We start from the raw sequence: 53,811 nt of genomic DNA on the forward strand, positions 1-53,811 counted from the left end.
GTAGAAGAGGAGTTAGATAGACTCGGGATGTACGCGCCAAGGCAACGAGGCGTTGAGTCCGCGAGCACTAACAGCCCGAAGCCATCATTCATCCGGTAATCAGAAATCTCTGCACTGCACCCGTTTTACGGGTCCAGGTGCGAACTGGACTACGCTTATACACGGTCTTGACGGACCGATTCGACCGAGCCTGGTATGATCGCGGTTCGATTCCGCGACTCGGCGTGAGACGGCCAGAGTGGTGAGGTAACACCCGTACCCATCCCGAACACGGAAGTTAAGCTCACCTACGTGTGGACGAGTACTGGCGTGGGCGACCCGCTGGGAAAGTTGACTCGCCGTCTCTCCATTCATTGCGGTCATTTTGAGTCGACGAGCGAGAAGCGACTCGCTCGTCGACTCGGCATTCATCGACGTTTGAGCGACCGCGCTCGCTGTCGTTCGTCAGTTCCGACGGGCGAAAGCGCCCGATACGGTACGCTTAAACGACTGAGTCTACAAGTGTCGACTGCGCCAAGGTGGCAGAGTTCGGCCTAACGCAGCGGCCTGCAGAGCCGCCCATCGCCGGTTCAAATCCGGCCCTTGGCTCTCTTTCCACGAACGACACGAGGTCCATCAGCGGTGGGACCGCGAACGCCCCCGATTCGGGCCGGCCTGCACGTTCAGTGCGGGATGTCCGCTCGAAGTCGGCGGATCCCTCCCCCCCGGAGGCGGGAACCCGTAAGCGACACGTCCGTCGGTGTGTCGGGCAGAGGTCCGTCCGTAGAACGTCGGCCCCGGCGACGGCTGGTAGAGAACGGGGGGAACGAGGTCGCCCAGTCGTGGCGTCGAGCTACGATTCGACTTCCGTCTTCACGACGAGCGCGGGTCGGCTCGTCAGGCGGAGCACGCGGTCGGTGACGCTCCCGAGGAGCGTCCGGTACTCGTCGGGGCGACGTTTCGTCCCGAGCACGAGCAGGTCGGCGCCCGCCTCGTCGGCGTAGTCGACGATCACGTCCGAGGGGCGGCCGTGCCGCATCGCGTCGACGCAGTCGACGCCGGCGTCGCTCGCCCGCGCCCGCAGGTCCGCGATGGTCTCCTCCCCGTGTTCCTCGAGCCCGTGTTCCGGCCCCTCGGCCTCGTCGACGTACTCGTCGCCGCTGTACGCGTTGTAGACGGACTCGTCGAGCACGTACAGCACGTGGAGTTCGGCGTCGTGGGCCGCCGCGAGCTCGATCGCGTGGGATTCGGCCTCGGTGGAGGCGGCGGTGCCGTCGGTCGACAGCAGGATCCGGTCGTACATTCGTCCGGATATCGGTGGGGCAACTACAAAATTACCACGGCGATGGTCCCCCGGGGCTGTTTCCGAAAGAGGAACCGTTTTTACGTCGGGTCTACCACCATCAGGACATGCAACGACGCGCTGTGGCAGTCGCCGCCGCTCTCTTCCTGGTAGTGGGGGCACTGTCGCTGGGACTGGTCCTCACTGGCGAGGCGCCGGCGTTCGACGCGGGGGCTGACAACGTGTATCAGTCGGGTGACGAGTTCACTGTCGACGGCCAGACGTACACCGTCGCATCAATCGAGGCGACCGAGTCCAGCGGTGGCGGCCACGGTGGCGGCGGCGGGACGACCTACGAGGCGACCATCGAGTGGGACGGCGAGAACGGCACCCAGAGCGCCACGGTCAGCCAGCACGGCAACGTCACGCTCTCGGGAGAGACCCACTTCGCCCACTTCAACTCGGGCGAGGAGGTCGTCATCTCCTCGAACTTCGACACGCTCCGGCAGTACAACACCGAGACAGCGCAGTACGAGGAGCACACCAACGGGCTCTGGGGGGTCTCCATCCTCACGGGCCTCGTGGGCATGCTCCTGATCGGGACGGCCTACCTGCCGTCGCGGTACTGAACCCGATCGCGACCCTTCTCAGTTCGCCGTTTCGAACAGTTCGCTCGCGAAGTAGCGGTCGTAGTGGCGACGGCAGCCCGGGTTGAACGCCGCACGACAGTTCGGACACCGGTCGTCGCAGTCGACGTACTCCGCGACGGTCAACACCGTGCCACAGACGCCACACAGCACTGCGTTCGCCTCCTCGGCGGCTGTTCGCTCCGCCGAGCCTGGGTCCTCGACGGCTGTTCGCTCCGCCGCGCTTCCGTTCTCGGCCGGCCCCGCGTCCTCCCCCCACCGTTCGGGCTCGTGATCGACCGCCGCGAGGTGACACTCGTAGCAGGGGTAGAACGTCCCACAGCACGGGAACCGGATCGCGATCACGTCGAGTTCGCTGTCGTAGTGGCGACACCGCGTCTCCGGGCCGACGTCGACCCCTCGGACCGTGTGGCCGTGGACCTCCATGCCGCAGCCTCGTGTGCCTCGGGACAAGGGCGTGTCGGCGATGACGGACGCGTCGCTGGCGGGTCGCGGTCGGCTCGAAAAACATTCGCCGTCCCGTTAGGGTGCTTCGCCCGTCTCGAGCGTGAAGTCGTCACGCGGGTAGGCGACGCAGGTCAGCGTGTACCCCTCGCCGATCTCCGACTCGGAGAGCATCTCCTGGTTGTCGTGGACGACGAAGTCCTCGCTCGGGCCGTCCTGAATCTGGCCCGCACAGGAGACACACTGGCCCTGCCGGCAGGCGTAGGGCAGGTCGAACCCTTCCTCCTCGCCGGCGTCGAGGATGGGCTGGTTGTTCGGAAGTTCGACGGTTTCCCCCTGCTTGGTGAACTCCACCTCGAAGTACTCCACCTCGTCCTCGGGGATGTCGCCCGGGCCCGAGGTCCCTTCGTCGGTTTCGCCCTCGAGTTCACCCTCCTCGGCGGCCTCCCCCCCGACCGCGGCCGCGGGCGCGCCGCCGCCGCCGATCGATCGGTTGTACGGCTCCGGGAAGTCCGTCTCGGGCACGCTCGCGGCCCGGCGTTCGAGCATCTCCTCGGAGATGTCCGGGGCGGACTCCCACTCCGTTCCGCGAACGTAGTGGAAAACCGCGACTGCCCCGCTGAGGACGACGGCGAGGCCCAGCGCGGTCGTGTTCACAGCCATGTTCGGAGTATTGAGTGCCCGGGTTAAGGTGGTTGTGATTCCGCGCGTCGGCTGCTGCCGTTCACTCGGGTGGATACCCGACCCCGTGCTCGGCGAGCAGGTCCGCGAACTCCGCCTCGTCGACGACCGGGACTCCCTCGGTCTCGGCGGCCTCGCGCTTGGTCCGCCCCGGCTCGTCGCCGACGACGAGGTAGTCGGTGTTGCCCGACACCGACCCCGTGGCGTTCGCGCCGTGGCGCTCCACCAGCGACTGCGCCGCGTCGCGCGTGACCGAGAGCGAGCCCGTGAACACGAACGTCAGCCCCTCGAGCTCGTCCCCCGCGGTCGTCGACGCCGGCGGCTCGGGCTCGACGCCCGCCTCGCGCAGGCGCTCGATCACCCGCCGGTTGCGCTCGTTGCCGAAGAACTCCGCGACGTGGGCGGCGACGGTGGGCCCGAACCCCTCGACCTCACGGATATCGGCCTCGTCAGCCGCGAGCAGCGCGTCGACGCTGCCGAAGGCCGCCGCGAGGTCCGCGGCCATCGTCGGTCCGACCTCGGGGATCCCCAGCGCGGCGAGGAACTCGCCGAGCGACGGCGACTTCGAGGCCTCGATCTCCGCGCGGAGCTTCTCGGCGCTCCGCTCGCCCCACCCCTCCAGTTCGGCGAGTTCCGCGGCGTCGATCTCGTAGAGGTCGGCGACGGAGTCCTCGATCAGCCCCTCCTCGACCAGCTGGCCGGCGGCTTCCTCGCCCAGCCCCTCGATGTCCAGCCCGCTGTCGGTCGCGTAGTGTTCGACCGACCGCTTGAGCTGGGCCGGGCAGGAGAGCCCGCCCGTACAGAACCGCAGCGGGCCGTCGGCCTCCACGTCGCTGCCACAGACCGGACAGCTGTCGGGCAGCTCGAAGTACCCCTCGGCGTTGTCCTCGACGACCTCCGAGACGTACGGGATCACGTCGCCGGCGCGTTCGACTTTGACCACGTCGCCCACGTCGACGCCGAGCTCCGCGATCTCGGACTGGTTGTGCAGGCTCGCCCGGGAGACCGTCACCCCGCCCACGTCGACGGGATCGAGCAACGCGACGGGGGTGAGCCGGCCGGTCCGGCCCACCTGCACCACGATGTCGGCGATGCGGGTCTCCTCCGTCCGCGCGGGGAACTTGTAGGCGTACGCCCAGCGGTAGTGCCGCGAGGTGGTGCCCAACCGCCGACACTGCTCGCGGTCGTTCACTTTCAGCACCGTGCCGTCGATCTCGTAGTCGAGGTCGTCACGGACCGCCTGCAGTTCGTCCCGGAACGCGATCGCGCCGTCGACGTCGTCGACGAGTTCGTGGCGGTCGTTGACCTGCAGCCCCCACTCGGGCAGTCGCTGATACTCGTCCCAGTTGGTGTCGAGACCCCCGACCCCGCCGGCGCCGACGGAGGCGGCGTCGTCGGCGTCGTCGGGCCCCATCTCCCCGATCGGCACCACCTCCTCGCTGGCCCAGAGCACGTCGTAGAAGAAACAGTCCAGCGGGCGCTCGGCGGTCACCGAGGGGTCCAACTGCCGCAGGCTCCCCGCGGCGGCGTTGCGCGGGTTGGCGAAGGGGTCGTCCCCCCGCTCGACGCGCTCGCGGTTGTGCTCCTGGAACGCCGAGAGCGGCATGTGGATCTCCCCGCGGACGACGACCACGGCCGGGGGGTCGCCCCGAAGCCGCTGCGGGACCGAGGCGATCGTGCGCACGTTCTCGGTCACGTCGTCGCCGGTCTCGCCGTCGCCCCGCGTGGCCGCGCGCTCGTAGCGTCCCTCGACGTAGACGATCTCGATCGAGAGGCCGTCGAACTTGGGCTCGCAGACGTAGTCGACCGCGGCGCCGTCGCCGAGTTCGCGCCGGACGCGCTCGTCGAACGCGCGCACGTCCGCGACCTCGCCCGAGGCGTCGATCGAGAGCAGTGGCACCACGAGGTCGACGCTCTCGAGTTCGTCCACCGGCTCGCCGCCGACGCGCTGGGTCGGCGAGCCCTCGGCGTCGAGGTCGAACGCCGCCTCCAACGCCTCCAGCCGCCGGAACAGTTCGTCGTACGCCCGGTCCGAGATCACGGGGTCGTTCTCGACGTAGTAGCGGTAGTCGTGGTAGCGGATCGCTTCCCGGAGCTGGTCGGCCTGCTCGCGAGCGTCGTCCGCGGACAGCTCCCCCGTCGGGGCGAACTCGGTGTCCGGGTCGCGGACGTACGGGTTGTCCGCCGGCGCCTCCTCGGTCATGGCTCCGGCTGGGGCGGGCGGCGGTAAAAAACGGTGGCCGTCGCGTCGCGCTACTCGCCGTTCGCGATCTCGCGGATGCGCTCGCTGCCGGCGTCGACGTAGCCGCCGTGGAAGCAGACGGTGTGTTCCACGTCGAGTTCACCCAGCAGCGCGACCGACTCCATCGCCTGCGCCATCTCCGGGGTGTGCTGTGCGGCCGGGCCCTGCAGTTCGCCGTCGGCGGCGGTCAGCGCGTCGCCGGCGATCAGCAACTGCTCCTCCGGCAGGTGGAACGAGGAGTGCCCGCGGGTGTGGCCGAACGTCTCGACCAGTTCGATCGGCCCGGCGAGCGTGCTGAACCCGACGCCGTCGATGACCTCCACGTCGACGCGGGCCGGCGGGTAGCGGTCGTCATCGGCTTTCACCGGGAACTCACGGCCGTCGACGTAGGGCGCCTCGGCCCAGTGGGCGAACGTCGGCGCCCCCGTGCGCTCCTGCATGGTCGCGAGCGCGCCCGCGTGATCGCCGTCGTGGTGGGTGAGGACGACGAAGCGCACGTCGTCGAAGCCGAAGCCGTGCTCGCCCAGCGCGTCCTCGAGCGCGTCGGCGTGGCCCGGGAGGGTGGTGTCGAACAGGATCAGGCCCGCCTCGGTCTCGACGGCGGTCGGCGTGAACGTTCGCTCGGCCCCGCCGAGTTCGAGCGTGACTGGGAGACTGTAGACGTGGTCGGTGAGCTCCATGCGCCGGCGTTGGGTCCGGAGGGTGGTAGAACTGACGGCGGCGACCGCGGTCCGCTCGGGAGCCAACGCTTTCCGGGTCCCGACTTCGCAGTCGTCGGCTGCCGCGTCCTCACTCGCCGAACTCGTCGGGTTCGCGCCCCTGCCGGAGGGCTTCGGTCTCCCCCGTCTCGATCGTCACCAACATCGCCTGTCCCCCGTAGCCGTGGGTCTGATCGTGGCCGCGGACCACGACCGTCTCGACGCCCTCCGGTATCTCGACCGTCGCCGAGCGAGTGAACTCCTGGGTGCCGTGTGCGTGGGCGAGCTCACGTCGGCCCAGCCGGTCGCCGTCCCGTGACTCGACCTGCCACCAGTTCGCGTAGCCGTCCTCGCCGTCGTCGTCGTGGTACAGCGTCACGTCGAACCGATAGCCGCCGTCGACGGACTCGACGCCCACGCCGACGACGTTCGCCTCCCGGAGGTCGAGTTCCGCCGCCGTGCCCGACTCCGTCTCGGAGGGTTCGTCGCCCGTCTCGGGCGGGTCAGTCCCGGAATCGCCCGAACACCCGGCGAGACCGACGGTCAGCAGGCCGGCAGTCGCCGACAGGTAGGCTCGGCGCGTCGGTGTCGTGGCCATGGCTGTTCGAGGGGCCGCGTCACGAAGTGCTTAGCGCCGGACCCGGCGTCACTCCGCGAACTTCGAAACGCTGCCGAACTCCCCGTCCGCGACCGCGTCCGCGAGCCCTCGGTAGTTCACGTCGTCGGGCATCTCCTGTGGATGTTTCTGCTGGAAGAAGCTCACGACGTTCTCCACGTCGCGTTCGAGGAACTCGTCGGCGTTCTCGTGGTCGGTCGCGACCGCCTGGGGCCAGTCGAAGACGGTGACGCCGCTCTCGGCGACGGCGACGTTGTGCTGGCTCATGTCGGCGTGGACGTAGCCGGCGTCGTAGGCGTCGCGCACCTCCCGCAGCACGAGGTCACAGACGCCGACCACCTGCTCGCTCGGGAGCGACGCGCGTTCGAGCTCGACGCCCGCGAACTTCTCCATCAGGATCGCGTGCCGGTTCTGGTCGACGGGCCGGGGGACCGACACGTCGGGGTAGAGGTCGGCGAGCACCTCGTGCTCCCGCTCGGCGGCCTTCCGGGCGGTGTAGAACCACGAGACGTGGTTCCTGTCGGCGGTGTACTCCCGCTCCTTGTCGACCTTCCGGAACTCCGTGTAGCCTTCGCGGTGGAACTTCAGCGCCATCGGCTCGTAGGACTGCACCTCGTACACGTCGCTCTCCTTGCCGACGCCGAGGGGGGCGCCCATCCCCTCGATGGTGCCGCGCTCGGAGAAGGCCCGCAGCGCGAGGCAGTCGTACCCCTCGAAGGTGAGCCGGTAGCCCTCGTACTGGATCGTCTTGCGCTCGATGAGTTCGCGGTCGGCACACCGGTCGATCCGGTAGTCGACCTCCTCGGCGGTCATGTCGGCGTACTCGGGGAGCTTCTCGCGCTGGACCCACTCCGAGAAGCGCATCCCCTGTTCGAGGCCGGAGAGGAGGTAGAAGTCCTCGGGTTCGAGCTCGGCCATCACGCTCGCGACGTTGCCGACCATACGTCTACTCCGTACTGCCCGGGAAAAAGGGTGCCGCGTCGACGCCACGAGCGCAGCCCACCGCAACCGCTTTTCCCGCCGCCCACCCAGGCTCGACCATGACCGACCACGCCGACCGGGAGTGGCGGCTGATCCGCGAGGAGGCCCGCCCCGGCCCGCTGCAGATGGCGCTGGACGAGGTGGCCGCCGAGACGGCGGCGTCCGGGGGGCCACGAACCGTCCGCGTGTACCGCTGGGCACCCTCCTGTCTCTCGATGGGCTACGGGCAGTCCGTCGACACCGTCGACTGGGACCACTGCGAGTCGGCGAACGTCGACGTGACCCGACGCCAGACCGGCGGCGGCGGCATCTACCACGACAACGAGGGCGACATCGCGTACTCCATCGCCGCGCCGGCCGACGAGCTCCCGGGCGAACTCATCGAGAGCTACCACGAACTCTGCCCGCCGATCCTGGACGCCTTCGCCCGGCTGGGCGTCGACGCCGACTTCGTCGACGAGGAGCGCCCGCCGATCTACCAGCCGGCCTGCTACCTCCGCGGCCTGCACCCGGCCCACGACATCGTGAGCGACGGCGGCGCGGGACGGAAGCTGGCCGGTAACGCCCAGTACCGCCGGAAAGACGCCGTGATCCAGCACGGTTCGATCACCTACGACGCCCGGCCGGACGCACACCTCGCGGTGTTCTCGGATCCGGACGTGAGCGTCACGGAGTTCGAAGCGCGCGTGGCGGGCATCACCGACATCGTCGATGTGAGTCGCACCGAGGCTGTCGACGCCGTCGAGACGGGGCTGGCCGAGTGGGCCGACGCCGACGAAGGGTCGTGGACCGACGCTGAACTCGATCGCGCCGCGGAGATCGCCGACGAGAAGTACCGCAGCGACGCGTGGATCAGGGAGCGCGGGGCCGAGCGGTAGCCTCGACGATCCAACTACTTTTGTCGGCCGCGGCCGCTCGTGCGTCGCGATGGCCGACCCGAGCCCGCCGATCGCCGAACTTCGCGACGCCGTCGTTCCGTTGGGTGGAACCGACCCCGAGACGCCGATCAACGCCGCTGCAGCCGACGGCCTCCGGGACGTGTTCGCCGACGCCTCCCTCGTCGGACTCGGCGAAACGTCCCACGGCGCACGGTCACAGTTCCGGCTCAAACGTCGGCTGATCCGGTTCTCCGTCGAGGAGCTGGGGGTTCGCGCGTTCGCGCTGGAGGTCGACCCGAACTGGGCCCGCCAGGTCGACGCGTACGTCGCTGATGGGGCGGGCGATATCGGGGAGCAGCTCGTCGAGGCCCGCATCAGTTGGCCGTGGAAGACCGCAGAACTGGTCGACCTGTTCGAGTGGATGCGGGCGTTCAACGAGGACCGGTCGGCGGACGACCGGATCCGGGTGTACGGTTTCGATACCACTTCCTTCGGCCGTGCGGCGGATGCCCTCTCGACGTTCTTCGACGCCGTCGACGCCGACGCGCCCGGCGTGCGCGACCGTCTGGCGACGCTCGCCGGCGATGACGACGGCGCCGCGGTCGCTGCGTCGGAGTGGCTGGTCGACACGCTCCCGCCGCTGTTCGAGGACCACGGGGACGAGTGGGCAGCGCGGTGCTCGGGCCGGGAGTTCGCGTTCGCGCGACGGCAGCCGGCGCTGCTCGCGCAGGCCGGCGACCTCGCCACCGCCGACGCGGAAGACCGGTTCGCGCTCCGGGACGAAGCGATGGCCGCCAACGCGTCGTGGATCGTCGGCGACGCCGGCGCGGACCGGGCGGTGCTCTGGGGCCACAACGTCCACGTCGCCCGGGGCGAACTGTCCGACGGGATGCTGGGTTTCTCCGGTCGAACGATGGGCGACCGCCTCGCGGCGAGTCGGGGGGACGACTACGTCCCGATCGGCATCGGTCTCGGGAGCGGCGAATACCTCGCGATGGACGCCGAGACGATGGGGCCGGCGACACCGACGGTTCCGGAGCCACCCGCAGGATCGATTCCGGACGCGTTCTCGCGACTCGACGTCGCGGCGCCGTTCGTCTCGACGGCGGCTCTCCACGAGCGGGCGCCGATCGCGGACTGGCTCGCCGCCGACACCCGGCGCCACCGCATCAGCGGGATGGTCGAGGACGGCGAGTCGCTGACCTACGTCGCGTCGGACCTCTCCGAGTTCGACGGCTTCGCGTTCGTCGGGACGACCGGGCCGACCCGTCACCTCGGGCTCGACGGCTGAGTGCGGACCGCCGGCGGGGCCTCCGATCACCGCTCGGTGGCCGTATCACCCGCCTTCGAACACTTTTTGCCGGTCGCTCGCGGACTCGAACCATGCTCAAAATCGGGGCGCACGTCTCCATCGCGGGCGGGGTCGACAACGCGGTGGAGCGGCAGGTCGAGATCGACGGCAACTGCGGGCAGGTGTTCACCCACTCGCCGCAGGTCTGGGACCACGGCGAAATCACCGACGACGAGGCCGAAACGTTCCGCGAGGGGACCGACGAGGAGCTCGCGGGCCCGTGGGTGATCCACTCCTCCTACCTCGTGAACCTCTGTACGCCCAAGGAGGACCTCCGCGAGAAGAGCCGCGACTCGATGCAGCAGGAGGTCGCCGCCGCCGAGAAGCTCGACATCGACTACGTCAACGTCCACCTGGGCGCCCACACGGGCGCGGGCGTCGACGGCGGCCTCGAGAACGCCGCGAACGTGATCGACTCGCTGGACGTGCCCGACGGCGTGACCGTGCTCGTCGAGAGCGACGCCGGCAGCGGCACCAAGCTCGGCGGCCAGTTCGAGCACCTCGCGAGCGTCATCGACCGGACCGACGAGGAGATCGGCGTCTGTCTCGACACCGCCCACATGTTCGCGGCGGGCTACGATCTCTCCACCCCCGAGGCCGTCGACGAGACGGTCGCGGAGTTCGACGACGTGATCGGCACGGAGTACCTCCACTGCATCCACCTCAACGACTCCAAACACGCCTGCGGGACGCACAAGGACGAACACGCCCACATCGGCGACGGCCACATCGGCGACGACGGGATGCGCCGGATCGTCAACCACCCGCAGTGGCGCGATCAGCCGTTCGTCCTGGAGACGCCGACCGAGGACGGCCGGAGCTACGCCTGGAACGTCGACCACGTTCGGGAACTGCGTGAGGAGTAGGTCGGCGACCGCAGTAACGCATATACGTCTCAACCAACTCCGTTCGGTCATGATTGCGAGGGGCCGATGACCGAGGACGCCGTCTCGTTCTCGCTCTCGGACGGCGAGTTGACCGTCCGGGACGAGGCCGGCAGCGGCGAGGTCGTGGTGGACGTCGACGGGGCCACCTCGGTCACGCCCGCGACCGACGCGTGGTTCGACGTGCCCGTCGACGCCGCGGTGAGCGTCGAGACCTCGTCGATGGAGGTTCAGGGGGCACCCGCCACCCAACTCCGGCGCGTCGACGGCGAGAACTACGGCTCGCTCACGGGAGGCACGTTTTCGATCGACGGGGAGACGTACGTCGATATCACCACGGCGATGAAGCTCCTCGTGTACGTCGACGGGGAGATGACCGGCCGGTTCGTCGGTGACGCGGAGAACCCCGATTCGTTGCTCTTGACGTTCGACGATCCGACCCGCATCGTCGTCGGCGCCCGCTCGTTCCACGATTCGCCGATCGCGACGATGACCGTGACCGACGATCCCGAGGACCTGATGACGGCGGCGTCGCACCTCGGGTCCGCGATCAAGGAGTGGTCGGCCGAGCGGTCGTGGCCGACGCTCCGGGGGCACCCACCCGCCATCGAAGCGGGCGACGAACTCGACGTCCCCGACTGCCTCTCGGTTCCCGATACCGACGTGACTGTCGCCGTTCCGCCGAATACGGCGGACGTTCTCCGCGTGACTCCCCTGGCGTACTACTTCGGCGCCGACGTCGTGTCCGGGGACCGGGCGGAGCTCCGACTCGGTACCCAGCACGTCGAACCGCTCGGGGCGGGCGCCGAACTGGAACAGTCGGTGGACGATCTCCTCGCCCACGCCATCGTGCTCGACAGTCTGGTCCGGATCGACGGCTACTACTCGTTGCCACGCTACGAGTACGAGGAAATCGCGCCGGAGCTCCCGTTTTACCCGCCCGAGCTCTACGACGAGCCGATCCACCGACAGCTACTGGAGTATCTCGAAGTCTCGTTCGAGACGATACGGCCGTACATGCCGACTTGGCACGCGGTCGGCACGCTCCGGCCGACCGCCGCCGCCGCCGAGGCAGTCCCCTACCTCCTGAGTACGCTCGCTCGAGTTCACGTGACCCCGGACGGGGTTCCGCGGCAGTCGCCGCCCGACACCGGAAAGCCGCTCGATCTCTCGCCGAGCCCCGCCGTCCCGCACCGCACCGCCGCACTCCCGACGCCCGCCCGCGAGAGGGCAGCCGAGCACGAGGAGCGCCGATCGGGCGACGCGTCCGTGCTGTTCGTCGGTTGGGAGGCGCCGTACGGGGCGGGGTTCACTACCGTCGACTGGAGCCGGTTCAAGATCGATGCCACCCCGACTGCGACGTACCGGCCGTCCGTCACCCGGGCGGAACTCCGTTCACTACTCGCGGAGGAGTACGCCCACGTCCACTACGGGAACCGCGTCACTGAGGAGGGGTTCGTCTGTTCCGACGGCGTGCTCGCGTTCGAGGATTGCCCCGACGGATCGGTGGGGGCGATCTCGTTCGTGTGGGGGCAACGGACGACGGCTGCACTCACGGACCTTCTCGACACGGTGTCGGTCGCCTGCCTGACCGACGAGCAGCTCTCGATCGAGGAGGCACAGGAACTGGCAGTCTACCTCGTGCTCGGCCGATCGGTCGCGTCGAGCGCCCGCCTCACGGGAATCGACGCGGTTCGCTATCTGGGGGACGCATTACTCCCGGTCGCACACAGACCAGTCGGGTACTGCCCGACCGTCTTCCAGGTCGAGCGAGCCGACGATAAGTTCCACGTCTCGACCGTACTCGACACCAACGAGCGTGACCTGATCGGACGGGTCTCGACCTCCCGCTTCCAGGAACTATCCGACCGGTTTCAGCTGTCGGGAACAAGTGTTTGCATCCCCGAACCGGTCTCGGGGGACGAGCTCGCCGATATGCTGACGGTCGACGGCATCTTCCGGTTCGACTGGCGGACGGAGTCGGAGCGGGACCCGGCCCTGTCTGCGCCCGACGACCTCCTCACGAAGTAGCCCGCTTCCGAGGGAGACTTACCACTCCGCGCCCAACGCCCGCTATGCGACCCCTCCTCCTCGTCGCCGTGCTCTCGCTGGTCGTCGCGCCCGCGGCCGTCGCCGCCGCGCCCGCCGACGCGGCCGCGGCGCCCGCGGTCCAGACCGACACCAGCCTCTCGGGTACCGTCAGCTACCTCAACGGGAGCGCCATCTCCGACGCGACGGTGATCGTCGGCAGCGAGGCCCGGCTCGGTAACGCCTCCGAGAGCGAACTCCGCGAGATCGCCGCGAACCCGCCCGACGACGTGGCGACGACGACGACCAACGCCTCCGGCGGCTACGAGATGACCGTCGCGGACGAGGTCGACGCCGAACTCGTCGTCGCGGTCGCCGACGCGGGGACGACCCGCCCCCGTCGCTACGTCGCCGGGGAGATGGACCTCACCGTCCGCACGACCGCGACGCTGACTCTCGAGTCGCCCTCGGTCACTGCCGAGCCCGGCGAGCGGATCCGGGTCCCGTTCTCGCTCACCAACACCGGCGACCAGCCGGTCGAGGGGCTCTCGCTGTCGCTGACGCTGCCCGACGGCTGGAACCACGTCTCGGCCACCTCCGAGACCGGGACGTACCACCAGAGCAACCGGACGTTCACCTGGGGGCCCGTCGAACCGGGCGAGACGGTGGAGGCGTCGTTCCGCATCTTCGTGGGCCTCGACGCCATCAACGACTCCGCGGAGACGTACGAACTCGCGACGTTCGCCGACAGCCGGACCCACCCCCTCGACGTGTCGGACGCCTCGGTCACCGTGCGCTACCCGACCGAGCGGACGAACGCCGAGGTGCCCGGCTTCGGCGCGCCCGCGGCGCTCGGTGCCGTCGCCGTCCTCGCCGGCGCGGCCGCGCTCGCCCGACGGGACTGACCGACTCACTTTTCCTCGTTCCGGCACCACTGGCGCCCGTGCGGGAGTTCACGCCGGAGTACCTCGAACACACGCGCCGCGGGATGTGGGAGTCGACCGCGGCGCTCGACCCGCTGGCCCTCGAGAGCCGGGACCGCGTGCTCGACGTGGGCTGTGGGACGGGCGAACTCACCCGCGTCCTCGCCGCGGAGGCTCCCGGCGAGGTGATCGGCGTCGACGCCGACAGGGCGCTGCTGGCGGTCGCTCGCGAGGGGACCGGGATCCCGACTGTCACCGGGGACGCGACCCGGCTGCCGTTCCGCGCCGACGCGGCCGACCTCGTGGTCTGTCAGGCGCTGCTCATCAACCTCCCCGACCCCGCCGCGGCGGTTCGGGAGTTCGCCCAGGTTTCCTCGGACCTCGTCGCGGCGATCGAGCCCGACAACGCCGCCGTCGAGGTGTCCTCGACCGTCGACGCCGAGGAGCGACTGGAACGCGAGGTCCGGCAAGCGTACCTCGATGGGGTCGGGACGGACGTGGCGATGGGCGAGCGCGTCGGCGACCTGTTCGAGGCGGCCGGCCTCGACGTGATCGGCCGGCGCACCTACCGCCACGAGAAGCTGGTCGAACCGCCGTACTCCGAGCCGGCGATGGAGAGTGCGGCGAGGAAAGCCAGCGGCGCGGGGATCGCGGACCACGAACGGGAAATCCGTGCGGCGGGCGCCGACTACGACGAACTCCGGGCCGCGTGGCGCGAGATGGGGCGGGACGTGGTCCGCGAGATGGGCGAGGAGGCGTATCGGCGCCGCGAGGTGGTGCCGTTCGAGGTGACCGTGGCGCGGGTCTGAGAGCCAGACCGCGGATCCCCTACACCGCCTCCATCGACGCCAACAGCCGACACTTCCGGCACACGTCACCGGAGGTCGTCGAGCCACACTCCTCGCACTCGCCCAGGTCACCGTCCTCGTCGCCGCCGTACGCGTCGGCGGCCAACTCGGCCAACTCCTCGTAGCCCGACATGATCGAGTGGCGCGTCCCGGGGTGGTTCTCCTCCAGCTTCAGCAGCAACTCCTGGATCTCCCCGCGGTACGCCTCGCTGGCGTGGGGGCACTCGGTGATGTGGGCCGGCAGGTCCTCCAGGTGGGCGTAGAGCGCGACCTCCTTCTCCGGGATGTCCCGGAGCGGCTTCGCCCGCGGGACGAACGAGTCGCTCTCCTCGCGGTCGTCGAAGCCGCCGATGGAGGCGTCGAAGTGCTTGGCGACCTGCTTCACGTCGCCCTCGAGGAAGTTCATCAGCGCCGTCTGGGCCTCGTCGTCGAGGTTGTGGCCGGTCAGCAGCTTGTCGGCGCCCAGCTGCTCGGCGTAGTTCTCCAGCAGGTCACGGCGGAACACCCCGCAGTACGCACAGGGCGCCATGTTCTCCGGATCGTCCTCGACCACGTCGTCCATCCGGACGCCGAACTCCTCCTCGTAGCCGACCACCTCGTGGGCGATCCCCAGCTCGTCGGTCAGTTCCTCGCTCGCGGCCAGTGACTCGTCGCGGTACCCCTCGATCCCCTCGTGGATCGACAGCGCGACCAGTTCGATCCGGGGGTCCTCGCCGAACGTCTCCGCCAGGATCTCGGTGAGGACGACCGAGTCCTTCCCGCCGGAGAGCCCGATCACCCACGTCTCGGGCTCCTCCGGCGTCGCCTCGCGGGAGACGAGGCTGTCCTCGCGCACTCGGCGACGCACCCGCTTCTCCACCGAGCGCGTGAAGTGCTCCTCGCAGAGGTGGGCCCCGGAGTAGGCGGCGTGCATCACCGCCTCGGACCCACACCGGTCACAGTCCATTTGCCGGCGCTAACCGACCTGCGGGGATACCGGTTTCGCTCGCGGGGTCGCCGTGTCGGCCGGGCGCCGTAGCACGGTCCGCGCAGTTCGATCACGGACGCGCTTTGGTTTCGAAAGTTCGAAGCCAACGAAACATTCGCTCCGAAGGCGCAAACGCACTAAGGGAGGAGCCCCTATACGTAGATACCCATGGAAACGCGAACAGTACAACTGAACATCACGGGCATGTCCTGCGCCAACTGTTCGGCGACGGTTGGCGACGCCCTGGAACTGCTCGACGGCGTCGAGGAGGCGAGCGTCAACTACGCCACCGACGAGGGCTCCGTCGAGTACGACCCCGAGGAGGTATCGCTCGGCGAGATCTACGACGCCATCGAGGACGCCGGCTACGGCGTCGTCTCGGAGACGGCGTCGATCGCCATCTCCGACATGTCGTGTGCGAACTGCGCGGAGGCCAACGAGGAGGCGCTCGAGGACCTCCCCGGCGTCGTCGACGCCGAGGTGAACTACGCGACCGACGAGGCACAGGTCACCTACAACCCCGAGGCGGCCTCGCTTTCGGCGATGTACGACGCCATCGAGGACGCGGGGTACACCCCCGTCCGCGAGGACGGCGACGACGACGAGGGCGAGTCCGCCCGCGACGCCGCCCGCAACGAGGAAATCCGCAAACAGCTCCGGCTGACGCTGTTCGGCGCCGCGCTGTCGGTGCCGCTTTTGTTCTTCCTGCTCGAGCACTTCTTCTTCGACGGCCTGCTCGGCGACTCGCTGCTGGGCGTGCCGCTGGGCTGGGTGATGTTCGCGCTGGCGACGCCCGTCCAGATCGTGCTCGGCCGGCCGTTCTACAGGAACTCCTACAACGCGCTCGTCACGAACGGGCGCGCCAACATGGACGTGCTGATCGCGCTCGGGTCGACGACCGCGTACACTTACTCCGTCGCGGTGCTTGCGGACCTGATCGCGGGGAGTCTCTACTTCGACACCGCGGCGCTGATCCTCGTGTTCATCACGCTCGGGAACTACCTCGAGGCCCGCTCGAAGGGGCAGGCCGGCGAGGCGCTCCGGACGCTGCTGGAGATGGAGGCCGACACCGCGACCGTCGTCGACGAGGACGGGAACGAGGAGGAGATCCCCGTCGAGGACGTGGAAGTCGGCGACCGGATGAAGGTCCGGCCCGGCGAGCAGATCCCCACCGACGGCGTGGTCGTCGACGGCCAGTCCGCGGTCGACGAGTCGATGGTCACCGGGGAGTCCGTCCCCGTCGAGAAGACCGAGGGCGACGAGGTCGTCGGCTCGACCATCAACGAGAACGGCGTCTTGGTCGTCGAGGCGACGAAAGTCGGCGCGGACACGGCGCTGCAGCAGATCGTCCGGACGGTGAAGGAGGCCCAGTCCCGCCAGCCCGACATCCAGAACCTCGCGGACCGCATCTCCGCGTACTTCGTGCCGGCGGTGATCGTCAACGCGGTGTTCTGGGGCGCGGTCTGGTACCTGTTCCCCGGGACGCTCGCGGGGCTCGTCAACGCCCTCCCGCTGTGGGGGCTGGTCGCCGGCGGCCCGGCGGTCGCGGGCGGGGCGGTCTCGGTGTTCGAGTTCGCGATCGTCGTGTTCGCCTCGGCGGTGCTGATCGCCTGTCCCTGCGCGCTGGGGCTCGCGACGCCCGCGGCGACGATGGTCGGGACGACGATCGGCGCCCAGAACGGCGTGCTGTTCAAGGGCGGCGACATCCTCGAACGCGCGAAGGACGTGGACACGGTCGTCTTCGACAAGACCGGGACGCTCACCGAGGGTGAGATGGAGCTCACCGACGTGGTCGTGTTCGACGGCCGGACCCCACGCGCCGACGGCGGCGACGCGGCGCCGGACGGCGGCCAGTTAACCGAACGCGAGCGACTTGACGAGGACGACGTGCTGCGGTTCGCGGCGATCGCCGAGAGCGGCAGCGAACACCCGCTGGCGCGGGCGATCGTCGACGGCGCCGAAGCTCGGGGGATCGAGGTCGGCTCGCCCGAGAGCTTCGAGAACGTCCCCGGCCACGGCATCCGAGCGACGGTCGACGGCGGCGAGGTGCTGGTCGGCAACCGGAAGCTGCTCCGCGAGAACGGCGTCGACCCCGAGCCGGCCGCGGAGACGATGGAGCGACTCGAGAGCGAGGGGAAGACGGCGATGCTGGTCGCCTACGAGGGCGACCTCGCGGGCGTCGTCGCCGACGCCGACACGGTCAAGGAGAGCGCGAAGTCGGCCGTGAGCCAGCTCCGCGAGCGCGGCGTCGACGTGATGATGCTCACCGGCGACAACGAGCGGACCGCCCGCGCGGTCGCCGAAGAGGTCGGTATCGACCCCGAGAACGTTCGCGCGGAGGTGCTGCCGGCGGACAAGTCCGACGCCGTCGAAGCCATCCAGGACGAGGGCCGGAAGGCGATGATGGTCGGCGACGGCGTCAACGACGCGCCCGCGCTCGCGGTCGCCTACGTCGGGACCGCGATCGGTTCGGGGACGGACGTGGCCATCGAGGCCGCCGACGTGACGCTGATGCGCGACGACCCCGTCGACGTGGTGAAGGCGATCCGGATCTCCGACGCGACGCTGCAGAAGATCAAGCAGAACCTCGTCTGGGCGCTGGGCTACAACACGGCGATGATCCCGCTGGCCTCGCTGGGGCTGCTCCAGCCGGTGCTCGCCGCGGGCGCGATGGCGTTCTCGTCGGTGTCGGTGCTGACGAACAGCCTGCTGTTCCGGCGGTACACGCCGGACCACGACTACGAACTGTTCGGCCGCCTCCGCTAGGCGGCGCTCTCGCTGTTCGATTTTCGATTTCTGCCGGAAAAGTCGCGGCAGCGTCGATCATCGCCGCCGACCGTCGAGTTCGACGGCCGCTCAGGCGGCGCTCGGGGTCGGGCCGGACTCCGCGGCCTGGAGCAGCTCCTGGTAGCGGTTACGGATGGTGACCTCGCTCATGTCGGTCACCTCGCTGACCTCGCTCTGGGTCAGCGCGTTGTTGGTCAGCACGCCCGCGGCGTAGATCGCGGCCGCGGCCAGCCCCACGGGCGACTTGCCCGAGTGGACGTTCTGGCGCTTGGCGGTCTCCAGCAGTTCGCGGGCGCGGCGCTCGGTCTCGTCGTCGAGGTCGAGGTCGCTGGCGAACCGCGGGAGGTACTCCAGCGGGTCCGCGGGCTGGACCTCCAGCTTCAGCTCGCGCACGATGTAGCGGTAGGCGCGCTTGAACGTCGCCTGGTCGACGCGGGAGACGGCGCTCATCTCGTCGAGGCTGCGGGGGACGTTCCCCATCCGGGCCGCGGCGTGGAGGCTCGCGGTCGCGATCCCCTCAATCGAGCGGCCGGGGAGCAGGTCCTTGTCGAGCGCCTGTCGGTAGATCACCGACGCCGTCTCGCGGACGTTCTCCGGGAGGCCGAGCGCGGAGGCCATCCGGTCGATCTCGCCGAGCGCCTGCTTGAGGTTGCGCTCCTTGTGGTCGCGGGTCCGGAACCGCTCGTTCCACGTGCGCAGGCGCTGCATCTTCTCGCGCTGACTGGCCGAGAGCTGGTTGCCGTAGGCGTCCTTGTTCTGCCAGCCGATGTTGGTCGAGAGGCCGTCGTCGTGCATCATCTTCGTCGTCGGCGCGCCGACGCGGGACTTCTCGTCCTTCTCGCCGGCGTCGAACGCGCGCCACTCGGGGCCGCGGTCGATGCCGCCTTCGTCGACGACGAGGCCACAGTCCGCACAGACCGTCTCGGCCTGCGACTCGTTCGTCTCGAGGTTGCCACCGCACTCGGGGCAGTGGTGCTCCTGCTCGGTCTCTGCCCGCTCGGTCTCGGTTTCGCGGTGGGTCGTGTTGGTGCTCATTGATTGGAACCGAAGGATCCCGACGCGGGGGCGCCGGGCTGTCTTCACTCCGGGGTAGGGTAGTAAAGTATATAAGGCTTTTGGCTAGGTATATCACGGTCTATAGCCCTGATTCGACGGTATTCGAACGGTAGAACCGATACGGGTGGACCGGTAGGTTCTTGAGTGGAATAACCTTGTGTAAGTGTCACACGATTCGGATACGGGTCGCTGCTGGCGTCGGGATCTCGCGACGAAAACGACCCGCGGTCTCAGTCGCTCGCGACCCCACAGCCGCCGTCGTAGTCGACGCCGGCGAGGTCGTCGATGCCGTCGTCGCCACAGACCGGACAGTCGGGGTTCCGCTGGTACGGAACCGTCTCGAAGGAGAGCTCCCGGGCGTCGTAGAACAGCAGCCGACCAGTGAGGGTCTCTCCCAGTCCGAGCAGCACTTTCACGGCCTCGGTCGCCTGCAGACAGCCCACGGTGCCGGGGAGCACGCCCAGCACGCCCGTCGTCGCGCAGTCCGGCACCGTCCCGGGTTCGGGCGCCTCGGGGAACAGACAGCGGTAGCAGGGCCCGTCGGGGCTGAGGGTGGTGATCTGCCCCTCGAACTTGTAGATCGCGCCGTGACAGAGCGGCACGCCCTCGATCTGGCAGGCGTCGTTGAGCATGTACCGCGTGGGGAAGTTGTCGGTACAGTCGACGACCACGTCGTAGTCGGCGACGAGGTTGCGGGCCTCCTCGGGGGCGATGCGGCGTTCCATCGCCTCCACCTCGATGTCGGGGTTGAGGTCGGCGACGAACTCCTCGGCGCTCTCGGCTTTCGGGCGCCCCACGTCGGCGTCACGGTGGATCACCTGGCGCTGGAGGTTCGAGCGCTCGACGACGTCGTCGTCGACGATCCCCAGTCGCCCCACGCCCGCGGCCGCGAGGTACTGGATCACCGGCGCGCCGAGGCCGCCGGCGCCGACGACGAGCGCGCTGCCCTCCAGCAGGCGCTTCTGGCCCTCCGGCCCCACGTCGTCGAGGATGATGTGCCGGGAGTAGCGGTCGAGTTGGGTGGCGTCGAGTGAGAGGTCGCTCATGGGGCGTGTTGGGGGCCGGCCGGGGTTAAGCGCACGGACGGTGGCCCGTCGTCGCCGTGTCGCCGCCGCAGGTGGCTTCCCTCCCCCGCCCCAGTTCCGGGTATGGTCACGACCAAGCGCTACCACCTCGCCCAGCGACCCGAGGGCGTCCCGGACGACGACACCTTCGACCTGCGGGAGGTCGACCTCGACGACCCCGCGGGCGGCGAAGCTCTCGTGAAGATCCGCTACCTCTCGGTCGACCCCTACATGCGCGGCCGGATGGACGCCGGCGAGTCCTACGCGGACCCGTGGGCGGTCGGCGACCCCCTGCGCGGCGCCGCCGTCGGCGAGGTCGTCGACGAGGCGAGCACCGAGTTCGACGCCGGCGACACCGTCGTCGGCAACATGGCGTGGGCCGAGTACCACCTCGCGGACGCAGCCGACCTCCAGCGCATCGAGACGGGCGCGCTCCCGGTCTCGACCGCGCTGGGCGTCGTCGGCATGCCGGGCCGCACGGCCTACTTCGGCACGCGCGAGGTGCTCGAACCCCGGGCGGGCGACACGGTAGTCGTGAGTGCCGCCGCGGGCGCAGTCGGGTCCGTGGTCGGCCAGCTCGCCAAACTGCAGGGCGCGACCGTCGTCGGCTTCGCCGGCAGCGACGAGAAGTGTGAGGTCGTCGAGGACGAGTTCGGTTTCGACGCCTGCATCAACTACGAAGCGACCGACGACTACGTCGCGGTGCTCGCCGACGCGGCGCCCGAGGGCGTCGACGGCTACTTCGACAACGTCGGCGGCCCGATCACGGACGCGGTGTTCACCCACCTCAACGTCGACGCCCGCGTGGCCGTCTGCGGCCAGATCGCGCTGTACAACGCCGAGGAGACGCCGACCGGGCCGCGGAAGCTTGGGAAGCTGATCGAGACACGGGCTCGCGTGCAGGGGTTACTCGTCGGCGACTTCGCGCCGCGGTTCGAGCAGGCCACCGCGGACCTGGCGGAGTGGGTCGCCGCCGGCGACATCCAGTTCCGCGAGACCGTCACGGAGGGGCTGGAGAACGCGCCCGACGCGTTCCTCGGGCTGTTCGAGGGCGAGAACGTCGGGAAGCAGGTGGTGAAGGTCGGGGAGTAGCCGACGCCGACGCTGTTTTCGGCTGCGCCGTCGCGACGCGACGTGAAAGAACGGAGAACCGATTTGCGGTTACACGATCGCGGCATGGGCTCCCTGCAGCCGACACGAGGTCGGCTGCTGGTCGCGCGCCGTGATCGGCTTACTTCCCGCCGCGGTCGCCCGACGCCACGCTGGGTCGGACCTTCTCGGCACCCTTGCCGCGGGTGCGAAGCCCGCGGTTGGACTTGCCGGCGTTGGTGAGGCCGCGGAACGCGCGACCGGTCTGGGAGTCGTCGCAGATCCAGTTGAGGTCGTCGTCGTTCTGGATCGCGGCGTGTTCGGGGTCCACGAGGATCGCCTCGAACCACTTCTGGGAGCCGTCCTCGCCGACCCAGTAGGAGTTCATGACCCGGAGGTTCGGGTACTTGCGCGTCGCGCGCTCCTCGGCGATCCGCTGGATGGAGGTCCGGCGGCCGAGGCGGTTGACGCCCTGGCGCTTCGAGCGGCGGCCGGCCTTGTGTCGGCGCTTGCGCGCGCCGCCCTTGCGGACGGCAATGCGGACGACGACGATGCCCTGCTTCGCCTTGTAGCCCAGTTCGCGGGCCTTGTCCAGTCGGGTCGGGCGGTCGATTCGCTCGATGGCGCCCTGCTCGCGCCAGTCCTGTTTTCGCTGCCACTGCAGCTCGGCGAGCTTGCCGTCGCCGGGCTGCTTCCACGCGTCCTTGATGTGGGAGTAGAAGCTTCGTGCCATTGTTCTGTGCGGGCGCTTGCGATTCAGTCGAACGAGGCAACAGCCCCGGCCGACCACATTTCGTCCCGAGCTATCGGGTGCCCACTGGCGTCCCGTCGACCAGCGAGTTGGACGTGGATAGTCCGGATTCGGTGGTAAGGGTTTCGAAGCGGGTCGGCTCACACCTTGTGTACGTTCGCGTCCGCGAACTCCCGAACTCTCGCGAGCGTCGGAACGCCGTTCCGGGCGCCTCGCTCCCGCGTGGCGAGCGACGCGGCGACCGTCGCGACGCCGACCGCCTCGGGCAGCGGGTCGCCGGCGGCGAGTCGGGCCCCGAGGAACCCGTTCAGCACGTCGCCCGCGCCGGTGGTGTCGGTCACCGGCACCGTCGGCGGGGAGACGGTGAACTCCCGCTCGGCGTCGACGATCACGTCGTCGCCGCCGCGTTTGCGAACGACGACCCCGTCGAACGCGTCGAGTTCGGACTCGAGGGCGGCGTACTCGCTCTCGTTCGGCGTCACGTAGTCCACGGCGTCGTCGTCGAGCAGCGCCGCCGCCCCCTCCGCGGGCGCCGGGTCGAGCACGACCGTCGGCCGGTCGGGCTCGGTCGAGAGCTCGGAGAGCAGCCTCGAGACCGGCGCCGTCGGGATCTCGTTCTGGATGAGGAGACAGTCCGCGTCGACGATCGTCCCGTAGTGGTCCCGAACGTACGTCCAGTCGATCGCGTCGTTCGCCCCGGGCCGCACGACGATCCGGTTCTCGCCGTCGTCGTCGACGAACACGTACGCCGTGCCGGTCGGCACCGACCCGTCGGTTTCGACGGCAGTCGTGTCGACGCCCGGCTCCGCGAGCCGCCCCCGCACGTCGAACTCCCGGTGATCGGTCCCCACCTTCCCGAGCATCCGCGTGTCGCCGCCCGCGCTCGCCGCGGCCGCGGCCTGGTTCGCCCCCTTGCCGCCGTGGAAGACGGTGTCAGCTTCCTCGGGGAACGCCGCCGGCACCCCCGAGACCTCGACGGTTTCGCCCCGCTCCGGGAACCAGTCGTACCGGGCCTCGAACTCGTCCAGTTCCGCGGCGGTCACGTTTTCCACTCTGTCGACGTTGATGCTCCCGAGGCTGACGATCCGGCTCATGGGGCGGGTTGGTGCTCCCTCACTACTCGAACGGCATAAAGAGGCGGTTCGCGGCGGGGTTCCGTGGCTCGTCCCGCTACACGTACGTGAACCACTCCTCGTGGTCGTCGGTGCGACGCTCCACGAGGTCGAAGAACGCGGTCTGGAGCTCCTCGGTGATCGGGCCGCGCCCGCCGTTCCCGATCTCGACGTTGTCGACCTGCCGGATCGGCGTCACCTCGGCCGCGCTGCCGGTGAAGAACAGCTCGTCGGCGGTGTGGAGTTCGCCGCGAGAGATGCTCACGTTGTCGTGGACCTCGTAGCCGCGTTCCTCGGCCAGCGTGATCACCGTGTCGCGGGTGATGCCGTCGAGGATCGACTCGCTCAGGCCGGGCGTGTAGAGTTCGTCGTCGCGCACGAGGAAGATGTTCTCCCCCGGCCCCTCGGCGACGTTACCCTCCTTGTTCAGGACGATCGCCTCCTCGAAGCCGTTGCGGCGGGCCTCCTCGCCGGCCAGCATGCTGTTGACGTACAGCCCGGTGGTCTTCGCGTTGGTCGGGATCTGGCTGGATGCGTGCTTGCGCCAGGAGGAGACCTTCACCTCGATTCCGTTCCGTAGCGCCTCCTCGCCGAGGTAGGCGCCCCATGGCCACGCCGCGACCGTCACGTCCGTCGGGCAGTCGCCGGGCGAGACGCCCAGCGAGTCGTAGCCGTAGTACGCCAGCGGCCGGACGTACGCCGAGTCGAGGTCGTTGCGTCGGATGACCTCGAGCGTCGCCTCGGTCAGCTCCTCGCGGGAGAAGTCGATCTCCATGTCGTAGGGCTTCGCGGACTCGAAGAACCGGTCGAGGTGCTCCTCCCAGCGGAAGATGGCGGTCCCCTCCTCGGTGTCGTAGGCGCGGACGCCCTCGAAGATGCCCGTACCGTAGTGCATCGCGTGACTGAGCACGTGGATCGTGGCGTCCTCCCAGTCGACGTACTCGCCGTTCATCCAGATCGTCCCGTCCTGCTCCATCTCCTCGAAGGCGCTCATACCCGCATATGTGTTCGGCGGGGTCTTAAAATCGGCAGAAACGGCGACTTAGCCGAGCCTGGTCAGCAGGTCCCGACCCTCGACGTACACCAATCCCTCGCGTTCGGCGTAGGCGCGCGCGTCGGCGGGCGTCCGCGCCTCGCCGGTCTCGCCGTCGACCATCTCGCAGACGACCGCCGCCGGCTCGCGGTCGGCGGCGGCCGCCAGCGCGAGGCCGAGTTCGGTGTGGCCCCGTCGGTCCGCCAGCAGGTTCGGCGCCCCACGCAACAGCGTCACGTGGCCGGGGGAGCGGAACGCCTCCGCGAACGCGTCGGCGTCGAACTCGCCGTCGTCGGCGGCGTCGGCGGCGGCGCCGAGTTCACGGATCGTCAGCGCGCGATCGTCGTCGGTGATCCCGGTGAACGTCTCGCGGTGGTTCACCGGCAGCGAGAACGACGAGCGGTCGTCGTAGTCCAGATGTGCCGCCTCCGCGGCGGGGTGCTCGAGCGCGTCCGCGAGGAAGGGGAGCTCCCACGTCTCGGCCACGCCGTCGCTGAGCGCCACGCAGATCAGCCCCCCGGCGTCGTTGCGGAGTCGGCTGACCGCGTCGGGATCGACCGCCGCCGCGGGGTAGACGATGTCCACCTCGCCCTCGCGGTCGGCGGCGTCGTGGATCAGCACCGGCTCGCCGCGGGCGAACGCCGCCCGCGCGGCCTCGACCGCGTCGACGGGGTCGGTTCGGGTCGAGCTCATGCTTCCTCGATCTCCACGAGGACCTCGTCGTCGTCGGCCAGTCCTAGTTCGTCCCGCAGCATCTCCGGGGCGATGATCTCGATCTGGTCCTCGTCGTGGTGGGTCCGGTCGGGGACGATCACGTGGACCGGTTCGACGCCCCCGGCGTCGGCCTCCAGCCGCGCCGGGTAGCAGGTCGCGGAGCCGTACGTTCGCTCCTCGTCCTCCCACTCGTCGATGGGGACGCCCTCGACGGCCGCGAGTTCGCTCCGGTTCCGGGTGCTCTCCTCGTCGAGCGCGACGTTGAGCGTACCCGGGTACGGGTCGTAGCCCAGCCGCTCCTCGAACTGGCGGTTGTACCCCGGCAGCGAGATGTAGTGGCGCCCCTCGCCGGCGCCGGCGGTGACCGCGCCCGACAGGGTGAGCGCGGCGTCGTCCTCGAACAGCCGGCGGTAGTCCGCGTACTCCTCCCGGAGCCGGGACTTCCCCGCGGCGGTCAGCGCGATCCACTGGCCGTCGGCGACGACCTCGCGCTCGATCAGGTCGGCCGACTCCAGCCGCTGGAGGCGCCGTGAGGCGGTCTGACTCGACGCGTCGAGCCGGTCGCCCAGCGCCGCACACGACACTTTCCGCTCGCCGTCGACGCCCCCCTCGAGCGCGATCCGTTTCAGCGCCGCCACCTCGGCGGCGTCGACGCCCGCCGTCGTCTCTTGCATAGGCCCCACTTCCGTATCGAGACGCTTAACGATACTGGATATGGGATGCGTCCCGTAATCGTTACGAATGTGGAGTCCCCGCCTACGTCCCTCGGTTGTGGGCCGGCAGCCGGCGTCACGGGATCGAGATACCGTCTGTCGCGTGTGGCTCCGGGCCCTCACGCTTCGGAAGCCCCTTTATTCATCGGGCGGAACGGTCGCCCATGTTCATCGAGTTCCGGTCGGCGGTCGAGGACGCCGTCGCGGCCGCGCTGGCGGCGCGTGACCTCCCGACCGACGATCTCGGCATCGAGGAGCCACCGGAGGGCGTCGACGCGGTGCTCGCTTCCAGCGTCGCGTTCCGGCTCGCGGGCGAGGTCGGCGCGCCGCCGCCGGAGGTCGCCGCCGACGTGGCCGCGGCGATCGACCCCGCAGGCTACGAGTACCTCGGCGAAGTCACCACGCAGGGTCCCTACCTCAACTTCGCGCCCAACGAGGCGTACTACGCCGACACGCTCGACGCCGCGGGTGCCGACGACTACGGCCAGCGCCCGCCCACGGGGGAGTCGGTCGTCGTCGAACACACCTCCGCGAACCCGACCGGGCCGGTTCACGTCGGCCGCGCGCGCAACCCCATCATCGGCGACGCGATCGCGAACGCGCTCGACTACGCCGGCTACGACGTGGAGCGCCACTACTACGTCAACGACGCCGGGCGTCAGATGGCGCTGTTCACGTGGGCCTACGAGAGGTTCGACGAGGCCGACCTGCCCGAACCCGAGCGCGACAAGCCCGACTACGACCTCGTTCGCTACTACCGCAAGGGGAACAGCTACCTCGAGGACGCCGACGAGGCCGCCGTCGAGGAAGCGGAGGCCGAGATCGAGTCGATCATGCAGGGGCTCGAGGACGGCGACGAGGAGACTTACGAGCGCGTGACCGAGGTCGTCGACGCCGTGCTCGACGGGATGACCCAGACGCTCTCCCGGCTCCCCGCCGAGTTCGACGAGTTCGTCAAGGAGACGCGGTTCATGCGCTCGGGCGCCACCGACGACGTGATCGAGCGCCTGCAGGCCCTCGACGAGGCCGTCTACGAGGACGACGCGTGGCAGTTGGACCTCTCCGAGCACGGCATCGAGAAGAACTTCGTCTTCCTGCGCTCCGACGGGACGACGCTCTACACGACTCGGGACATCGCCCACCACGAGTGGAAGTTCGACAACTTCGACCGCGCGGTCACGGTCATCGGCGAGGACCACAAGCTCACGTTCGAACAGCTCAACCAGACGCTCGGGCTGCTGGGCCACGACACCGGGAAGCTCGAGCAGCAGTTCTACTCCTGGGTGAACCTCCCCGGCGGCGAGGGAATGAGTACCCGCGAGGGCACCGGCGTCGACCTCGACGACCTGCTCGACGAGGCGGTCGACCGCGCCCGTGCCGAGGTCGAGTCCCGTATGGACGACCGCATCCGCGAGGACGACCTCACCGAGGACGACGTGGAGCGGATCGCTCGACAGGTCGGTATCGGCGCGGTTCGCTACGACATCGTCGCCAAGCAGCCGAGCAAGACGATCACCTTCGAGTGGGAGCGCGCGCTGGACTTCGAGGCGCAGTCGGCGCCGTACGTCCAGTACGTCCACGCGCGCTGTCGCGGGATTCTCGACGGCGAGTCGGTGCCCGAGGGGATCGACCCCGACCTGCTCGCGACGCCCGAGGAGCGCGATCTCCTGCGGACGATCGCACGCTTCCCCGCGGTCGTCGAGGGCGCCGCCGAGGACCTCGAACCCCACCGCGTCGCGACCTACACCCGGACGTTCGCCGAGCGGTTCAACGCGTTCTACCGCGAGTGCCCCGTGCTGACCGCCGAGAACGAGGAGCTCCGGGACGCGCGACTGGCGCTCGTCGCCGCCGCCGCCCACACGATCGGGAACGCGCTCGACGTGCTCGGCGTCGCCGCGCCCGAATCGATGTGAGCGTCGGCGACGGTACAACGCTCGACTGTCGACTGGCCGCGTCTCGACGGGGTTCCTGCCGCCGGCGGGATCGGGCGACGGCGCGCGCCCGCGGGCGTGAGACGGCGGCACGTACAGTCAACAGGTACTTACACGCGATAGCACCTATCTTGACGTAATGAGTACCGACGCCGAAGAGGCCAGCGAGGACCGCCGGAAGTACGAGTTCCGGAAGGTCCTCGAGGAACTGGAGGAGTACGAGGGATCAGGAACACAGCTCGTCACCATCTACATCCCCGAGGACCGCCAGATCTCCGACGTCGTCGCCCACGTCACCCAGGAGCACTCCGAAGCGGCCAACATCAAGTCCAAGCAGACCCGGACCAACGTCCAGGACGCGCTCACGTCGATCAAGGACCGCTTGCGCTACTACGACACCTACCCGCCGGAGAACGGGATGGTGATCTTCTCCGGCGCCATCGACGCCGGCGGCGGCCAGACCGACATGATCACCCGGACGCTCGAGTCGCCGCCGGACCCCGTCGAGTCGTTCCGCTACCACTGCGACTCGGACTTCTTGATCGAGCCCCTGGAGCACATGATGGCCGACTCCGGCCTGTTCGGCCTCATCGTGCTCGACCGCCGCGAGGCCAACGTCGGCTGGCTCAAGGGCAAACGCGTCGAGCCGGTCAAGTCGGCGTCCTCGCTCGTCCCCGGGAAGCAGCGCAAAGGTGGCCAGTCCGCCCAGCGGTTCGCCCGACTCCGACTGGAGGCGATCGACAACTTCTACCAGGAGGTCGCGGAGATGGCCGACGACCTGATGGTGCCCAAGCGCCACGAGCTCGACGGCATCCTCGTCGGCGGCCCGTCGCCGACGAAAGACGAGTTCCTCGACGGCGACTACCTCCACCACGAACTGCAGGACAAGGTGCTCGGGAAGTTCGACGTGGCCTACACCGACGAGTCGGGGCTGTACGACCTCGTCGACGCCGGGCAGGAGGCGCTGGCCGACCAGGAACTGGTCGAGGACAAAGAGCAGATGGAGGTGTTCTTCGAGAACCTCCACACCGGCAACGAGGCCACCTACGGGCTCGTCCCCACCCGGGAGAACCTCGTGATGGGCTCGGTCGACCGCCTGCTGCTCTCGGAGGACCTGACCGAGGACGTGGTGGTCTACGAGTGCCCCAACGGGCACACCGAGTACGAGACCGTCGAGCGCCGGCACAACACGTCCGACCACGAGTGCTCGGAGTGCGGCGAGCCCGCCGAGGTGCAGGAACGGGAGGACGTGGTCGACCACCTGATGCAGATCGCCGACCAGCGCGGGACCGAGACGAAGTTCATCAGCACCGACTTCGAGAAGGGCGAGCAGCTGCTCAACGCCTTCGGCGGGATCGCGGGCATCCTGCGCTACGAGACGGGCGTCTAAGGCCACCTCTTTGGCGTCGCCGGCCCAACGGGCCGGCCATGAGCACCCTCACGACCCTCCTGTTCTGGGCACCGATCGCGTTCGTCTTCGTCGCGACCGCCAGCTACGCCGGCGCGATGGCGGCGCTCAAACGCTACCACGACGACGAGTCGTTCTCGGCGACCGACGTGATCCGGATCGAGGAGAACGACGACGGGTCGGACGGCCGCTGACCGGCGGACGCGCTCCACCGACGCCCCTCGCGACGAACTGTCGGGGTTACCGGAACGACGCCAGCTGCTGGCGCCGACGATCGACATCGTACGGCGGGTCGAGCGTCGACGCGCCGGCGAGTCGCTCCAGTGCCAGCGGCACGTCGGCGCCCGCCCGCTCGGCCGCGTCACACAGCTCCTGGATCGCCGGACGGTTCAGCGCCAGCGAGTCGAGCTTCCCCAGCACGAGCGCGAACGCGGCGCCGCCACGTCCCGTCGGGAACGACTCGTGGATCCGCGAGAAGTCGGCGTCGTCGGGGGCGACTGCGGCGGCGTCGGCGTCGCTCGCGGCGACGGTCCGTAGACAGGACGTACAGATCGCGCTCTCCGCGGCGGGCGCGTGCTCACGGAGCGCCGGCGGGACGACGAACGCGACGACCGGTTCGCCACACGCCGGGCAGGACACGGTTCAGTCGGCTTTCGGGGAGGCGGTCGTGGCGCCTTCCCGCTCGTCGGCCTCGATCTCCTGCTCTTCGTCCTCCTCCTCCTCCTTCTTCGCCTTGATCTTCTTGAGCCGGAAGATCTCCTCGCGCTCCTGCTCCTCGAGCTTCTGCTCGATGTACTCCTGGTTCTGCTTGAGCTCGGGGAGCAGTTTGAACTCCAGGGCGTTCACGCGGCGCTTGGTGGTTTCGATCTCCTCGAGCATCTTCTTCATCGCCGTCTCGACCTCGGCCGCGAGGATGATCGAGTCGATCAGGTCCTCGTAGGCGTCGGCGGTCTCGTCGATGCGGGCCGAGGAGCCGACCAGGCCGTACCCCCGCTCGTCGAGCGGTTTCCGCACCTTCGACGCCTCGATCTGGGGCACCACGACGCCCATGATGTTTTTGGACTGGGTGGTGATCTCGGGGTGCTCCTTCAGCGCGGCGGCGGCGCCCCGCACCGCGACGTCGCCCTCCATCGCGCGGGCCATGTCGAGTTTCTGCTGGGCGGTCTGGTAGTCGGCCTCGACCTCGCTCCGGATGTCCTGGGCCTGGTCCAGGATGTCCATGAACTCCATGATGAGGCCGTCCCGCTTCTGCTCGAGGGTGTCGTGCCCCCGCTCGGAGAGTTCGATGCGGTCCTCGATCGCCATGAGGTTCTTCCGGGTCGGTTTGACGTCCTTGGCCATTCTTGGGGGAGTATTCCGGCCGGAGTCGGTTAATAGTTGTTAGTCCGGCCGGCGTCGCCGCTCGCGGGTCGGTTTCGTCGGGGGAACTGATCGCGAGATCGGCGACGACGGCTGGTCACGCGCGGCGATTGGTTACACACGCATCGGTTCCGTGAGGGTGACACGGCGGTCACCCTCGCTCACGCACCGTGACTGGCTACGTCTGCTCGCGGACGTTCCAACCCTGCTGCATCTCGTTGTGCTTGCGCTCGAGGAACGAGTAGACGGCGCCGTGGGGCGCGCCGTCGAGGATCATCCCGGCCGCGCGCCGCACGGCGTCGACCTCCTCGGGCTCGCCGATGATCCCCAGCGTCGAGCCGTAGATTACCACGTTCGCGCCGGTGAGCTGTTCCATCAGCTCACGGGTCCGGCCGTCCTCACCGATGAGGCGGCCCTTCTGGCGACGCAGGTCGTTGTCGTTGCGCGTCTGTTCGGTGAGGTCGATGAGGTCGAGCCGTCGGAGGTCGCTCTCCAGCATCTCGAGCGCCGTCTCGGGCTTGAACCCGCGACCGATGGCCTTCACGATATCGGGTGCGGCCATCGCGTCGATGGGGTCGCCCACGGTCTCGATGCCCACCGACCCGTCTTCGGAGTCGATATCGAGGCGGACGCCCGCACGCTCCTCGATCTCCCGCATCGTCTCACCGCCGGAGCCGATGAGGACGCCGATGCGGTCCTGTGGGACCGTTACGTGTTGCATGACGGGATATAGATGCTGCAGAGTTGTAAGGGTTCCTCGTCGGCGGCTCTCACTCGGGCTCGCCGCTCGGCTCGGGTTCGGCCTCGGTGACGTACGCCTCCAGCTCCTCGCCGGTCACGTCGATCCCCTGCCGTGAGAAGAAGGCGGCGACGTTCTTGCAGTCGCGTTCGAGGAACTCCTCCGAGTTGGGATGGTGGACGGTGACCGCCTGCCCCATGTCGATGATCACGAGTTCGCCCTCGTGGACGATCATGTTGTACTCCGAGAGGTCCCCGTGGACCAGCCCCGCCGCGTAGAGCCGGCGCATGTACTCCCGCACCACCTCGTAGGCCTGCTGGGGGTTCTCGACGTCGACCTCCGCCAGCCGCGGCGCGCGGCGCTCGTCGGCCTGGCCGACCAGCTCCATCACCAGCACGTTCCGCTGGACGGCGATGGGTTCGGGCACGCGGACGCCAGCCTTCTCGGCGCGCTTGAGGTTCGCGAACTCCTTGCGAGTCCAGGCCAGGACGGTCGATTTCTTGTTGTCCTCCAGCCCCTCGAACCGCGGGTCGCCCGCGAGGTACTCCCGCATCTGGCGGAAGTCGGAGGCGTTGATCCGGTAGATCTTGACCGCGACGTCGCCCGCCTCCCCGCGGGCCTCGTAGACGTTCGCCTCCTTGCCCGTCGATAGCGGGCCGCCGAAGGCGCCGACGTGCCCGTCCTGGACGAGCTTGTACAGCGCACCCAGCGTCGCGTCGTCGAACGCGCCCTGTTCGACTTTGAGTCGTTCGACGTTCTTCAGCCGCTTCCGGAACTCGTCGAACTCCCGGTCCTGCTTGCGGGCGGTGCTGTCGGCCTCGGTGTCGGCGACCTCGATCTCCTCGAACTCGTCGCCGGGCTCCGCCATCTCCTCGTCGACGAAGCCGTAGTCCTCGCTCATTCACTCGGACTTGGGCGTCGCGGCGTAAAAGGGTGGTCCGCGCCGATCCACGGCGCGTGACCTGCCGCCGGCTCCGACCGGCGGTCACGAAACCTATGCCGTGATCGTGTGAGCCGAAAACGCCCGCGCCGATCACGTCGACGAGAACGAAGCTCTCGTCTGCCAACGAGGGACTCCGTCCCTCGGGCAACCTGGCTTCGCCCGGTGACGGTCGGATGTCGTCCGACAACGGTCTCCCGCCGCGGTCGGTGTCAGACGTTCCCGGTCACGTACCCGCCCTCCCGTAGCTGTTCGGCCTCGCGGTTCTCGTAGCGGTGTTCGATGTCGGCTTTCTCGTCCTGCCAGTCCCACGGGCTCACGAGCACGAGATCGCCCTCGCGGATCCAGTCACGTTTGCGCATCCGTCCGGGGATGCGGGCGGTGCGTTCTTCCCCGTCGGCACACCGGACCTGGACTCGGTTCGCGCCGAGCATCTCGACTACCTCGGCGAACAGCTCGTCGTCCTCGGGGGCCCGGATCCCCTCGGGGAGGTCGTCGTTGCTCATCAGCACCGCCTTGGACGCTGGAGTGGTTAAGCGCTGTGGGATTTCGGACCGGCGAGAAACCTCGTCCCCGTGGACCCACCCGCGGTTCGTCGTGAAACCCGGGACCGCCGTCGTTTTTACCGCACCCCTCGCAGTCGGGGGCATGTACGAACGACTCGGTATCGGTGGCGTCGTCGGGCTGCTGCTCGTCCTCGGCGGGATCGCGCTGGTCGCGTGGCAGGCGCCGATCGTCGCCGCCGGCCTCGCGTTCGTCCTCGCGGGGCTGGCGCTGGTGGTGCGTGCGCTCGTCGGGAACGTGATGCGGCAGTTCGGAATGGTGTAGCCGAAAAAGGAACGCTCAGCGACGCTGCTCCATCAGCTTCTCCCGCCCCGGCTCGATCAGCTCGTCGAGGTACTTCGCCAGCGTCGGCTTCGCGTCGGCGGGGTGGAGTTCGCCCGACGCGAAGTCGGCCTCCAGCTCCGCGTAGCTGTCGTACTCCAGATCGCCGCCGTACTCCTCGGGCCGTTCGACGACGACCTCCTCGAAGCGCGGGAACACGTGGTACTCGAAGATCTCGAGCACCGGGTTGTTGCGCTCCTCGCCGTCGTCGGTCGGTTCAGGGTCGACCTCGCCGGCCGGACAGAACGCGCCGTTGACCTTCTCTGCGATCTCCTCGGGCGAGTCCTCCATCGAGATGGTGACGCCGGAACTGCTGGACATCTTCCCGATCCCCGTCGAGAGTTCGGAGATCAGCGGCGTGTGGAGACAGGTCGGCGACTCGTAGTCGATGCTGGGGAGCGTGTCGCGGGCCAGCATGTGGACCTTCCGCTGCTCCATCCCGCCGATCGCGAGGTCGATGTCGAGGTACTCGATGTCCAGCGCCTGCATCAGCGGGTAGACCGCCTGTGAGACGGTCACCGAGTCGCCCGAGCCGATCTCGCTCATCGCCCGCTCCGCACGGGAGAGCGTCGTCTCCAGTTCGAGCGCGTGGAGATCCAGCACGTACTCCTCGTCGAACTGGAACTCCGAACCGAGCACGAACTCGGTGTTCTCCTCGTCGAGCCCGTAGGCGACGAACTGCTCCTGCATCCGCGTCGCCGTCTCGCGGATCTCCTCGAAGCTCCCCTTTCCGTTGAGGTAGGCGTGGACGTCCGCCAGCAGGATCACGACCTCCATCCCCGCCTCCTGCAGGTCGATGAGCTTGTTCGCGCCCAGCATGTGGCCGATGTGGAGGACGCCCGAGGGCTCGTAGCCGACGTAGGCGCGCTTGCCCTCGGGGTTCTCGGCCAACTCCTCGACCTCCGCCTCGGTGACGACCTCCGCGGCGTTGCGGGTGATCAGGTCGTGTGCGTCCATGGTTGGGGATTTCGGAGCGGGAGGTTAGGCCTTCTGGATGCGTGTTACCGTCCCGACCGCGTCGACGCCCGGCAGTCGGGATTTTTCGTGTTGCCGGTCGAACACGGGGTATGATCGGGCAACTGCTGCCGCCGAACTGGCTGCCTGACGTGGTTTCGGCGTACGACCAGGTCCTCTCGGAGCTGTTCTGGTTCACCGTCGGGTTCGCGGTCATCTATCTCGTCGGCCGGTTCGCCGTCGTCCCGGCCGTGGGTCGCGTCGTCAGGTCACGCAACCGCAACAACCCCACCATCGAGACCGCCACGCGGACGTACCTCCGGGTTATCGTGATCTCGTTCGCGACGCTGACGGGGGTCATCGCCGCCGGCTACGGGAGCGTGTTCTCGGAGTCGGCGGTCGTCATCGCCGCGATCACGTTCGTCTTCGGCATCTCCGGCCAGCAGGTGTTCGGCTCGCTCATCAGCGGGATGTTCCTGGTCGCCGACCCCGACTTCAACGTCGGCGACTGGATCGAGTGGCCCGGCGGGGAGGGAACCGTCGAGGCGGTCGACTTCCGCGTCACTCGCGTTCGGACGCGCGACAACGAGACCGTCTCGGTTCCCAACACCGAACTCACGAGCAACGCGCTCACTCGGCCCTACGGCCGGACGCGTTACCGGGTCACTGAGAAGGTCTACGTCGCCTACTACGAGGACACCGAGCGGGCGCTGCTGGAGCTCCGACAGACGGCCGAGCACGGCGACGCCGTACTCGACGACCCGCCGCCGAACACGCGCGTCCTCGACCTCGGGGAGAACGCCATCACGATCCAGGCGGAGTTCTGGATCGGCGACCCGATGGACGCCGACATCGTGACCGTCCGCTCGGACTTCCGCCGGCGGGTGAAACGGCGCTTCGACGAGGCGGGGATCACGCTGGCGCCGCCGTCAGCGCAGTTGCTCTCGGGCGAGATCACCGTGACTGACCGGGACGGCGATCCGTCGACGCCGAAGCCGGACGGCGCCTGAGAGTCTACGTCCCGCGATCCTCCAACCGCTCGTCGGCGCGGTGTTCCGAGATCACGCGGTCCATCATGCTCTCTGTCTGCTCGCGCCGGCGCTCCTCCGCCCGGTCCTCCCAGTCCGAGATCGCCCCCTCGACCTCGCTCTCGCGGGCCACCGCCAGTTCGTCGATCTCCTGGATCGTCACGGGGTCGGCGGGCGCGACCGGGATCCCGTGGTCGAACAGCACCGCGTCGGCCTCCTCCGAGAGGTTCCCGTTCTTGAGCACCAGCCGCGGCTCGGTCTCGGCCAGCCGTTCCGCCGTCGACGTGCCGGCGCCGCTCGCGTCCCGGAGGTAGACCACGTCGCCGGACGCGAGGCCGAACTCCTCGTCGGCGCGCTCGATCGCGTCGCGGGTGAACTGCGGCAGCACCTTCACGGCGACCAGGTCGCGGTCGCCCGCCACGTCGCTGAAGTCCGAGTGGTCGATCTTCCAGAGCGTCTTGAGCCGGGCGAGCTTGTCGTGGAGCTGTTCGTTCTCCGCGATCGCCTCGTCGCGCTCGCGTTCGAGGCGTTCCGCACGGCGCTCCAGGCGGTTGACCTCCCGGCGCTCGCGGGCCTCGCGGCGCTCCCGCTTGCGGGCGTCGCTGAGTTCGCGCTCGTACTCCCGGATCTCGTTCTCCTTCTCCTCCAGTTCGGCTTCCAGCTCCTCGGTGTGGCTCTTGAGGCGCTCGACCTGCGCCTCGAGGTCGCGGATGCGCTGCTCCTCGTCGGTGAGCTCGCGCTCCTCGTGTTCCTCGTCGTCCGCCTCCCCGCCGTCGTCGTCGCGCAGGTCACGCAGCACCGCCTCGACGGACTCCTCGCCGGAGACGACGCGGGCGATCACCTCCTCGCGGTCGAACTGCGGGGGGACCTTCGCCGCGATGCGCTCGAACTGGTCCGCGTGGTCGTCGACGGCGTACAGCGCCGCCGCGAGCGCGTCGCGCTCGTGGTCGTTCTCGTAGGCGTGGTCCCGGGTGCGGTGGAGCTTCTCGTCGACCGGGAGGTCGCTCTCGGGGATCCAGCCCGCGGCGTCGAAGCTCCGCCGGAACTTCTCGACGGTCTCGGGCATCGGCGTCACGTCGGCGGCGACCAGCATCGGTCGCCCGCGCTCGATCAGCCACTCGGTGAGTTCCGCGGTGTCGCCCGTCCGCGAGGAGTAGAGGTCGTGGACCGTGCCGTCGATGCCGACGACGGCGGCCGCGGTGGTCGTCCCGGGGTCGATGCCGACGATCACGTGGTCCCGCCGCTTCACGAGCGGTTCGAACTCGATGCCGTCCCGGCGCTCGCGCTCGATCTCGATGCGCACGTCGCCGTTCCGGGTCGCGGAGATCGGGATGTCCTCCGGGCGCGCCTCGACGGTGAAGATCGCGTTCGAGAGCCCGCCGTACTTCTCGGTGGCGTCCTTCTCGTAGTCGAGGTTCGCGTCGTCGAGCTCCGACTCCACCTCCCGAGCCGCCTTCCGGACGTTGCCGTGGATCCGGCGGGTGTAGCGGTCCTGGCTCCACCCTCCCTTGCCGGTCGAGCGCCCGCGGGCGACCTTCACGGTTGTCGTGTCGCTGAAGGCGGTGACGCGCTGGCCGACGTTCCGGTGGGCCAGCCGCGCCGCCGCCTCGGCCTCCTGCATCGGTTTCTTGCCGTAGGGCACGCCGTAGCGGGAGGCGACCCGGGAGAGGGGTTCGGGCCGGTTCGCGCCGGTCACCTGGACGAGGTCGGTGCCGGCCGGGAGGCCCCGGAGGAAGCCGACGAGCGCGTTCTTGTCGGCCGCGAGTTCGTACATGTTGTCGACGGCCAGCCGGGTGGGCTCCTCCCCCTCGATCAGCCGGCGGAGCTTCCGGCGCGAGACGGCGTCGCGGTCCAGCCGCTCCTCGTCGGGGCGCAGGATCACGAGGGCGTAAGTGGGCGAGTCGCCGCGGGCGTCGCCGCTCTGGATGTCGACGCCGAAGACCGGCCCGTCGGTTGGGCTCGGGGCGTTCACAGCCGGGGTTGGCGCTTGCCGGCTAAATATCCGACGCCGGTGGCGACCGGTTATTCGTCGTCCGGGAACGGGATCTCGACGGTCTTCCCGTCCTCGGCGACGAAGCACTCGCCGTCGAACACGCCCGCCGCCTCGCGCTGGTGGCCGCGGGCGTCGCCGGGGTAGCGCGAGGAGATGTGGGTCAGCGCCAGCCGTTCGGCGCCGGCTCGCTGGGCGATCTTCCCGGCCTCCCGGGCCGTGGCGTGGCCGGTCGAGCGCGCCCGCCCGGCCATCTCGTCGTCGAACGTCGCGTCGTGGATCAGCAGGTCCGGCTCGTCGGCGACCTCGACGGTCGCGTCGACGGGGCGGGTGTCGCCGGTGTACACCAGCGAGCGGCCGGGCCGGGGATCGCCGACGACCTGCTCGGGCTCGATCACGCGCCCGTCGTCCAGTTCGACCGACTCGCCCGCGTGGAGTTTGCCGTAGGCGGGGCCGGGCGGGACCCCGAGTTCCTCCTCGGCTTTCTCGCGCTTGAAGCGCCCCTTGCGGTCGTCCTCGATCAGCGCGTACCCTTGTGAGGTGGTGCGGTGCTCGGTCTCGAACGCGCGGATCTCGAACGCCTCGCCCTCGAGCGCGACGGAGCCCGGCGTGACCTCGTGGATCCGGACCGGGAACGCCGTGTCGTGGCCGCCGGCGCCGATCAGGTCCCGGAGCTGGCGCCGGGAGCCGGGGGGACCGTGGATCGCGAGCGAGTCGGTTCGGTCCTGGAAGTCCCACGTCTGGAGCAGGCCGGGGAGGCCGAGGATGTGGTCGCCGTGGAGGTGACTGAGGAAGACGTGGCCCACGTCGAACCCCGTGTTGAACCGCATCATCTGTCGCTGGGTGCCCTCGCCGCAGTCGAAGAGGAACCGCTCGCCCTCGCGGTTCACCATCACCGCGCTCGGGGCGCGTCGCGTCGTCGGCACGGCGCCGCCGGTGCCGAGAAACGTCGTCCGGAGAGTCATACCGGAGAGTGGCTCCGGCGGAGGCTTACCGCTGTCGACTCCCGGATCCGCCGGCGTCGCGGGTTCAGCGCGACCCTCTCGACGCGCAAGGGTTTATTTTTCGACGTGTGGCCCCGGAGCTTATCGGTGTCTGGGAGAAGGGGTAGGTATGCGACGACAGACGATCGTCACGGCGCTCGTGGTCGCGATGGTCGCGATCGCCGGCTGTGCGGGATCCGTGTCGCCGGGCGACGGCGGCAGCGGTGAGGGGACGGTGAACATGTACGTCAGCGACCAGCCGAGCGCGATCGACGACTTCGAGCACCTGAACGTCACGATCACGTCGATCGCGGCCCACCGCGTCGACGGCGGGAACGCGTCCGCGAACGAGTCCGCGTGGGTCGAACAGGAGATCGACGACGTCACCGTCGACCTGACGGAGCTCCAGGGGGCGAACGCGAGCCAACTCGGCGCGATCTCGGCGCCCAACGGGAGCTACGACAAGACGTTCATCCACGTGAGCGAGGTCGACGGCACGCTCACGAACGGCGAGACGACCGACGTGAAACTGCCGAGCAGCAAGCTCCACATCAACGAGAACTTCACCGTCGGCGACGGTGAGGAGGTCGACTTCGTCTTCGACATCACGGTCGTGAAGCGGGGCAACTCCGGCAGCTACAACATCCAGCCGGTCGCCAGCGAGTCCGGCACGGACCAGGAGATCCGCGAGAAGCCCGGCGCCAAGCGCGGCGCCGAGGAGGGCGGCGACGGCGCGGACGGCGACGATGCGACCGCGACGCCGACGAGCACTGAAACCGCGACGCCGGCCGGCACCGAGACCGCGACGCCGACCGACGGCGCCAGTCTGGAGTTCTACGTCAGCGACGAGCGGAACGCCATCGACGAGTTCGACCACCTCAACGTCACGATCGACCGCGTCGGCGTCCACCGCGCCGACGCCGGCGAGAACGAGAGCGCGTGGATCGAGCACGCGGTCGACAACCGCACCGTCGACCTGACCGAACTGCAGGGCGCCAACGCCACCAGCCTCGGCGTGCTGAACGTCTCCAACGGCACGTACGACAAGACGTTCGTCTACGTCGACGAGGTGAACGGAACGCTCACGAACGGCGAGCATCCCGACGTGAAGCTGCCCAGCAGCAAGCTCCAGTTGAACAGCGAGTTCACCGTCGGCGACGGCGAGGACCTCGACTACGTGTTCGACATCACCGTCGTGAAGCGGGGCAACTCCGGCAGCTACAACGTCAAGCCCGTGGCCGGCGAGTCCGGCACGGGCGACCAGGTCGAGATCGAACCGGACGACGACGCGGCGAACGAGAGCGACGAGGCCGAGACCGCGGCGCCGGCGAACCTCTCGATCGAGCTCGACGGGAACGCGACCGCCGGCGAGAACGTCACCGTCTCGGTGACCCGGAACGGCAGCGCCGTCTCGGGCGCCGAACTCAGTCTCGACGGCGAGACCGTCGGCGAGACCGACGAGAACGGGACGCTCGTCGTGGCCGTCCCGGCCGACGCCGAGGAGATCGAACTCGAAGCGGAACACGACGGCGCCGAGGGCGAGGCGACGTTCCCGGTCGAGGACGACACGTCCACCGAGGCGGAGACGGAGACAGCCACAGAGACGGAGACCGCGACAGCGACGGAGACTGAGACCGAAACCGACACCGCGGCGCTCGCCGGCCCGACGTTCGCGGCGCGCTAGCGCGACTCCGGATCGCGTTTCTGGCCGGGAGAACGCCCGACCGAGCCCTTCTTACCGCCCGCGGCGCTATCTGCGCGTAATGGACGAACCGCTCTGGACCGAGCGCTACGCGCCCGCGATCGCGGACCTCCCGCAGGAAGCGACCCGGGAGCGACTGCGTCGGGCCGTCGACGAGCCGATGAACCTCGTCGTCCAGGGGCCGCCCGGGGCGGGCAAGACCGCCGCCGTGCGGGCGCTGGCTCGCGAGGCCCACGAGGACGACGACAACGACCTCGTGGAGATCAACGTCGCGGACTTCTTCGACCGCACCAAGAAGGAGATCCGCGAGGACCCCCGGTTCGCGCAGTTCCTCGAGGGCCGGAGCCGGATGGCCAAACGCGACATGATCAACCGCGTGCTCAAGGAGTCCGCGAGCTACGCGCCGGTCTCGGGGACGTTCAAGACGATCCTGTTGGACAACGCCGAGACGATCCGCGAGGACTTCCAGCAGGCGCTCCGCCGCGTGATGGAGCAGCACCACCGCACGACCCAGTTCGTGATCGCGACCCGCCAGCCCTCGAAGCTGATCGCGCCGATCCGGTCGCGCTGTTTCCCCGTCCCCGTGCGGGCCCCCTCTCACGACGAAATCGAGGGCGTGCTCGCGGGGATCCTCGACGCCGAGGGCGTCGACTACGACGCCGACGGGCTGGAGTTCGTCGCGGGCTACGCCGACGGCGACCTGCGGAAGGCCGTCCTCGGCGCCCAGACGGCCGCCGCCCAGCACGACGAGGTGACGATGCAGGCGGCCTACGAGGTGCTCGACGAGGTGGGCCACGACGACGAGCTCTCGGCGGCGCTGACGGCCGCCTCCGAGGGCGACTTCTCGACGGCGCGCTCGACCGTCGACGACCTGCTCGACGAGGGGTACGACGGCGAGGAGCTCCTCCAGGAGCTGCTGCGTGTGGCCCGCAGCGACTACTCGGGCGAGAAGCTCGCGCGCCTCCACCGGCTCGCGGGCGAGGCCGATCTCGACCTCACCGAGGCCAGCGACGACACGATCCACCTGACCCATCTGCTGAGTTCGTGGGCCGCGGGCCACGACCGGCTCCGGGGGGAGGCCTGAATGGTCCGGGGGCTCACGCCCGGCGCGCTGCGCTACGGGCTCCCGCCGCTGCTCGCGGGGGTCGTGCTGACGCCGGTGTCGGGCCCGATCGGGCTCGGACTGGTCGCGCTGGGGCTGGCGGCCGTCCTGTTCCACCGCGACCCCCAGCGCGAACCTCCCGAATCCGGGTTCGTCGCGCCCGCGGACGGCAGCGTCTCGGTCGTCCGCGAGGAGGAGGGCCGCATCCGCGTCGGCGTGTTCATGAACGTCACCGACGTGCACGTCAACCGCGCGCCGGCGGCGGGGACCGTCGAGTCGGTCACCCACCGGCCCGGCGCGAACAAGCCGGCGTTCTCGAAGGACTCGGACCGGAACGAGCGCGTCGACGTCGACTGCGGCGAGTACGAGGTGTCGCTGATCGCTGGCTGGTTCGCCCGGCGGATCCATCCCTACGTCGAGGGCGGCGACGACCTGGATCGCGGGGACAAGCTCGGCCACATCAGCTTCGGCAGTCGCGCGGACGTGCTCCTGCCCGAGCGCGTCGAACACGCGGATCTGCGCGTGAACGAGGGCGAGGACGTGACGGCCGGCGAGACCGTCGTCGCCGTCGATCCCGACGAGTAGCCGGCGCGAGGCGGCCGTCAGCGCGACTTCTCCAGGAGGTGGACGTGCCGCGTCAGCGAGCGGTGGACGCGGCGTTCGAAGCGGTCCGTCACACGCCACGCCGTCGCCGCCACTGCCTCGCGCCAGTCGCGGTCGGCCATCAACACGCAGGTCGCGTCATCGTCGCTGACTCGCGCCGCTTCCGACAGCGCCCCCTCGACCAGATCCTCGAGCCGGTGGGTCGCGATCTTCGACTGGCGGCCGTAGGGCGCGTCGAAGACGACGCCGTCGACGACGCCGTCCCGAAGCGGGAGCGCGGTCGCGTCGGCCCGGGCGACGGCGGAATCGCGGTCAGCGGGCACCAGCGCGTCGAGGTTCTCCTCCGTCCCGCGGACCATCTTCCACTGCGCGTCGGTGCCCACGAGGTCGGCGCCGACCAGGCCGGCCTCGATCAGCGTGCCGCCCGTCCCGCACATGGGGTCCAGGATCCGCCGGCCGGGCGCCGCGCCGGCGATGTTGGCCAGCGCGCGGGCGTCCATCGGTGCCATGCTCCCGGGCTGGAAGAACGGGCGGTCGGTCGGCTGGCGCTCGCCGAAGTCGCGCGCTGACTCGCAGTCGAGCCAGCCCAGCACGCAGACGCCCTCGCTCGCGGGGATCTGGCCCTGCTCGGCGGCCGCGGCGTCGCTGTCCGGGTCTCCCAGCCCGCCGTCAGCGGAGAACAGCACTCGGAGCTCGTGGTCCGGATCGTCGAGATCCACCTCGAACCCGCGGTCGACCAGCACGCCGCCGAGCCGGCGCTCGGCCTCGCGCGTGCTCACGCCCGTCAGCCCCCGCACGTCGCGGGCCCGGACCGCGACCGTCCCCTCGCGGTCGATACCGGCGGCCTCCAGCGCGATCGCGGCGGCGTCGACGCTCGCCTCGGTCCGGGCGAGCAGTTCGTCAGCCGCGTGGGTGTAGGCCAGCCCGCGGAGCCGATCCCGGTCGATGTGGCCCGCGCGGGCCAGCCCGGGCGCGAGCAGGTCGACGCCGGCGGCCGCGGCTTCGGCCTCCCGGGCCGCGAAGGCGTCGTCCTCGCCGGCGAGTTCGAGACAGTACACGCCCGGGTGTGCGTCCGGGGTCGGAAAGAGGCTGCCGTTCCGCTCCCGTCTCCCACTCACCGCCGGCGCTTCCGGTTCGTCGGTCCCACCAACCTATTTAAACCTCACCGCCGACCCTTAAAGCGATGACCGATCCCAAGGAGACGATCACCATCGAGAACGTCGTTGCCTCGACGGGCATCGGCCAGGAGCTCGACCTCCAGAGCGTCGCCATGGACCTGGAAGGGGCCGACTACGACCCCGAACAGTTCCCCGGGCTCGTCTACCGCACGCAGGAGCCCAAATCCGCCGCGCTGATCTTCCGGTCGGGGAAGATCGTCTGCACCGGCGCGAAGTCGACCGACGACGTTCACGAGAGTCTCCACATCGTCTTCGACAAGCTGCGGGATCTCAGCATCCCCATCGAGGAGGACCCGGAGATCACGGTCCAGAACATCGTCACCAGCGCCGACCTCGGCGAGAGCCTCAACCTCAACGCGATCGCGATCGGGCTGGGGCTCGAGAGCATCGAGTACGAACCCGAGCAGTTCCCCGGGCTCGTCTACCGGCTGGAGGAGCCCGACGTGGTCGCGCTGCTGTTCGGCTCGGGCAAGCTCGTCATCACCGGCGGGAAGGAGCCGGCCGACGCCGCCGCCGCCGTCGACGTGATCACCGAACGGCTGGACGAACTCGGCCTGCTCGGCTGAGCGGCCGTGTCCGTCCCGTTCTCCTTGGCGGCCGGCACCCGGTTCGCCGTGTTGCAGGTCCCGCTGCAGTCGACGACGGTGCCGATCCTCGCGACGTACGTGCTGTTCGCCGCCTTCCTCTCGCTGACCGCGTTCGTCGCCGCCCGGAACCTGCTGGGCGACGTGTCGCTCCGCCGGCACGCGCTCGTGGGGCCGCCGATCGCGGCCATCGCCTTCCTCGCGGCGACGTTCGAGTTCCCGCCGTACCTGGCGCTCGCGGCCGCGCTGGTCGTCGACGCCGTCGCCTTCCGGCAGCTCCACGACCTCGACCGCCGGCTGCTGCTCGGCGTCGTGGTGATCCACTTCGTGGTGAGCGTCATCCTCGGCGCGATCCTGTTCAGCCTGGTCGCGTTGCTCGGGTCGGCGCCGGTGTAGACGTCGGGAACGCGCGGCATTTCTCGGGAGAGGAACGACGGGTTAACGCCTCCTCGCTGCCGACCGTTCCGGCATGACCACGCTCCACGTCACGAACGGCCGCGTACTCCGTCCCGACCACTCCGTCACCGAGTCGGACGTGCTGATCGACCAGTCGACCGGGACCATCGAGCGCGTCGCCCCGCCGGGCCGGATCGACGCCACGGCCGAGGAGACCCTCGACGCCGCGGGCGGGCTCGTCGTCCCGGGGCTGATCAACGCCCACGGCCACGCCGCGATGACGCTGCTCCGGGGATACGCCGACGACAAGGCGCTCGACGCCTGGCTGCAGGAGGACATCTGGCCGGTCGAGGCCGAACTCACCGCCGAGGACGTCCGGGTCGGCACGGAACTCGCCGCGGTGGAGATGATCCGCACCGGGACCACCGGGTTCGCGGACATGTACTTCGAGGAGCCCCACGTCGCCGGCGTCGTCGAGGCCTCGGGGCTGCGCGCGCTGCTGGGCCACGGCTTCGTCTCGGTCGGGAAGGACGAGGACGACGCCCGCGAGGACATGAAGACGAGCGTCAACTTCGCCGACCAGTACGACGGGCTCGCCGGCGGTCGCATCGCGACCGCGGTGATGCCCCACTCGCTGACCACGGTGAACGAGGAACTGCTCCGCGAGGCTGTCGAGCGCGCTCGCGAGGCCGAGGTGCCGGTGCACATCCACGCCAACGAGACCGAAGACGAGGTCGACCCCATCGTCGACGAGCGCGGGGTGCGACCGCTCGACTACGCCGAGGACGTCGGGCTGCTCGAGGACGGCGACTTCCTCGCCCACTGCGTCCACGTCGACGACGCGGAGGTCGAGCGTCTCGCGGACTCGGACGCCACGGCGGTCCACTGCCCGGCCTCGAACGCCAAACTCGCGTCGGGGATCGCCCCGGTCGCCGACATGCTCGACGCCGGTATCACGGTCGGCCTCGGCACCGACGGCGCCGCCTCGAACAACGATCTGGACATGTTCGACGAGATCCGCGACGCCGCGATGCTCGGGAAACTCGGCGCCGACGACGCCGCGGCGGTTCCCGCCGGTGCGGCGGTCCGGATGGCGACCGAGGGCTCGGCGGCGGCGTTGGGTTTCGACTCCGGCCGGATCGAGGCGGGCGCGAACGCGGATCTGGCGGTCGTCGACCTCGACGCCGCCCACCTGACGCCGGCACACGACCTGGTGAGCCACCTCGCCTACGCGGCGAGCGGGCAGGACGTGCGGCACACGGTCTGTGACGGACAGGTGCTGATGGAGGAACGGGAAATTCGGACGCTCGACGCGGCGGCGATCCGGGAGCGCGCTCAGGAGCAGGCCGAGGACCTGGTCGCGCGAGCGGAGTAGGTCACAGTATCAGCGAGAACAGCGCGTAGGAGCAGACGACAGCGATGGTCGGCGTGAGCACCCACAGCACCGCGATGCGGCCCGCGGCGGCGGCGTCGAACAGGCTCTCCTTGCTCTGTGCTTCTGTCTCGCCGATGCCCGGCACTTCCGGCGGGCGCTCGGGTTCGACGGGTTCGACCGTTCCCTCGGCGAGTTCGCCGACTGTCGGGCTCTTGGGTTCGTCCGTCTCTTGCGGTGCGAGCGCACCGGTCGAGAGCTCCGTCCCCATCTTCGGCCCGGGGGAGGGTTTCGCCAACTCCGCGAGCGTCGCCGCGCGACTCGCCCGGCCCCAGCCGAGACCGATGATGCAGCAGGTGGTGCTGACCGCGAGGCTCGCGGGGATCCCCAGATACGACAGCACCGTGATGATGGTACCACCGACGGCGGAGACGATGAGCGCCGCGAGGATCGGCAGCTCGGTGATGTCGTCGCCGACGGTGTCGAGCGTGCGCCGCGCGATGGTGAACGACCCGAGCGCGAAAGCGGCCACCGCGATCAGTACCCCCTGGTCGACGGTCAGCGGGCCGTTGGCGCCCACCAGCGGCGCGACGGCGTTGGCGGCGTTGGAGGCGCCCGCCGAGAACGCCATGTAGCAGGCGATGAGGACGACCAGCGCCGAGCCCACCAGATCCCGCGGGGTGGCGTTCCGGTTCACGCGCGGCACCGGAACCCGGCCCGAGCGGTCGAATTGGAGCAGGTGGAGCTCCAGTCGGGTGAAAGCGAAGCGGGCGTCGAGGTACGGGTAGACGTAGCGGCCGATGACGGCGCCGCTGGCGAAGCCGATCAGCGGGGCGACGATCCACGCCGAGACGATGACGAACATCAGCGAGGCGTTCAGGCTCCCGGTCGCCAGCCCCAGGCCGACGATGGCGCTGACGGCGGTCATCGACGTGGACGCCGGGACGCCGTAGAGGTTCGAAATCAGCAGCGAGAGCCCGGTGAAGAACAGCACCCCGACGCTCGCCTCCGGTGAGAACTGCGACGCCGGGACGATGCTACTGCTCATCGTGTCGATGACGTTCCGGCCGACGGTCCAGGCGCCGACAAGCGCGAAAACGGTGAACAGCGCCCCGGCGGTGACCTTCCGGAGGAGTCGCCCGCCGACCGCCGGCCCGAACGCGACGCCGGTCGAGGAGCCGCCGATGTTGTAGCCGACGAACACCGCGACGAGGATGCCGAGAACGGCGAGAACTGTGACCATGGGCGGCTATTCGTTGCCAAGGGCAAAAACGCCAGGCGTGGTCGTTCATTCGGCTGCGCGCGATGGACGGCGTGAACCACGCTGTCTCGGTACCGCGCGGTTGACCGTCACCGCGCGGGCCGTTCCGAACCGTGCGGTACGTTCGGCGGCACGGTCACCGTGCCGGACCTTCGACACCGTTTTGCTCCCACTCCCTGAACCCACAGCCATGAGTTCCTACGAGCGCGTTACCGCGCACGTCGACGATCCCGAGGCGCTCCGCGAGGAGGGTCGCCGGAAGATGGACTGGGCGCTCCAGCACATGCCGATCTGCCGGTCGCTCCGCGAGGAGTTCGCCGCCGAGAAACCGTTCGAAGGCGAGACGATCGGGATGGCGATGCACGTCGAGGCCAAGACCGCGATCCTCGTCGAGACGCTCGCGCTCGGCGGCGCCGAGGTCGCGGTCACCGGCTGTAACCCGCTCTCGACCCACGACGACGTGAGCGTCGCGCTGGACGCCGTCGACAACGTCACCTCCTACGCCGTCCGGGGGGTCGACGACGATGGCTACTACGCCGCGATCGAGTCCGTCATCGACCACGAGCCGACGATCACGGTCGACGACGGCGCGGACATGGTGTTCCGCATCCACCAGGAGCACCCCGAACTGATCGACTCCATCGTCGGCGGCGCCGAGGAGACGACCACCGGCGTCCACCGCCTGCGCGCGATGGACGACGACGGCGAGCTGAAGTACCCGATGTTCGCGGTCAACGACACGCCGATGAAGCGCCTGTTCGACAACGTCCACGGCACGGGCGAGTCGGCGCTCTCGGCGATCGCGATGACCACGAACCTCTCGTGGGCCGGCAAGACCGTCGTCGTCGCCGGCTACGGCTACTGCGGCAAGGGCGTCGCCTCCAAAGCGGCCGGGCAGGACGCCAACGTGGTCGTCTGTGAGGTCGAACCCCGCAAGGCGCTGGAAGCCCACATGGAGGGCTACGACGTGCTCCCGATGGCCGAGGCCGCCGAGGAGGGCGACGTGTTCATCACGACCACCGGGAACAAGGACGTCATCACCCGCGAGCACTTCGAGGCGATGCAGGACGGGGTGCTGCTGGCCAACGCGGGCCACTTCGACGTGGAGATCAACCTCGACGACCTCGACGACCTCGCGGTCGACCGCTACGAGGCCCGCGACGGCGTCGAGTCCTTCGAGATGGCCGACGGCCGCCGCCTCAACGTGCTCGCCGAGGGCCGACTCGTCAACCTCGCCGCGCCGGTCGGACTGGGCCACCCCGTCGAAGTGATGGACCAGTCCTTCGGGATTCAGGCGGTCTGTGTCCGTGAACTGGTCGAGAACGGCGACGCCTACGACGCGGGCGTCCACGAGGTGCCCGACGAACTGGACAAGGAGGTGGCCGAGGTGAAACTGGCTGCCGAGGACGTCGAGTTCGACAGTCTCAGCGACGAGCAGCGCGAGTACATGGACTCCTGGCAGCACGGGACGTGATCGGCTGACTGGGGGTCGGTTTCCTGGAGGGGTGGGGTTTTGGCGTCGACGCTAGCTGCTTCTGGACGGGTTGACTTCTCAAACACCACAGCGACCGCGAACGGCACCGCGCAGTGAGCATGGACTCTTGGGACCGCACAACCCTGCACCGCGGCCACATCCTCCCAAACCGACTCCCTCACTACGTTCGGTCGTCCCTCGCGCTCGGGTCGCCGACAGCGCGGCGACCGCTTCGCGCCGCCGCCGGCAGCGGTCGCGGTGGACGCCTCGCGGGCGCCGGCTGTCGGCGCCCGCGTGGGGGAGGGGCGGGGACTGGAAGCAGCGCCGGACTTTGTGTCCGGCGCCTTGCGGTCCCAGAGTCCTACGAACGAAATGCTGTTGCCGTCGCAGTACCCGTCCCAGCAGCCAAACCCACAGCTGAACACTCCTCCGTCTCCTACCCATCACCGACCCCCTTTTGCCCCCGCACATCCCACCACAACCCATGCCCACGAACAGGAAAGGCGACCGGCGCGAGCGCGAACTCGTCAACCGCCTCGACGAGGCCGGCTTCGCCGTCATGCGCGCGCCCGCCAGCGGGAGCGCGACCCAGCGCGAACTCCCGGACGTGCTCGCGGGCAACGGCGACGCGTTCTACGCCATCGAGGCGAAATCTTCCGCGGGCGACCCGATCTACCTCACCGGCGAGGAGGTCCAAGCGCTGGTCTACTTCGCCCAGAACTTCGGCGCCAAACCCCGCATCGGCGTCCGCTTCGACCGCGAGGACTGGTACTTCTTCCACCCGGGCGACTGCTACACGACCGACGGCGGCAACTACCGCGTGAAGAAGGAGACCGCGCTCGCCGACGGCACCGACATGGCCGAACTCGTCGGCGACACCGAGAAGGTCACCCTCGAGGAGGCGACCGAGCGCGGCACCGCCACCAGCGACACCGACGGCGACCCGGACGACGGCGATGGGGTCCGGAAGCTCCTCCAGGCCGTCGCCGACGGCACGCTCAGCGTCGACGAGGCCGCCGACGCGCTCGCCTGAGCCGCATCGAAGTGCTTTAGGGTGCTGCCGGGCGACTCCGGGGTATGGATATCGAGGAGGGCATGGCGCGGAAGATCGTGCTCTCGATCGTCGCCGTCGTGCTGTTCATCGTCTCGTTCATCGTCGTCGGCACCAGTTTCAGCGCCGACGGGGGTCTCAGTTCGACCGGCGGGCTCGGCCTGCTCGGTGCGCTGGTCGGCTTCATCCTCCTCATGGGGGCGCTCGGCCTCTACTTCGCCAGTCAGGACTGAGCCGGTTCCCGCTCGCGCCAGTCGACGCGTTCCGCCGGCTCCGTCTCCCGCAGTCGCTCCCGATAGAGCACCAGTGGGTGGTCCGCGCGCTCGCGGTGGCCGTTCTGGTTCGTACAGATCCCGTACGCCGACAGCGTCTCACACGACGGCGGCGGGTACTGCGCGCCGCGGTTCTCCCCCAACCGTTCGACCGCGTAGCGGACCTGCCGCTCCCCGAGCGTCGTCTCGGCACAGAACGCCGCCGCGCCGTCGGCGTCGAGCCCGATGGCGGCGAGGAAGGAGAGCAGCGCGAACGACTCCGTGTCGTCCAACTCCTCGCTCTCGGCGCGGGTCAGGAGTTCGTCGATGCACTCCGGGAACAGCGAGGGGAGCACGGCGTCGATGCCCCCCACCGCCACGCGCTCGCCCAGTAGGTCCCGGAGCGCCGACAGCGGGTCGTCGAGCGCCTCCTCCAGCGCCGTCCGGCGGTCGTCGCCGAGGTCGAACGGGAGCCCCTCCGCGACGCGCCGGCGGACCGCTTCGACGAGCAGGCCCTCGCCGTCGGCGCCGTAGAGTTCGCCGCGCCGGATTCGGACCTCGCCGTCGGCGAGTTCGCGGTTGACGAGGCGCCACCCCTCGCCCCAGTCACCCGTGAGCAGCAGGTACTGCTCGACGCCGACGCGGTACCAGTCGCGGTCGGTCGCACCCGAACTGCGGTTGCGGTCCGCGCCGGCGAGCCGTTCCTCCCGGACCGAATCCGCGAGGTCGAACTCGTCCAGGATCCGCGGGAGCGACACCGAGGCGTCGGTGGTGCTGCGGAGGCCGTCGTCGTCGCCGGTCACGTCCTCGGCGAACCGCGCGGCGGCCGTCGCCGCCTCGGCGGTCGCGTACTTCTCGACGGCCTTCTCCTCGGAGAGCAGTGAGACGAGCACCCGCGCGACGGGGTAGGAGAGCAGTTCGGCCTCGTCGCTCCACCGTCCCGGCTCGGCGGGCGCAGTGGTGCCCTCGGTCAGCGCGCGCTCGACGCGCTCGCGGCCGCGCTCGACGGCCGGGTCGCCCGAGGCGGCCAGTTCGGGCACCGAGGCGCCCAGCTCCCCGACGGCCTCCCGGGCGGCGTCGAAGAAGGGGTAGCGGGCGTGAAGCGGCTGCATGACTCGCCGTTTCGGAGCGGTCCGAATAAGCACTTCGGACCTCGACCTTTTCTTCGTCGGGTGCGCCGGGGGCGCACCGCTCCTCGAAAAAGCTCGAGCAAAAAGGGCCGCTCGCTCGGGCTCCGGGAGAGCTTCGCTCTCCCGTGCTCCCGCTCACTTCGTTCGCGGGAACTCCGCCCTCGCTCGCGGTGCGTGTTCGGTGTCCTTCGACAAAACGGCCGTCAGCGGGATTCTCGACGGCGACTACCCTTCGTCCTGCAGCGACAGCGCCGCCAGCAGCGCCTCCAACTGCACCTGCTCGTTCGCGCCCTCGGCGATCCGGTAGTCGGCCTCGCCGAGGCGTTCGAGCAGGCGCACGACCGCGCGGTCGTCGAGGTCGAACTCCCACGCCGAGCGGTGGAGCTGGTCGACGATGTCGCCGCCGGCCATCCCCACGTCGGTCAGCAGCATGTCCAGCGTCGCCCGGGCTTTGGGGAAGTCGCCGGCGACGGCGGCGGCGACCATCTCCTCCACTTCTTCGGGCCGGGCGGTGGCGGTGACGGTGTAGACCGCTTCCTCGTCGACCACGTCGCCGGTCGTCGCGGCGGCCTGCAGGTTGTTGATCGCGCGGCGCATGTCGCCGTTGGCGGCGTAGACGAGCGCGTCGAGGCCCTCGTCGGTGATCTCGATGTCCTCCGCCTCGGCGATCTCCCGGACCTGGGCGGCGACGGCGTCGTCCGAGAGCGGCGAGTAGCGGAACACCGCACACCGGGACTGGATCGGGTCGATGATCTTCGAGGAGTAGTTACAGGAGAGGATGAACCGGGTGTTGTCCGAGAACTGCTCCATCGTCCGGCGGAGGGCGGACTGGGCGTCGCTGGTGAGGGAGTCGGCCTCGTCGAGGAAGATGATGCGGTAGTCCTCGCCGCCGAACGCCGAGCGCGCGAAGTTCTTGATCCGGTCCCGGACCACGTCGATCCCGCGCTCGTCGGAGGCGTTGAGTTCGAGGAAGTTGCCGCGCCAGTCGTCGCCGTAGATCTCGCGGGCGATCGCGGTCGCCGTCGTCGTCTTCCCGACGCCCGCCGGGCCCGTAAACAGCATGTGCGGGAGCTCGCCGCCCTCGACGTAGCTCTTGACGCGCTCGATGGTCTCCTCCTGTCCGTGGATGTCGTCGAGGGTCTGGGGCCGGTACTTCTCGATCCAGATCTCCCGCCCCGTGGACTCGCCCTCGGCGTCGGCCTCGCTCATACGTAGAGACGGGCGCGGCCGGGGCATAAACGGACCGGACGCGGCCGCGAGCGCGGGCGACGGCCGGGCGGCGAAGGGAATCCTCAAACCCACGGCCGACCCACAGCCCTCCATGGAGGTCACCGTCGAACTGGTCGGGGAGGGCGAGCGGACGGTCTCGGTCCCCGCCGACGCCGACTACGCCGCGGTCGTCCGGGAACTGGGGTACAGTCCCCACGAGGTGACCGTGCTGGTCGACGGCTCGCCCGTCCCGGAGGACGCCCCCGTCGACGCCGACCACGTGCGCGTCCTCCGGCTGATCGCCGGCGGCTGAGCCCCGGTTTCGCGATCACATCCGCCGCTTCCGGGCGTCGCCGTTTTGTACTCCGGGCTCCACGAGCGACCATGGACCGCGGGTTCGTGCTACCGAACGTCGGGCCGGGGCCCGACCCGCTCTCGTTCTGGGAGCTCGACGCGGCGTTCGCCGTGTTGCTGCTCCACCGCGATTTCTACTGCAGCGAGTGCCGACAGCAGGTCCGCCGCGTGAAGAAGCGCTACGACGAGTTCGAAGCCCGCGACGCCGAGGTGGTGTCGGTGCTGCCCGAGGGCCACGAGACGGCCACGGAGTGGCAGAAGCAGTACCACCTCCCGTTCCCGGTGCTGGCCGACCCCGACACGGAACTCGGCGACCGGTTCGACCAGCCGACCCGGTTCGGCCTGCTGGGGAAACTCCACGACGTGATCGGCCGGATGCCCGCGGCGGTCGTGCTCGACCTGCGCGGCGACGAACCCGTCGAGACGTATGCCCACCGGGGGGACTCCCGGAGTGACCGCCCGCGGATCGACGAACTCCTCGACGCGCTCGACCGCGCGGCGGCGGTCGACCCCGACGAAGGATCCGCCTCCGACGCCGACTCCGTGGATATCGACCGCGTGCCGCCGACCGCCAGCGCGGGTCCGATCGAGGGCGACGCCGGGGACTCCGAGGGCGCAGACTCGCCCCGACAGGACCCCGAACCGAAGCCCCAGCGCCCGCTGGAGGCCCCGGACGGCGTCGACCTCCCGGAGTCCGTCGACCTCCGGCGGGGCGACAACGACGACGTGGTCGCGGCGATGCGCGTGCTGCAGGGTGCGCTGCTGGACATCGACGGCTCGACCGTCCGCGATGCGGCGCCCGACGGCGAACTGCTCCTGGCCGAGGAGGGCGACTGGATCGTCGGCGCGCTGGTGCTGCGGGACGGCCACATCGAGGGCGTCGCCGTCCGGCGCGAGCGCCGCGGCCAGGGGATCGGCTCGGCGCTGGTCGAGGCGGCCGTCCTCGACGAGGGCAGCACCGTCACCGCGGACTTCCGGGCCGGCGTCCGCGGGTTCTGGAAGGACCTCGGGTTCGAGGTCGAACAGGAGGGCAGTCGCTTCTGGGGGATCCGGACGCCGTAACCGCGCTCAGAGCCGCCGGCGCATCACCGTCGCCGACGACGGACAGAGGTCGCTGAACTCCGCCGACTCCCTGATCGACTCCGGGACCGATTCGCGGTTCACTCGCTCGTACCCCAACCCCGCGAAGAACTCGGCGGCGGTCGTCGTCAGCAGGTAGAGCGTCCCGACGCCGGCGGCGCGGGCTCGCGCTTCGAGCGCGCGGACCGCGGCGCCACCGTACCCCCGGCCGCGGTGTGGTTCGGCGACGGCCGCCGAGCGCAGCAGGCCGGCGTCGCCGTCGCGTTCGAGGCCGACACAGCCCACGCGGTCGCCGTCGGCCTCGACGGTGTACAGCGTCGGGTTGCCGCCGGCCGGTTCCGGCCCGCCGTCGAGGCTGAGGTCCTCGGTCGGGAGCCCGGATCGTGCGAGCAGGCGCCGGACCCACTCGGCCTCGCGTTCGCTGTCGACGGGGGTGAGCGTCACCGGCGTGTCAGGGTTCTGGGGCATGGTTGTCAGACCAGCGGCGCGACCAGCTCCCGCCCGGCGTCGAGCACCGCTTGGACCCGCGATCCCGTCGACGCCTCGGCGTAGACCCGGAGCTTGGGCTCGGTCCCGGAGGGGCGGACCAGCAGCCACGAGCCGTCCTCACAGAGCAGTTTGAACCCGTCGACGGTGACGGTGCGCTCGACGGGCACTCCCGCCACCTCGTCGGGGATCACGTCCTCCAGGTCGTCGAGCACGCGCGACTTCTCCGAGTCGGGGCAGTCGAGGCTGATCTTGTCGGCGACGATGCCCCCGTGTTCGGTCTCCAGCCGCGAGATGCGGTCGTCGTAGGACTCCTCGGCCTCGACGGCGCAGGCCAGCAGCGCCATCAGCACGCCGTCCTTCTCCCGGACGTGGCCGCGGATCGAGAACCCGCCGGACTCCTCGCCGGCCATGAGCGCGTCGTGCTCGCCCATCGCGTCGGCGACCCACTTGAACCCGACCGCGGTCTCGATCACGTCCTCGCCGTGGGCCTCCGCGATCCGGTCGATCAGGAACGTCGTCGAGACGGTCCGGACCGCCGGGCCGGACGCCCTCCCCAGCAGCGCGTCGTACGTCGCCGCGAAGAAGCGGTT

Annotated in this window: 54 protein-coding genes, 1 tRNA gene and 2 rRNA genes (1 of these 57 only partly in view); 28 read left to right on the forward strand and 29 right to left on the reverse strand. The window is 69.6% G+C overall.

The features are described 5' to 3' along the window. The 3 genes from BMZ83_RS17090 to BMZ83_RS04675 all read left to right on the forward strand — a co-directional run. Nucleotides 1–91 (forward strand): 23S ribosomal RNA (locus tag BMZ83_RS17090); the annotation flags it as partial. A gap of 134 nt (nucleotides 92–225) precedes the next feature. Then, nucleotides 226–347: ribosomal RNA gene (gene rrf, locus BMZ83_RS04670) — 5S ribosomal RNA — on the forward strand. Between the two features lie 165 nt (nucleotides 348–512). Next, a tRNA-Cys gene (locus BMZ83_RS04675) sits at nucleotides 513–588 on the forward strand. 244 nt (nucleotides 589–832) lie between these two features. Here BMZ83_RS04675 and BMZ83_RS04680 read toward each other — a convergent pair. Then, on the reverse strand, nucleotides 833–1,282 hold the full coding sequence (locus tag BMZ83_RS04680; RefSeq protein ID WP_074876183.1) for a universal stress protein: 450 nt from the start codon (nucleotides 1,280–1,282) through the stop codon (nucleotides 833–835). A gap of 107 nt (nucleotides 1,283–1,389) precedes the next feature. Here BMZ83_RS04680 and BMZ83_RS04685 point away from each other — a divergent pair, with 107 nt between their 5' ends. Beyond that, a complete protein-coding gene (locus tag BMZ83_RS04685; protein WP_074876186.1) occupies nucleotides 1,390–1,890 on the forward strand; it encodes a hypothetical protein in 501 nt (166 codons plus the stop codon). A gap of 18 nt (nucleotides 1,891–1,908) precedes the next feature. Here the strand turns inward: BMZ83_RS04685 and BMZ83_RS04690 are convergent, their stop codons facing one another. From BMZ83_RS04690 to BMZ83_RS04715, 6 genes are all read right to left on the reverse strand, one after another. Then, nucleotides 1,909–2,334 (reverse strand): CHY zinc finger protein, encoded by a 426-nt coding sequence (locus BMZ83_RS04690; protein ID WP_074876188.1) that lies wholly within the window; start codon nucleotides 2,332–2,334, stop codon nucleotides 1,909–1,911. 96 nt (nucleotides 2,335–2,430) lie between these two features. Beyond that, entirely contained in the window at nucleotides 2,431–3,015 is a 585-nt protein-coding gene (locus BMZ83_RS04695) for a 2Fe-2S iron-sulfur cluster-binding protein (RefSeq protein WP_074876189.1), read from the reverse strand. Between the two features lie 61 nt (nucleotides 3,016–3,076). Further along, nucleotides 3,077–5,236, reverse strand: a complete 2,160-nt coding sequence (ligA, locus tag BMZ83_RS04700) for an NAD-dependent DNA ligase LigA (RefSeq protein WP_074876191.1) — start codon at nucleotides 5,234–5,236, stop codon at nucleotides 3,077–3,079. Between the two features lie 50 nt (nucleotides 5,237–5,286). Then, nucleotides 5,287–5,955 (reverse strand): MBL fold metallo-hydrolase, encoded by a 669-nt coding sequence (locus tag BMZ83_RS04705; RefSeq protein ID WP_074876194.1) that lies wholly within the window; start codon nucleotides 5,953–5,955, stop codon nucleotides 5,287–5,289. A gap of 109 nt (nucleotides 5,956–6,064) precedes the next feature. Beyond that, the gene (locus BMZ83_RS04710; RefSeq protein ID WP_074876196.1) at nucleotides 6,065–6,571 is read right to left on the reverse strand and encodes a hypothetical protein; all 507 of its coding nucleotides are present in this window, start codon (nucleotides 6,569–6,571) and stop codon (nucleotides 6,065–6,067) included. Nucleotides 6,572–6,619: 48 nt separating this feature from the next. Continuing rightward, nucleotides 6,620–7,531 carry a serine/threonine-protein kinase RIO2 gene (locus BMZ83_RS04715; protein ID WP_074876199.1) on the reverse strand — a complete coding sequence of 304 codons (912 nt, stop codon included), beginning with the start codon at nucleotides 7,529–7,531 and terminating at the stop codon, nucleotides 6,620–6,622. A gap of 98 nt (nucleotides 7,532–7,629) precedes the next feature. Here BMZ83_RS04715 and BMZ83_RS04720 point away from each other — a divergent pair, with 98 nt between their 5' ends. From BMZ83_RS04720 to BMZ83_RS04745, 6 genes are all read left to right on the forward strand, one after another. Further along, on the forward strand, nucleotides 7,630–8,448 hold the full coding sequence (locus tag BMZ83_RS04720; protein ID WP_074876201.1) for a lipoate--protein ligase family protein: 819 nt from the start codon (nucleotides 7,630–7,632) through the stop codon (nucleotides 8,446–8,448). 49 nt (nucleotides 8,449–8,497) lie between these two features. Then, nucleotides 8,498–9,739: an erythromycin esterase family protein gene (locus tag BMZ83_RS04725; RefSeq protein ID WP_074876203.1), complete on the forward strand. Its 1,242-nt coding sequence runs from the start codon at nucleotides 8,498–8,500 to the stop codon at nucleotides 9,737–9,739. Nucleotides 9,740–9,831: 92 nt separating this feature from the next. Next, nucleotides 9,832–10,665 carry a deoxyribonuclease IV gene (locus BMZ83_RS04730; protein WP_074876205.1) on the forward strand — a complete coding sequence of 278 codons (834 nt, stop codon included), beginning with the start codon at nucleotides 9,832–9,834 and terminating at the stop codon, nucleotides 10,663–10,665. A gap of 66 nt (nucleotides 10,666–10,731) precedes the next feature. Further along, nucleotides 10,732–12,714, forward strand: a complete 1,983-nt coding sequence (locus tag BMZ83_RS04735; RefSeq protein WP_074876207.1) for a hypothetical protein — start codon at nucleotides 10,732–10,734, stop codon at nucleotides 12,712–12,714. Nucleotides 12,715–12,758: 44 nt separating this feature from the next. Beyond that, the gene (locus BMZ83_RS04740) at nucleotides 12,759–13,616 is read left to right on the forward strand and encodes an NEW3 domain-containing protein (protein WP_074876209.1); all 858 of its coding nucleotides are present in this window, start codon (nucleotides 12,759–12,761) and stop codon (nucleotides 13,614–13,616) included. A 38-nt stretch (nucleotides 13,617–13,654) separates the two neighbouring features. Further along, the gene (locus BMZ83_RS04745) at nucleotides 13,655–14,443 is read left to right on the forward strand and encodes a class I SAM-dependent methyltransferase (RefSeq protein ID WP_074876211.1); all 789 of its coding nucleotides are present in this window, start codon (nucleotides 13,655–13,657) and stop codon (nucleotides 14,441–14,443) included. 19 nt (nucleotides 14,444–14,462) lie between these two features. Here BMZ83_RS04745 and ncsA read toward each other — a convergent pair whose 3' ends face one another. Continuing rightward, entirely contained in the window at nucleotides 14,463–15,428 is a 966-nt protein-coding gene (gene ncsA, locus BMZ83_RS04750) for a tRNA 2-thiolation protein NcsA (protein WP_074876213.1), read from the reverse strand. A gap of 189 nt (nucleotides 15,429–15,617) precedes the next feature. Between ncsA and BMZ83_RS04755 the strand changes: the two genes are divergently transcribed. Next, nucleotides 15,618–18,215, forward strand: a complete 2,598-nt coding sequence (locus BMZ83_RS04755; protein WP_074876215.1) for a heavy metal translocating P-type ATPase — start codon at nucleotides 15,618–15,620, stop codon at nucleotides 18,213–18,215. Nucleotides 18,216–18,305: 90 nt separating this feature from the next. Here the strand turns inward: BMZ83_RS04755 and BMZ83_RS04760 are convergent, their stop codons facing one another. Together BMZ83_RS04760 and ubaA are read right to left on the reverse strand one after the other, a co-directional pair. Beyond that, nucleotides 18,306–19,271, reverse strand: a complete 966-nt coding sequence (locus BMZ83_RS04760; protein ID WP_074876217.1) for a transcription initiation factor IIB — start codon at nucleotides 19,269–19,271, stop codon at nucleotides 18,306–18,308. Between the two features lie 251 nt (nucleotides 19,272–19,522). Continuing rightward, nucleotides 19,523–20,338, reverse strand: a complete 816-nt coding sequence (gene ubaA / locus BMZ83_RS04765) for an SAMP-activating enzyme E1 (RefSeq protein WP_074876219.1) — start codon at nucleotides 20,336–20,338, stop codon at nucleotides 19,523–19,525. Between the two features lie 102 nt (nucleotides 20,339–20,440). Here ubaA and BMZ83_RS04770 point away from each other — a divergent pair, with 102 nt between their 5' ends. Continuing rightward, nucleotides 20,441–21,448: an NADP-dependent oxidoreductase gene (locus BMZ83_RS04770; RefSeq protein WP_074876221.1), complete on the forward strand. Its 1,008-nt coding sequence runs from the start codon at nucleotides 20,441–20,443 to the stop codon at nucleotides 21,446–21,448. Nucleotides 21,449–21,587: 139 nt separating this feature from the next. Here the strand turns inward: BMZ83_RS04770 and BMZ83_RS04775 are convergent, their stop codons facing one another. The 5 genes from BMZ83_RS04775 to BMZ83_RS04795 form a co-directional block, all read right to left on the reverse strand. Further along, a complete protein-coding gene (locus BMZ83_RS04775) occupies nucleotides 21,588–22,178 on the reverse strand; it encodes a 50S ribosomal protein L15e (protein WP_074876223.1) in 591 nt (196 codons plus the stop codon). Nucleotides 22,179–22,336: 158 nt separating this feature from the next. Further along, nucleotides 22,337–23,290 (reverse strand): PfkB family carbohydrate kinase, encoded by a 954-nt coding sequence (locus BMZ83_RS04780; RefSeq protein ID WP_074876226.1) that lies wholly within the window; start codon nucleotides 23,288–23,290, stop codon nucleotides 22,337–22,339. A 76-nt stretch (nucleotides 23,291–23,366) separates the two neighbouring features. Continuing rightward, entirely contained in the window at nucleotides 23,367–24,302 is a 936-nt protein-coding gene (locus tag BMZ83_RS04785) for a branched-chain amino acid transaminase (protein ID WP_074876228.1), read from the reverse strand. Between the two features lie 48 nt (nucleotides 24,303–24,350). Next, nucleotides 24,351–25,034 carry a 3,4-dihydroxy-2-butanone-4-phosphate synthase gene (ribB, locus tag BMZ83_RS04790; RefSeq protein WP_074876230.1) on the reverse strand — a complete coding sequence of 228 codons (684 nt, stop codon included), beginning with the start codon at nucleotides 25,032–25,034 and terminating at the stop codon, nucleotides 24,351–24,353. Beyond that, nucleotides 25,031–25,729: a DUF120 domain-containing protein gene (locus tag BMZ83_RS04795; RefSeq protein WP_074876232.1), complete on the reverse strand. Its 699-nt coding sequence runs from the start codon at nucleotides 25,727–25,729 to the stop codon at nucleotides 25,031–25,033. The genes ribB and BMZ83_RS04795 overlap by 4 nt, the downstream gene beginning before the upstream one ends. Before the next feature lie 203 nt (nucleotides 25,730–25,932). Between BMZ83_RS04795 and argS the strand changes: the two genes are divergently transcribed. The 3 genes from argS to BMZ83_RS16755 all read left to right on the forward strand — a co-directional run bounded on the left by argS (nucleotide 25,933) and on the right by BMZ83_RS16755 (nucleotide 29,301). Then, on the forward strand, nucleotides 25,933–27,681 hold the full coding sequence (argS, locus tag BMZ83_RS04800) for an arginine--tRNA ligase (RefSeq protein WP_074876233.1): 1,749 nt from the start codon (nucleotides 25,933–25,935) through the stop codon (nucleotides 27,679–27,681). 157 nt (nucleotides 27,682–27,838) lie between these two features. After that, a complete protein-coding gene (gene prf1 / locus BMZ83_RS04805) occupies nucleotides 27,839–29,089 on the forward strand; it encodes a peptide chain release factor aRF-1 (protein ID WP_074876235.1) in 1,251 nt (416 codons plus the stop codon). 38 nt (nucleotides 29,090–29,127) lie between these two features. After that, entirely contained in the window at nucleotides 29,128–29,301 is a 174-nt protein-coding gene (locus BMZ83_RS16755) for a hypothetical protein (protein ID WP_166623205.1), read from the forward strand. Nucleotides 29,302–29,347: 46 nt separating this feature from the next. On the opposite strand, the gene BMZ83_RS04810 is transcribed toward BMZ83_RS16755, so the two are convergent. From BMZ83_RS04810 to eif1A, 5 genes are all read right to left on the reverse strand, one after another. Continuing rightward, nucleotides 29,348–29,746, reverse strand: a complete 399-nt coding sequence (locus BMZ83_RS04810) for a DUF6276 family protein (RefSeq protein ID WP_074876237.1) — start codon at nucleotides 29,744–29,746, stop codon at nucleotides 29,348–29,350. A gap of 3 nt (nucleotides 29,747–29,749) precedes the next feature. Continuing rightward, nucleotides 29,750–30,448, reverse strand: coding sequence for a V-type ATP synthase subunit D (locus BMZ83_RS04815; RefSeq protein WP_074876239.1), 699 nt, complete (start codon nucleotides 30,446–30,448; stop codon nucleotides 29,750–29,752). 196 nt (nucleotides 30,449–30,644) lie between these two features. Next, nucleotides 30,645–31,187: a KH domain-containing protein gene (locus tag BMZ83_RS04820; RefSeq protein ID WP_074876241.1), complete on the reverse strand. Its 543-nt coding sequence runs from the start codon at nucleotides 31,185–31,187 to the stop codon at nucleotides 30,645–30,647. A gap of 49 nt (nucleotides 31,188–31,236) precedes the next feature. Continuing rightward, entirely contained in the window at nucleotides 31,237–32,106 is an 870-nt protein-coding gene (gene rio1, locus BMZ83_RS04825) for a serine/threonine-protein kinase Rio1 (RefSeq protein ID WP_074876243.1), read from the reverse strand. 251 nt (nucleotides 32,107–32,357) lie between these two features. Further along, entirely contained in the window at nucleotides 32,358–32,651 is a 294-nt protein-coding gene (gene eif1A, locus BMZ83_RS04830) for a translation initiation factor eIF-1A (RefSeq protein WP_074876245.1), read from the reverse strand. Between the two features lie 142 nt (nucleotides 32,652–32,793). Between eif1A and BMZ83_RS04835 the strand changes: the two genes are divergently transcribed. Next, nucleotides 32,794–32,973: a DUF7470 family protein gene (locus BMZ83_RS04835; protein ID WP_074876247.1), complete on the forward strand. Its 180-nt coding sequence runs from the start codon at nucleotides 32,794–32,796 to the stop codon at nucleotides 32,971–32,973. A 15-nt stretch (nucleotides 32,974–32,988) separates the two neighbouring features. On the opposite strand, the gene BMZ83_RS04840 is transcribed toward BMZ83_RS04835, so the two are convergent. Beyond that, nucleotides 32,989–33,987, reverse strand: coding sequence for a tyrosine--tRNA ligase (locus tag BMZ83_RS04840; RefSeq protein WP_074876249.1), 999 nt, complete (start codon nucleotides 33,985–33,987; stop codon nucleotides 32,989–32,991). Nucleotides 33,988–34,097: 110 nt separating this feature from the next. Here BMZ83_RS04840 and BMZ83_RS04845 point away from each other — a divergent pair, with 110 nt between their 5' ends. After that, nucleotides 34,098–34,994 (forward strand): mechanosensitive ion channel family protein, encoded by an 897-nt coding sequence (locus tag BMZ83_RS04845; RefSeq protein ID WP_074876251.1) that lies wholly within the window; start codon nucleotides 34,098–34,100, stop codon nucleotides 34,992–34,994. A gap of 4 nt (nucleotides 34,995–34,998) precedes the next feature. On the opposite strand, the gene BMZ83_RS04850 is transcribed toward BMZ83_RS04845, so the two are convergent. Together BMZ83_RS04850 and rnz are read right to left on the reverse strand one after the other, a co-directional pair. Beyond that, on the reverse strand, nucleotides 34,999–36,984 hold the full coding sequence (locus tag BMZ83_RS04850; RefSeq protein ID WP_074876253.1) for a DUF460 domain-containing protein: 1,986 nt from the start codon (nucleotides 36,982–36,984) through the stop codon (nucleotides 34,999–35,001). A 50-nt stretch (nucleotides 36,985–37,034) separates the two neighbouring features. Next, a complete protein-coding gene (gene rnz / locus BMZ83_RS04855) occupies nucleotides 37,035–37,967 on the reverse strand; it encodes a ribonuclease Z (protein WP_074876255.1) in 933 nt (310 codons plus the stop codon). A gap of 148 nt (nucleotides 37,968–38,115) precedes the next feature. Between rnz and BMZ83_RS16215 the strand changes: the two genes are divergently transcribed. The 3 genes from BMZ83_RS16215 to BMZ83_RS04870 all read left to right on the forward strand — a co-directional run bounded on the left by BMZ83_RS16215 (nucleotide 38,116) and on the right by BMZ83_RS04870 (nucleotide 41,374). Further along, nucleotides 38,116–39,669: a DUF4382 domain-containing protein gene (locus tag BMZ83_RS16215; RefSeq protein WP_074876257.1), complete on the forward strand. Its 1,554-nt coding sequence runs from the start codon at nucleotides 38,116–38,118 to the stop codon at nucleotides 39,667–39,669. Between the two features lie 79 nt (nucleotides 39,670–39,748). After that, entirely contained in the window at nucleotides 39,749–40,771 is a 1,023-nt protein-coding gene (locus BMZ83_RS04865; protein ID WP_074876259.1) for an AAA family ATPase, read from the forward strand. Beyond that, nucleotides 40,772–41,374: a protein sorting system archaetidylserine decarboxylase gene (locus BMZ83_RS04870; protein WP_074876261.1), complete on the forward strand. Its 603-nt coding sequence runs from the start codon at nucleotides 40,772–40,774 to the stop codon at nucleotides 41,372–41,374. It begins immediately after the preceding gene. 17 nt (nucleotides 41,375–41,391) lie between these two features. Here the strand turns inward: BMZ83_RS04870 and BMZ83_RS04875 are convergent, their stop codons facing one another. Further along, nucleotides 41,392–42,450, reverse strand: a complete 1,059-nt coding sequence (locus BMZ83_RS04875) for a methyltransferase domain-containing protein (protein WP_074876263.1) — start codon at nucleotides 42,448–42,450, stop codon at nucleotides 41,392–41,394. Between the two features lie 125 nt (nucleotides 42,451–42,575). Between BMZ83_RS04875 and BMZ83_RS04880 the strand changes: the two genes are divergently transcribed. From BMZ83_RS04880 to BMZ83_RS04890, 3 genes are all read left to right on the forward strand, one after another. Next, entirely contained in the window at nucleotides 42,576–43,136 is a 561-nt protein-coding gene (locus tag BMZ83_RS04880) for a TATA-box-binding protein (RefSeq protein WP_074876265.1), read from the forward strand. A gap of 6 nt (nucleotides 43,137–43,142) precedes the next feature. Continuing rightward, entirely contained in the window at nucleotides 43,143–43,550 is a 408-nt protein-coding gene (locus BMZ83_RS04885; RefSeq protein WP_321167519.1) for a DUF7473 family protein, read from the forward strand. Nucleotides 43,551–43,623: 73 nt separating this feature from the next. Beyond that, complete coding sequence (locus BMZ83_RS04890; protein ID WP_074876267.1) at nucleotides 43,624–44,925, forward strand: amidohydrolase; 1,302 nt, start codon at nucleotides 43,624–43,626, stop codon at nucleotides 44,923–44,925. A 1-nt stretch (nucleotide 44,926) separates the two neighbouring features. Here the strand turns inward: BMZ83_RS04890 and BMZ83_RS04895 are convergent, their stop codons facing one another. Beyond that, complete coding sequence (locus BMZ83_RS04895; RefSeq protein ID WP_074876269.1) at nucleotides 44,927–46,165, reverse strand: inorganic phosphate transporter; 1,239 nt, start codon at nucleotides 46,163–46,165, stop codon at nucleotides 44,927–44,929. Between the two features lie 208 nt (nucleotides 46,166–46,373). On the opposite strand from BMZ83_RS04895, the gene BMZ83_RS04900 reads away from it, so the two are divergent. The 3 genes from BMZ83_RS04900 to BMZ83_RS04910 all read left to right on the forward strand — a co-directional run bounded on the left by BMZ83_RS04900 (nucleotide 46,374) and on the right by BMZ83_RS04910 (nucleotide 48,941). After that, entirely contained in the window at nucleotides 46,374–47,657 is a 1,284-nt protein-coding gene (locus BMZ83_RS04900) for an adenosylhomocysteinase (RefSeq protein ID WP_074876271.1), read from the forward strand. Between the two features lie 484 nt (nucleotides 47,658–48,141). After that, a complete protein-coding gene (gene hjc / locus BMZ83_RS04905) occupies nucleotides 48,142–48,690 on the forward strand; it encodes a Holliday junction resolvase Hjc (protein WP_074876273.1) in 549 nt (182 codons plus the stop codon). A 44-nt stretch (nucleotides 48,691–48,734) separates the two neighbouring features. Further along, the gene (locus BMZ83_RS04910) at nucleotides 48,735–48,941 is read left to right on the forward strand and encodes a DUF7472 family protein (protein WP_074876275.1); all 207 of its coding nucleotides are present in this window, start codon (nucleotides 48,735–48,737) and stop codon (nucleotides 48,939–48,941) included. Here the strand turns inward: BMZ83_RS04910 and BMZ83_RS04915 are convergent. Then, entirely contained in the window at nucleotides 48,932–50,071 is a 1,140-nt protein-coding gene (locus BMZ83_RS04915) for a hypothetical protein (protein ID WP_074876277.1), read from the reverse strand. The genes BMZ83_RS04910 and BMZ83_RS04915 overlap by 10 nt on opposite strands. A gap of 243 nt (nucleotides 50,072–50,314) precedes the next feature. After that, a complete protein-coding gene (locus tag BMZ83_RS04920; protein WP_074876279.1) occupies nucleotides 50,315–51,298 on the reverse strand; it encodes a replication factor C small subunit in 984 nt (327 codons plus the stop codon). A 112-nt stretch (nucleotides 51,299–51,410) separates the two neighbouring features. On the opposite strand from BMZ83_RS04920, the gene samp2 reads away from it, so the two are divergent. Next, nucleotides 51,411–51,611, forward strand: coding sequence for a ubiquitin-like small modifier protein SAMP2 (gene samp2, locus BMZ83_RS04925; RefSeq protein WP_074876281.1), 201 nt, complete (start codon nucleotides 51,411–51,413; stop codon nucleotides 51,609–51,611). Nucleotides 51,612–51,682: 71 nt separating this feature from the next. After that, nucleotides 51,683–52,714 (forward strand): GNAT family N-acetyltransferase, encoded by a 1,032-nt coding sequence (locus BMZ83_RS17095; RefSeq protein ID WP_074876284.1) that lies wholly within the window; start codon nucleotides 51,683–51,685, stop codon nucleotides 52,712–52,714. Nucleotides 52,715–52,720: 6 nt separating this feature from the next. On the opposite strand, the gene arsN2 is transcribed toward BMZ83_RS17095, so the two are convergent. Both arsN2 and BMZ83_RS04940 read right to left on the reverse strand, forming a co-directional pair. Next, on the reverse strand, nucleotides 52,721–53,200 hold the full coding sequence (gene arsN2 / locus BMZ83_RS04935; protein ID WP_074876286.1) for an arsenic resistance N-acetyltransferase ArsN2: 480 nt from the start codon (nucleotides 53,198–53,200) through the stop codon (nucleotides 52,721–52,723). Nucleotides 53,201–53,205: 5 nt separating this feature from the next. Further along, nucleotides 53,206–53,811: the end of a phosphoglucomutase/phosphomannomutase family protein gene (locus BMZ83_RS04940; protein ID WP_074876288.1), read on the reverse strand. 846 nt of this gene lie beyond the right edge of the window; only the last 606 of its 1,452 coding nucleotides appear in the window; its start codon lies off the right edge, out of view; the stop codon is at nucleotides 53,206–53,208.

The organism is Halolamina pelagica, assembly GCF_900115675.1.
Classification (GTDB): Archaea; Halobacteriota; Halobacteria; order Halobacteriales; family Haloferacaceae; genus Halolamina; species Halolamina pelagica.

What these genes read in the sequence shown, in the direction of transcription:
- BMZ83_RS04680 (WP_074876183.1), bottom strand. Translation starts at nt 1,282, where the DNA reads ATGTACGACCGGATCCTGCTGTCGACCGACGGCACCGCCGCCTCCACC.
- BMZ83_RS04685 (WP_074876186.1), top strand. Translation starts at nt 1,390, where the DNA reads ATGCAACGACGCGCTGTGGCAGTCGCCGCCGCTCTCTTCCTGGTAGTG.
- BMZ83_RS04690 (WP_074876188.1), bottom strand. Translation starts at nt 2,334, where the DNA reads ATGGAGGTCCACGGCCACACGGTCCGAGGGGTCGACGTCGGCCCGGAG.
- BMZ83_RS04695 (WP_074876189.1), bottom strand. Translation starts at nt 3,015, where the DNA reads ATGGCTGTGAACACGACCGCGCTGGGCCTCGCCGTCGTCCTCAGCGGG.
- ligA (WP_074876191.1), bottom strand. Translation starts at nt 5,236, where the DNA reads ATGACCGAGGAGGCGCCGGCGGACAACCCGTACGTCCGCGACCCGGAC.
- BMZ83_RS04705 (WP_074876194.1), bottom strand. Translation starts at nt 5,955, where the DNA reads ATGGAGCTCACCGACCACGTCTACAGTCTCCCAGTCACGCTCGAACTC.
- BMZ83_RS04710 (WP_074876196.1), bottom strand. Translation starts at nt 6,571, where the DNA reads ATGGCCACGACACCGACGCGCCGAGCCTACCTGTCGGCGACTGCCGGC.
- BMZ83_RS04715 (WP_074876199.1), bottom strand. Translation starts at nt 7,531, where the DNA reads ATGGTCGGCAACGTCGCGAGCGTGATGGCCGAGCTCGAACCCGAGGAC.
- BMZ83_RS04720 (WP_074876201.1), top strand. Translation starts at nt 7,630, where the DNA reads ATGACCGACCACGCCGACCGGGAGTGGCGGCTGATCCGCGAGGAGGCC.
- BMZ83_RS04725 (WP_074876203.1), top strand. Translation starts at nt 8,498, where the DNA reads ATGGCCGACCCGAGCCCGCCGATCGCCGAACTTCGCGACGCCGTCGTT.
- BMZ83_RS04730 (WP_074876205.1), top strand. Translation starts at nt 9,832, where the DNA reads ATGCTCAAAATCGGGGCGCACGTCTCCATCGCGGGCGGGGTCGACAAC.
- BMZ83_RS04735 (WP_074876207.1), top strand. Translation starts at nt 10,732, where the DNA reads ATGACCGAGGACGCCGTCTCGTTCTCGCTCTCGGACGGCGAGTTGACC.
- BMZ83_RS04740 (WP_074876209.1), top strand. Translation starts at nt 12,759, where the DNA reads ATGCGACCCCTCCTCCTCGTCGCCGTGCTCTCGCTGGTCGTCGCGCCC.
- ncsA (WP_074876213.1), bottom strand. Translation starts at nt 15,428, where the DNA reads ATGGACTGTGACCGGTGTGGGTCCGAGGCGGTGATGCACGCCGCCTAC.
- BMZ83_RS04755 (WP_074876215.1), top strand. Translation starts at nt 15,618, where the DNA reads ATGGAAACGCGAACAGTACAACTGAACATCACGGGCATGTCCTGCGCC.
- BMZ83_RS04760 (WP_074876217.1), bottom strand. Translation starts at nt 19,271, where the DNA reads ATGAGCACCAACACGACCCACCGCGAAACCGAGACCGAGCGGGCAGAG.
- ubaA (WP_074876219.1), bottom strand. Translation starts at nt 20,338, where the DNA reads ATGAGCGACCTCTCACTCGACGCCACCCAACTCGACCGCTACTCCCGG.
- BMZ83_RS04770 (WP_074876221.1), top strand. Translation starts at nt 20,441, where the DNA reads ATGGTCACGACCAAGCGCTACCACCTCGCCCAGCGACCCGAGGGCGTC.
- BMZ83_RS04775 (WP_074876223.1), bottom strand. Translation starts at nt 22,178, where the DNA reads ATGGCACGAAGCTTCTACTCCCACATCAAGGACGCGTGGAAGCAGCCC.
- BMZ83_RS04780 (WP_074876226.1), bottom strand. Translation starts at nt 23,290, where the DNA reads ATGAGCCGGATCGTCAGCCTCGGGAGCATCAACGTCGACAGAGTGGAA.
- BMZ83_RS04785 (WP_074876228.1), bottom strand. Translation starts at nt 24,302, where the DNA reads ATGAGCGCCTTCGAGGAGATGGAGCAGGACGGGACGATCTGGATGAAC.
- ribB (WP_074876230.1), bottom strand. Translation starts at nt 25,034, where the DNA reads ATGAGCTCGACCCGAACCGACCCCGTCGACGCGGTCGAGGCCGCGCGG.
- BMZ83_RS04795 (WP_074876232.1), bottom strand. Translation starts at nt 25,729, where the DNA reads ATGCAAGAGACGACGGCGGGCGTCGACGCCGCCGAGGTGGCGGCGCTG.
- argS (WP_074876233.1), top strand. Translation starts at nt 25,933, where the DNA reads ATGTTCATCGAGTTCCGGTCGGCGGTCGAGGACGCCGTCGCGGCCGCG.
- prf1 (WP_074876235.1), top strand. Translation starts at nt 27,839, where the DNA reads ATGAGTACCGACGCCGAAGAGGCCAGCGAGGACCGCCGGAAGTACGAG.
- BMZ83_RS16755 (WP_166623205.1), top strand. Translation starts at nt 29,128, where the DNA reads ATGAGCACCCTCACGACCCTCCTGTTCTGGGCACCGATCGCGTTCGTC.
- BMZ83_RS04815 (WP_074876239.1), bottom strand. Translation starts at nt 30,448, where the DNA reads ATGGCCAAGGACGTCAAACCGACCCGGAAGAACCTCATGGCGATCGAG.
- BMZ83_RS04820 (WP_074876241.1), bottom strand. Translation starts at nt 31,187, where the DNA reads ATGCAACACGTAACGGTCCCACAGGACCGCATCGGCGTCCTCATCGGC.
- rio1 (WP_074876243.1), bottom strand. Translation starts at nt 32,106, where the DNA reads ATGAGCGAGGACTACGGCTTCGTCGACGAGGAGATGGCGGAGCCCGGC.
- eif1A (WP_074876245.1), bottom strand. Translation starts at nt 32,651, where the DNA reads ATGAGCAACGACGACCTCCCCGAGGGGATCCGGGCCCCCGAGGACGAC.
- BMZ83_RS04835 (WP_074876247.1), top strand. Translation starts at nt 32,794, where the DNA reads ATGTACGAACGACTCGGTATCGGTGGCGTCGTCGGGCTGCTGCTCGTC.
- BMZ83_RS04840 (WP_074876249.1), bottom strand. Translation starts at nt 33,987, where the DNA reads ATGGACGCACACGACCTGATCACCCGCAACGCCGCGGAGGTCGTCACC.
- BMZ83_RS04845 (WP_074876251.1), top strand. Translation starts at nt 34,098, where the DNA reads ATGATCGGGCAACTGCTGCCGCCGAACTGGCTGCCTGACGTGGTTTCG.
- rnz (WP_074876255.1), bottom strand. Translation starts at nt 37,967, where the DNA reads ATGACTCTCCGGACGACGTTTCTCGGCACCGGCGGCGCCGTGCCGACG.
- BMZ83_RS16215 (WP_074876257.1), top strand. Translation starts at nt 38,116, where the DNA reads ATGCGACGACAGACGATCGTCACGGCGCTCGTGGTCGCGATGGTCGCG.
- BMZ83_RS04865 (WP_074876259.1), top strand. Translation starts at nt 39,749, where the DNA reads ATGGACGAACCGCTCTGGACCGAGCGCTACGCGCCCGCGATCGCGGAC.
- BMZ83_RS04870 (WP_074876261.1), top strand. Translation starts at nt 40,772, where the DNA reads ATGGTCCGGGGGCTCACGCCCGGCGCGCTGCGCTACGGGCTCCCGCCG.
- BMZ83_RS04880 (WP_074876265.1), top strand. Translation starts at nt 42,576, where the DNA reads ATGACCGATCCCAAGGAGACGATCACCATCGAGAACGTCGTTGCCTCG.
- BMZ83_RS04890 (WP_074876267.1), top strand. Translation starts at nt 43,624, where the DNA reads ATGACCACGCTCCACGTCACGAACGGCCGCGTACTCCGTCCCGACCAC.
- BMZ83_RS04895 (WP_074876269.1), bottom strand. Translation starts at nt 46,165, where the DNA reads ATGGTCACAGTTCTCGCCGTTCTCGGCATCCTCGTCGCGGTGTTCGTC.
- BMZ83_RS04900 (WP_074876271.1), top strand. Translation starts at nt 46,374, where the DNA reads ATGAGTTCCTACGAGCGCGTTACCGCGCACGTCGACGATCCCGAGGCG.
- hjc (WP_074876273.1), top strand. Translation starts at nt 48,142, where the DNA reads ATGCCCACGAACAGGAAAGGCGACCGGCGCGAGCGCGAACTCGTCAAC.
- BMZ83_RS04910 (WP_074876275.1), top strand. Translation starts at nt 48,735, where the DNA reads ATGGATATCGAGGAGGGCATGGCGCGGAAGATCGTGCTCTCGATCGTC.
- BMZ83_RS04915 (WP_074876277.1), bottom strand. Translation starts at nt 50,071, where the DNA reads ATGCAGCCGCTTCACGCCCGCTACCCCTTCTTCGACGCCGCCCGGGAG.
- BMZ83_RS04920 (WP_074876279.1), bottom strand. Translation starts at nt 51,298, where the DNA reads ATGAGCGAGGCCGACGCCGAGGGCGAGTCCACGGGGCGGGAGATCTGG.
- samp2 (WP_074876281.1), top strand. Translation starts at nt 51,411, where the DNA reads ATGGAGGTCACCGTCGAACTGGTCGGGGAGGGCGAGCGGACGGTCTCG.
- BMZ83_RS17095 (WP_074876284.1), top strand. Translation starts at nt 51,683, where the DNA reads ATGGACCGCGGGTTCGTGCTACCGAACGTCGGGCCGGGGCCCGACCCG.
- arsN2 (WP_074876286.1), bottom strand. Translation starts at nt 53,200, where the DNA reads ATGCCCCAGAACCCTGACACGCCGGTGACGCTCACCCCCGTCGACAGC.